This window comes from Nocardia sp. A7, from assembly GCF_046549215.1.
Classification (GTDB): Bacteria; Actinomycetota; Actinomycetes; order Mycobacteriales; family Mycobacteriaceae; genus Nocardia.
Genome location: NZ_JAJPWE010000001.1, coordinates 2,227,879 through 2,285,549, shown reverse-complemented (window position 1 = coordinate 2,285,549; position 57,671 = coordinate 2,227,879). Strand labels below are relative to the sequence as shown.

At 68.0% G+C, this 57,671-nt stretch carries 53 protein-coding genes, 1 tRNA gene and 2 pseudogenes (2 of these 56 only partly in view); 30 read left to right on the top strand and 26 right to left on the bottom strand.

Features of this window, described 5'->3' with window-relative positions:
* The 5 genes and pseudogenes from ACLJPD_RS10390 to ACLJPD_RS10370 form a co-directional block, all read left to right on the top strand.
* A protein-coding gene (locus tag ACLJPD_RS10390; protein WP_410871995.1) for a sterol desaturase family protein crosses the window boundary here: on the top strand, positions 1-18 show its 3' portion. Its footprint begins 678 nt before the window's first position; the window shows 18 of its 696 coding nt (coding positions 679-696); its start codon lies off the left edge, out of view; the stop codon is at positions 16-18.
* 252 nt (positions 19-270) lie between these two features.
* Positions 271-1,200, top strand: a pseudogene (locus ACLJPD_RS10385) (hypothetical protein).
* Positions 1,201-1,274: 74 nt separating this feature from the next.
* Complete coding sequence (locus ACLJPD_RS10380) at positions 1,275-3,530, top strand: heavy metal translocating P-type ATPase (RefSeq protein WP_410871678.1); 2,256 nt, start codon at positions 1,275-1,277, stop codon at positions 3,528-3,530.
* Positions 3,531-3,648: 118 nt separating this feature from the next.
* Positions 3,649-3,891, top strand: a complete 243-nt coding sequence (locus ACLJPD_RS10375) for a hypothetical protein (RefSeq protein ID WP_410871677.1) — start codon at positions 3,649-3,651, stop codon at positions 3,889-3,891.
* 163 nt (positions 3,892-4,054) lie between these two features.
* Positions 4,055-4,681 (top strand): annotated as a pseudogene (locus tag ACLJPD_RS10370) (lipase maturation factor family protein); the annotation flags it as partial.
* A 34-nt stretch (positions 4,682-4,715) separates the two neighbouring features.
* Here the strand turns inward: ACLJPD_RS10370 and ACLJPD_RS10365 are convergent.
* Positions 4,716-4,787: transfer RNA gene (locus ACLJPD_RS10365), tRNA-Gly, on the bottom strand.
* 226 nt (positions 4,788-5,013) lie between these two features.
* On the opposite strand from ACLJPD_RS10365, the gene ACLJPD_RS10360 reads away from it, so the two are divergent.
* The gene (locus tag ACLJPD_RS10360; protein WP_410871676.1) at positions 5,014-5,436 is read left to right on the top strand and encodes a hypothetical protein; all 423 of its coding nucleotides are present in this window, start codon (positions 5,014-5,016) and stop codon (positions 5,434-5,436) included.
* A 47-nt stretch (positions 5,437-5,483) separates the two neighbouring features.
* Here ACLJPD_RS10360 and ACLJPD_RS10355 read toward each other — a convergent pair whose 3' ends face one another.
* A complete protein-coding gene (locus tag ACLJPD_RS10355) occupies positions 5,484-6,416 on the bottom strand; it encodes an NAD(P)H-binding protein (protein WP_410871675.1) in 933 nt (310 codons plus the stop codon).
* Between the two features lie 19 nt (positions 6,417-6,435).
* Here ACLJPD_RS10355 and ACLJPD_RS10350 point away from each other — a divergent pair, with 19 nt between their 5' ends.
* Entirely contained in the window at positions 6,436-7,227 is a 792-nt protein-coding gene (locus tag ACLJPD_RS10350) for a helix-turn-helix domain-containing protein (protein ID WP_410871674.1), read from the top strand.
* A 12-nt stretch (positions 7,228-7,239) separates the two neighbouring features.
* Here ACLJPD_RS10350 and ACLJPD_RS10345 read toward each other — a convergent pair whose 3' ends face one another.
* Positions 7,240-8,001 (bottom strand): lysophospholipid acyltransferase family protein, encoded by a 762-nt coding sequence (locus tag ACLJPD_RS10345; protein ID WP_410871673.1) that lies wholly within the window; start codon positions 7,999-8,001, stop codon positions 7,240-7,242.
* A gap of 201 nt (positions 8,002-8,202) precedes the next feature.
* On the opposite strand from ACLJPD_RS10345, the gene ACLJPD_RS10340 reads away from it, so the two are divergent.
* The 3 genes from ACLJPD_RS10340 (at position 8,203) to ACLJPD_RS10330 (ending at position 11,090) form a co-directional block, all read left to right on the top strand.
* The gene (locus ACLJPD_RS10340; RefSeq protein WP_410871672.1) at positions 8,203-9,081 is read left to right on the top strand and encodes a hypothetical protein; all 879 of its coding nucleotides are present in this window, start codon (positions 8,203-8,205) and stop codon (positions 9,079-9,081) included.
* A gap of 101 nt (positions 9,082-9,182) precedes the next feature.
* Positions 9,183-10,718: a Rieske 2Fe-2S domain-containing protein gene (locus ACLJPD_RS10335; protein ID WP_410871671.1), complete on the top strand. Its 1,536-nt coding sequence runs from the start codon at positions 9,183-9,185 to the stop codon at positions 10,716-10,718.
* A 102-nt stretch (positions 10,719-10,820) separates the two neighbouring features.
* A complete protein-coding gene (locus ACLJPD_RS10330) occupies positions 10,821-11,090 on the top strand; it encodes a DUF4242 domain-containing protein (RefSeq protein ID WP_410871670.1) in 270 nt (89 codons plus the stop codon).
* Here ACLJPD_RS10330 and ACLJPD_RS10325 read toward each other — a convergent pair whose 3' ends face one another.
* A complete protein-coding gene (locus ACLJPD_RS10325) occupies positions 11,091-13,970 on the bottom strand; it encodes an ATP-binding protein (protein ID WP_410871669.1) in 2,880 nt (959 codons plus the stop codon).
* Between the two features lie 144 nt (positions 13,971-14,114).
* Between ACLJPD_RS10325 and ACLJPD_RS10320 the strand changes: the two genes are divergently transcribed.
* A complete protein-coding gene (locus ACLJPD_RS10320; protein ID WP_410871668.1) occupies positions 14,115-14,477 on the top strand; it encodes a cupin domain-containing protein in 363 nt (120 codons plus the stop codon).
* A 34-nt stretch (positions 14,478-14,511) separates the two neighbouring features.
* Positions 14,512-15,888, top strand: coding sequence for an FAD-binding oxidoreductase (locus ACLJPD_RS10315; protein WP_410871667.1), 1,377 nt, complete (start codon positions 14,512-14,514; stop codon positions 15,886-15,888).
* 16 nt (positions 15,889-15,904) lie between these two features.
* On the opposite strand, the gene ACLJPD_RS10310 is transcribed toward ACLJPD_RS10315, so the two are convergent.
* The 9 genes from ACLJPD_RS10310 to serS all read right to left on the bottom strand — a co-directional run bounded on the left by ACLJPD_RS10310 (position 15,905) and on the right by serS (position 29,671).
* Positions 15,905-16,954: a Gfo/Idh/MocA family oxidoreductase gene (locus tag ACLJPD_RS10310; protein WP_410871666.1), complete on the bottom strand. Its 1,050-nt coding sequence runs from the start codon at positions 16,952-16,954 to the stop codon at positions 15,905-15,907.
* Positions 16,955-17,018: 64 nt separating this feature from the next.
* Positions 17,019-18,920 carry a protein kinase domain-containing protein gene (locus tag ACLJPD_RS10305; RefSeq protein ID WP_410871665.1) on the bottom strand — a complete coding sequence of 634 codons (1,902 nt, stop codon included), beginning with the start codon at positions 18,918-18,920 and terminating at the stop codon, positions 17,019-17,021.
* On the bottom strand, positions 18,917-20,788 hold the full coding sequence (locus ACLJPD_RS10300; protein WP_410871664.1) for a serine/threonine-protein kinase: 1,872 nt from the start codon (positions 20,786-20,788) through the stop codon (positions 18,917-18,919). Before ACLJPD_RS10300 ends, ACLJPD_RS10305 begins: the two co-directional genes overlap by 4 nt.
* A 4-nt stretch (positions 20,789-20,792) precedes the next feature.
* On the bottom strand, positions 20,793-21,950 hold the full coding sequence (locus ACLJPD_RS10295) for a hypothetical protein (protein WP_410871663.1): 1,158 nt from the start codon (positions 21,948-21,950) through the stop codon (positions 20,793-20,795).
* 97 nt (positions 21,951-22,047) lie between these two features.
* Positions 22,048-23,934: a serine/threonine-protein kinase gene (locus tag ACLJPD_RS10290; protein WP_410871662.1), complete on the bottom strand. Its 1,887-nt coding sequence runs from the start codon at positions 23,932-23,934 to the stop codon at positions 22,048-22,050.
* 104 nt (positions 23,935-24,038) lie between these two features.
* Positions 24,039-25,016, bottom strand: a complete 978-nt coding sequence (locus ACLJPD_RS10285; RefSeq protein WP_410871661.1) for a DMT family transporter — start codon at positions 25,014-25,016, stop codon at positions 24,039-24,041.
* Positions 25,017-25,052: 36 nt separating this feature from the next.
* A complete protein-coding gene (locus ACLJPD_RS10280) occupies positions 25,053-26,414 on the bottom strand; it encodes an MFS transporter (protein WP_410871660.1) in 1,362 nt (453 codons plus the stop codon).
* Between the two features lie 88 nt (positions 26,415-26,502).
* Positions 26,503-28,338 carry a putative bifunctional diguanylate cyclase/phosphodiesterase gene (locus ACLJPD_RS10275; RefSeq protein ID WP_410871659.1) on the bottom strand — a complete coding sequence of 612 codons (1,836 nt, stop codon included), beginning with the start codon at positions 28,336-28,338 and terminating at the stop codon, positions 26,503-26,505.
* Positions 28,339-28,414: 76 nt separating this feature from the next.
* Entirely contained in the window at positions 28,415-29,671 is a 1,257-nt protein-coding gene (gene serS / locus ACLJPD_RS10270) for a serine--tRNA ligase (protein ID WP_410871658.1), read from the bottom strand.
* A gap of 55 nt (positions 29,672-29,726) precedes the next feature.
* Between serS and ACLJPD_RS10265 the strand changes: the two genes are divergently transcribed.
* The 6 genes from ACLJPD_RS10265 to ACLJPD_RS10240 all read left to right on the top strand — a co-directional run bounded on the left by ACLJPD_RS10265 (position 29,727) and on the right by ACLJPD_RS10240 (position 35,292).
* Positions 29,727-31,409: an aldehyde dehydrogenase family protein gene (locus tag ACLJPD_RS10265; protein ID WP_410871657.1), complete on the top strand. Its 1,683-nt coding sequence runs from the start codon at positions 29,727-29,729 to the stop codon at positions 31,407-31,409.
* 36 nt (positions 31,410-31,445) lie between these two features.
* Positions 31,446-32,513: a septum formation family protein gene (locus ACLJPD_RS10260; protein WP_410871656.1), complete on the top strand. Its 1,068-nt coding sequence runs from the start codon at positions 31,446-31,448 to the stop codon at positions 32,511-32,513.
* A gap of 14 nt (positions 32,514-32,527) precedes the next feature.
* Entirely contained in the window at positions 32,528-32,866 is a 339-nt protein-coding gene (locus ACLJPD_RS10255; protein WP_410871994.1) for a metallopeptidase family protein, read from the top strand.
* A gap of 110 nt (positions 32,867-32,976) precedes the next feature.
* Complete coding sequence (locus tag ACLJPD_RS10250; RefSeq protein WP_410871655.1) at positions 32,977-33,288, top strand: PE family protein; 312 nt, start codon at positions 32,977-32,979, stop codon at positions 33,286-33,288.
* A gap of 46 nt (positions 33,289-33,334) precedes the next feature.
* Complete coding sequence (locus tag ACLJPD_RS10245; RefSeq protein WP_410871654.1) at positions 33,335-34,459, top strand: PPE family protein; 1,125 nt, start codon at positions 33,335-33,337, stop codon at positions 34,457-34,459.
* Entirely contained in the window at positions 34,456-35,292 is an 837-nt protein-coding gene (locus tag ACLJPD_RS10240; RefSeq protein ID WP_410871653.1) for an ESX secretion-associated protein EspG, read from the top strand. Before ACLJPD_RS10245 ends, ACLJPD_RS10240 begins: the two co-directional genes overlap by 4 nt.
* 77 nt (positions 35,293-35,369) lie before the next feature.
* Here the strand turns inward: ACLJPD_RS10240 and ACLJPD_RS10235 are convergent, their stop codons facing one another.
* The 3 genes from ACLJPD_RS10235 to ACLJPD_RS10225 form a co-directional block, all read right to left on the bottom strand.
* Positions 35,370-36,038, bottom strand: a complete 669-nt coding sequence (locus ACLJPD_RS10235; RefSeq protein ID WP_410871652.1) for a histidine phosphatase family protein — start codon at positions 36,036-36,038, stop codon at positions 35,370-35,372.
* Positions 36,035-36,949, bottom strand: coding sequence for a prephenate dehydratase (gene pheA, locus ACLJPD_RS10230; protein WP_410871651.1), 915 nt, complete (start codon positions 36,947-36,949; stop codon positions 36,035-36,037). The genes ACLJPD_RS10235 and pheA overlap by 4 nt, the downstream gene beginning before the upstream one ends.
* Before the next feature lie 275 nt (positions 36,950-37,224).
* Positions 37,225-37,647 (bottom strand): hypothetical protein, encoded by a 423-nt coding sequence (locus ACLJPD_RS10225; protein ID WP_410871650.1) that lies wholly within the window; start codon positions 37,645-37,647, stop codon positions 37,225-37,227.
* A 101-nt stretch (positions 37,648-37,748) separates the two neighbouring features.
* On the opposite strand from ACLJPD_RS10225, the gene ACLJPD_RS10220 reads away from it, so the two are divergent.
* From ACLJPD_RS10220 to ACLJPD_RS10200, 5 genes are all read left to right on the top strand, one after another.
* Positions 37,749-38,510: a DUF2470 domain-containing protein gene (locus ACLJPD_RS10220; RefSeq protein WP_410871649.1), complete on the top strand. Its 762-nt coding sequence runs from the start codon at positions 37,749-37,751 to the stop codon at positions 38,508-38,510.
* A gap of 83 nt (positions 38,511-38,593) precedes the next feature.
* On the top strand, positions 38,594-39,370 hold the full coding sequence (locus ACLJPD_RS10215; protein WP_410871648.1) for a CPBP family intramembrane glutamic endopeptidase: 777 nt from the start codon (positions 38,594-38,596) through the stop codon (positions 39,368-39,370).
* A gap of 212 nt (positions 39,371-39,582) precedes the next feature.
* Complete coding sequence (locus ACLJPD_RS10210) at positions 39,583-41,010, top strand: LCP family protein (RefSeq protein ID WP_410871993.1); 1,428 nt, start codon at positions 39,583-39,585, stop codon at positions 41,008-41,010.
* 10 nt (positions 41,011-41,020) lie between these two features.
* Positions 41,021-41,551, top strand: a complete 531-nt coding sequence (locus tag ACLJPD_RS10205; RefSeq protein ID WP_410871647.1) for a ferritin — start codon at positions 41,021-41,023, stop codon at positions 41,549-41,551.
* 83 nt (positions 41,552-41,634) lie between these two features.
* Positions 41,635-42,183 carry a ferritin gene (locus tag ACLJPD_RS10200; RefSeq protein ID WP_410871646.1) on the top strand — a complete coding sequence of 183 codons (549 nt, stop codon included), beginning with the start codon at positions 41,635-41,637 and terminating at the stop codon, positions 42,181-42,183.
* A gap of 239 nt (positions 42,184-42,422) precedes the next feature.
* On the opposite strand, the gene ACLJPD_RS10195 is transcribed toward ACLJPD_RS10200, so the two are convergent.
* From ACLJPD_RS10195 to ACLJPD_RS10180, 4 genes are all read right to left on the bottom strand, one after another.
* Positions 42,423-43,343: a DUF5926 family protein gene (locus ACLJPD_RS10195; RefSeq protein WP_410871645.1), complete on the bottom strand. Its 921-nt coding sequence runs from the start codon at positions 43,341-43,343 to the stop codon at positions 42,423-42,425.
* Between the two features lie 76 nt (positions 43,344-43,419).
* Complete coding sequence (locus ACLJPD_RS10190) at positions 43,420-44,187, bottom strand: glycerophosphodiester phosphodiesterase (protein ID WP_410871644.1); 768 nt, start codon at positions 44,185-44,187, stop codon at positions 43,420-43,422.
* Positions 44,184-45,143 (bottom strand): DUF4328 domain-containing protein, encoded by a 960-nt coding sequence (locus ACLJPD_RS10185; RefSeq protein ID WP_410871643.1) that lies wholly within the window; start codon positions 45,141-45,143, stop codon positions 44,184-44,186. Before ACLJPD_RS10185 ends, ACLJPD_RS10190 begins: the two co-directional genes overlap by 4 nt.
* A gap of 110 nt (positions 45,144-45,253) precedes the next feature.
* A complete protein-coding gene (locus ACLJPD_RS10180) occupies positions 45,254-45,613 on the bottom strand; it encodes a rhodanese-like domain-containing protein (RefSeq protein WP_410871642.1) in 360 nt (119 codons plus the stop codon).
* A gap of 335 nt (positions 45,614-45,948) precedes the next feature.
* On the opposite strand from ACLJPD_RS10180, the gene ACLJPD_RS10175 reads away from it, so the two are divergent.
* From ACLJPD_RS10175 to ACLJPD_RS10160, 4 genes are all read left to right on the top strand, one after another.
* Positions 45,949-46,560: a hypothetical protein gene (locus tag ACLJPD_RS10175; RefSeq protein ID WP_410871641.1), complete on the top strand. Its 612-nt coding sequence runs from the start codon at positions 45,949-45,951 to the stop codon at positions 46,558-46,560.
* A gap of 141 nt (positions 46,561-46,701) precedes the next feature.
* Positions 46,702-47,325, top strand: a complete 624-nt coding sequence (locus ACLJPD_RS10170) for a superoxide dismutase (RefSeq protein WP_410871640.1) — start codon at positions 46,702-46,704, stop codon at positions 47,323-47,325.
* A gap of 154 nt (positions 47,326-47,479) precedes the next feature.
* Positions 47,480-48,007, top strand: coding sequence for a peptidase (locus tag ACLJPD_RS10165; protein WP_410871639.1), 528 nt, complete (start codon positions 47,480-47,482; stop codon positions 48,005-48,007).
* Positions 48,008-48,379: 372 nt separating this feature from the next.
* A complete protein-coding gene (locus ACLJPD_RS10160; RefSeq protein WP_410871638.1) occupies positions 48,380-49,087 on the top strand; it encodes a TMEM165/GDT1 family protein in 708 nt (235 codons plus the stop codon).
* Here ACLJPD_RS10160 and ACLJPD_RS10155 read toward each other — a convergent pair.
* Both ACLJPD_RS10155 and ACLJPD_RS10150 read right to left on the bottom strand, forming a co-directional pair.
* Complete coding sequence (locus ACLJPD_RS10155) at positions 49,084-49,722, bottom strand: TetR/AcrR family transcriptional regulator (RefSeq protein WP_410871637.1); 639 nt, start codon at positions 49,720-49,722, stop codon at positions 49,084-49,086. The two genes, ACLJPD_RS10160 and ACLJPD_RS10155, sit on opposite strands and share 4 nt — an antisense overlap.
* A complete protein-coding gene (locus ACLJPD_RS10150) occupies positions 49,719-50,597 on the bottom strand; it encodes an SDR family NAD(P)-dependent oxidoreductase (RefSeq protein ID WP_410871636.1) in 879 nt (292 codons plus the stop codon). Before ACLJPD_RS10150 ends, ACLJPD_RS10155 begins: the two co-directional genes overlap by 4 nt.
* Positions 50,598-50,746: 149 nt before the next feature.
* Here ACLJPD_RS10150 and ACLJPD_RS10145 point away from each other — a divergent pair, with 149 nt between their 5' ends.
* Entirely contained in the window at positions 50,747-51,514 is a 768-nt protein-coding gene (locus ACLJPD_RS10145) for an SDR family NAD(P)-dependent oxidoreductase (RefSeq protein ID WP_410871635.1), read from the top strand.
* 84 nt (positions 51,515-51,598) lie between these two features.
* Here the strand turns inward: ACLJPD_RS10145 and ACLJPD_RS10140 are convergent, their stop codons facing one another.
* From ACLJPD_RS10140 to ACLJPD_RS10125, 4 genes are all read right to left on the bottom strand, one after another.
* Positions 51,599-51,949: a helix-turn-helix domain-containing protein gene (locus tag ACLJPD_RS10140; protein WP_410871634.1), complete on the bottom strand. Its 351-nt coding sequence runs from the start codon at positions 51,947-51,949 to the stop codon at positions 51,599-51,601.
* Positions 51,950-52,388: 439 nt separating this feature from the next.
* Complete coding sequence (locus ACLJPD_RS10135) at positions 52,389-52,838, bottom strand: GNAT family N-acetyltransferase (protein WP_410871633.1); 450 nt, start codon at positions 52,836-52,838, stop codon at positions 52,389-52,391.
* 102 nt (positions 52,839-52,940) lie between these two features.
* A complete protein-coding gene (gene htpG / locus ACLJPD_RS10130) occupies positions 52,941-54,902 on the bottom strand; it encodes a molecular chaperone HtpG (RefSeq protein ID WP_410871632.1) in 1,962 nt (653 codons plus the stop codon).
* 13 nt (positions 54,903-54,915) lie between these two features.
* Positions 54,916-56,526: a TM0106 family RecB-like putative nuclease gene (locus tag ACLJPD_RS10125; protein WP_410871992.1), complete on the bottom strand. Its 1,611-nt coding sequence runs from the start codon at positions 56,524-56,526 to the stop codon at positions 54,916-54,918.
* Positions 56,527-56,744: 218 nt separating this feature from the next.
* On the opposite strand from ACLJPD_RS10125, the gene ACLJPD_RS10120 reads away from it, so the two are divergent.
* Both ACLJPD_RS10120 and ACLJPD_RS10115 read left to right on the top strand, forming a co-directional pair.
* Complete coding sequence (locus ACLJPD_RS10120; RefSeq protein WP_410871631.1) at positions 56,745-57,419, top strand: DUF6474 family protein; 675 nt, start codon at positions 56,745-56,747, stop codon at positions 57,417-57,419.
* A gap of 7 nt (positions 57,420-57,426) precedes the next feature.
* Positions 57,427-57,671, top strand: partial view of a hypothetical protein gene (locus tag ACLJPD_RS10115; RefSeq protein ID WP_410871630.1) — the 5' end (the start) only. Its footprint extends 298 nt past the window's final position; the window shows 245 of its 543 coding nt (coding positions 1-245); the start codon lies at positions 57,427-57,429; the stop codon falls past the right edge of the window.

Sequence of the window (57,671 nt, the reverse complement as noted above, 5' to 3'; positions counted from 1 at the left end):
AACCTCCACGCCGACTAGGTTCCAGCGCACAGGCCCGGCTCGCAGCTGCACGCGAGCCGGGCTTTCGCATGTTCACCGACGGAAATCCTTCCCGCCATCACCGTGGTGGCCATGCGCACTCCCGCCTCGGACGAGGTCGACGCGATTGTTTGACTTTGTACCCTAGGGGGGTATGGTAACTATTGAAGACCATCGCAGGCACCGCTCTGGCCGACGCCGTCACCGCAGCCGGCTTCCAACTCGCAGACTGAACAGAATCGGAGCATCCCGATGAACGCAACAGGTAAGTTCGCCGGATTCACCCTCGGCCTCGCGGCGGTCTTCGGGATCGCTCTGGTCGTCGGCGCCCTGGTCGGTCCGGAACCCTCCGAACCGACCGGGCACGACGAGCACTCGACGGCGGCGGCACCGTCCGATCTCCCCGGTGGACTGCTGGTCACCGACCAGGGCTACACCCTGGCCCTGGACAAGCCGAACACCACGACCGCGGCACAGACGCTTATCACCTTCCGCATCCTCGATGCCACCGGAGCCCCGGTCACCAAGTACCAGGCCAGCCACGACAAAGACCTGCACCTGATCGTGGTCCGGCGCGATATGGCCGGTTTTCAGCACGTACACCCCGTGCTCGACCCGACCGGAACCTGGACCGTGCCGCTGAACCTGAGCCGGGCCGGTGACTAACGGGTCTTCGCCGACTTCACCCCTGCGGGCGGGTCGAACCTGACCCTCGGCACCGATCTGCGCGTCGCGGGCAACTACGACGTGCAAGCCCTGCCCGCACCGGCCGCGACAGCGCGGGTCGGCGAGTACACGGTGGCGCTGAACGGCACCATCACCCCCGATACCGCATCGAAGGTGACCCTCTCGGTCAGCCGCGACGGCACTCCCGTCAACGACCTCCAGCCCTATCTCGGCGCCTACGGTCACCTGGTCGCCCTGCGCGCCGCCGACCTCGCCTACCTGCATGTTCACCCCGAGGGCACACCCGGCGACGGGACCACCCCCGCCGGCCCCGGCATCGATTTCGTGGTGAACGCGCCGAGCGCCGGTGACTACCGGCTGTTCCTGGACTTCCAGCACCAGGGCGTGGTGCGCACGGCCGAGTTCACCGTGAAGGTCGCGCGATCGAGCGACACCGTGACAACCGATCCGACACCCGCACCGGCCGAGGACGGCACCCCGGGACACGGTCACTGAGCTATCGACACCACCCGTCGAGTCCACCCGCGACCGCTCAGCAAGAATTGCTATCAGGAACGAAGGAGCACCCCATGACCGCCGTGACACACCCACCGGGCACCGGCCAGGTAGAACTGGTGATCGGTGGCATGACCTGCGCTTCCTGCGCGAACCGGATCGAGAAGAAGCTCAACAAGCTCGACGGGGTCACCGCCACGGTCAACTACGCCACCGAGAAGGCGCGCGTCGACTTCACCGGCGATGTCTCCCCCGAGGCACTGATCTCCACCGTCGAGCAGGCCGGCTACACCGCTGCACTCCCCGTGCCGAAGAAGCCCGACACCACCGACGAGCCCGCCGCCGAAGCGGACCCCACCGCTTCGTTGCGCACCCGCCTGCTGGTCTCGCTGGTGCTCACCGTCCCGGTGATCGCCATGGCGATGATCCCCGCCCTACAGTTCACCAACTGGCAGTGGCTCTCGCTGACCCTGGCCGCACCGGTCGTGATCTGGGGCGCGCTCCCCTTCCACCAGGCGGCGTGGACCAACCTGAAGCACGGCACCGCCACCATGGACACGCTGGTGTCGATGGGCACGCTCGCCGCGTTCGGCTGGTCGCTGTTCGCCCTGTTCTGGGGCACGGCGGGCACGCCGGGAATGAAGCACCCGTTCGAATTCACCATCGCGCGAATGGACGGCACCGGCAGCATCTACCTCGAAGCCGCGGCGGGCGTGACCACGTTCATCCTGGCCGGACGGTATTTCGAGGCACGGTCCAAGCGTCGGGCGGGCGCGGCGTTGAAGGCGTTGCTCGAGATGGGCGCGAAGGATGTCGCACTGTTGCGCGACGGGGTCGAAACGCGAATTCCGGTGGAGCAGTTGGTCGTCGGTGACGAGTTCATCGTGCGACCGGGCGAGAAGATCGCCACCGACGGTGTGATCACCGACGGCACCTCCGCGGTCGACGCGTCCATGCTGACCGGCGAAGCCGTGCCGGTCGAAGTCGGTGTCGACGACGCCGTCACCGGCGCCACCGTGAACGTGGGTGGCCGACTCGTGGTGCGCGCCACCAGAATCGGTGCCGACACCCAGCTCGCCCAGATGGCGCAACTGGTCGAGGACGCGCAGACCGGCAAGGCGCAGGCGCAGCGCCTGGCCGACAGGATCTCCGGGATCTTCGTCCCGATCGTCATCGCGCTCGCCGTCGCGACGCTCGGATTCTGGCTCGGCACAGGCGGTTCCATCGCCGCGGCCTTCACCGCAGGCGTCGCCGTGCTGATCATCGCCTGCCCCTGCGCCCTCGGCCTTGCCACCCCGACCGCGCTGATGGTCGGCACCGGACGCGGCGCGCAGCTCGGCATCCTGATCAAGGGACCCGAGGTGCTGGAATCGACCCGCAAGGTCGACACCATCGTCCTCGACAAGACCGGCACCGTCACCACCGGCAAGATGACCCTGCTCAAGGTGATCCCCGCCGAGGGTGAACAGCGCGGCAAGGTGCTGGAACTCGCCGGTGCGCTGGAGGATTCGTCGGAACACCCGATCGCCCAGGCGATCGCCAAGGGCGCACGAGACGAGTTCGGCACACTGCTGCCGGTGGAGGGCTTCGCCAATGTCGAGGGCCTCGGCGTGCAGGGCGTGGTCGACGGGCACGCGGTGATCGTCGGCCGGGCGCGACTGCTGGCCGACTGGTCACAGCCACTCGACGAGAAGCTGGAAACCGTGCTGGCGGAAGCGGAATCGGCCGGTAGGACCGCGGTGGCGATCGGCTGGGACGGTAAGGCGCGCGGTGTGCTCGTGGTCGCCGACGCGGTGAAGCCGACCTCCGCACAGGCCATCGCCCAGTTCCGCGAGCTCGGTCTGACACCGATCCTGCTCACCGGCGACAATGCCCGCGCGGCCCGCACCATCGGCGACGAAGTCGGCATCGACGAAGTCATCGCCGAGGTGCTCCCACAGGACAAGGTCGACACCGTGAAGCGGCTGCAAGCCGAAGGCAAGGTCGTCGCCATGGTCGGTGACGGCGTCAACGACGCGGCCGCCCTGGCGCAAGCCGATCTGGGATTGTCGATGGGCACCGGCACCGACGTCGCCATCGAAGCCAGCGACCTCACCCTCGTCCGCGGCGACCTCCGCGCCGCCGCCGACGCGATCCGCCTGTCCCGACGCACCCTGGCCACGATCAAGGGCAACCTGTTCTGGGCCTTCGCCTACAACGTGGCCGCCATCCCCCTGGCCATGGCAGGCTTGCTCAACCCGATGCTCGCCGGTGCCGCCATGGCATTCAGCTCGGTCTTCGTAGTGAGCAACAGCCTGCGGCTACGCCGATTCAAGTCCACCGCGAAGTAGGGCAAAGGCCCGTGATCACTGCTGGCTCAGGAGATGTATCGAACACCGTCGACCGACTTCGATCCGGCACCGGTCCTCGCCGACGGTTCGGTGCGGCTCGGGCCGGTATGAGACGGTGGTGCACGCGGGGACGCACGACGGGATTCCCGTCCTCACCTTCACCTCGCCATGGCAACCGGAAACCGTTGCCCTGCAACGTCCCTCGGCGCGGTATCTGGCGATGATCGGCGCCGGGCTGCGCGAGGCGCACGGGTGGGACGCCGATCGCGTGGTCGAGTATCTGCGCGGGCGACCCGGGATCGCCGAGCACTGGGACGAGGCCGACTTGCACTGCGCGCTGCTCGGCGGCGCCGGACTCTAGATTTCTCGGTCCGTTCGCGGGTATTCCCACCATGTCGACCACCGGGAGCGCACGCATGGAGTGGTTCACGGCACCGGAGTACTGGCAGGGCAGGCTGATTTTCCAGCGTGGTCTGGCGGTGGTCTACGGCCTGGCCTTCCTGGCGGCGGCGCTGCAGTTCCGCGCGCTGCTACCTGGCCCGGACACCGTTTCGCCGGGCGCCGAGCCCCGATGGTTCCTCGGCGCGGGGATCGCCTTCGTCGCGACGGTCGTGGTGCTGAGCTACTTGCCGGTGCGCAATCTGCTCTCGGCGCGGCAGGCGATGAATGCCTCGTTCGACCCGTTGCACCTGGTCAACACCTATGGCGCGTTCGGAAGCATCACCCGGGTCCGCCAGGAGATCGTGCTGGAGGGCACCGAGGCCACCCACCTCGACGCCGACACAGTCTGGCGCGAATACGAGTTCAAGGGCAAACCGGGTGACCTGCGGTTTCGCCCGCGCCAGTGGGCGCCGTATCATCTGCGACTGGACTGGCTGATGTGGTTCGCCGCGCTGTCCCCGTCGTACGCGCGGTCCTGGGCGTTGCCGCTGGTCATTCGGCTGCTCGACAACGACCCCGACACCCTGCGCCTGCTGCGGCACTGCCCGTTCCCCGACGCACCGCCGCGCTACCTGCGCGCCCGGCTGTACGAGTACCACTTCAGTTCGCGCGCCGAACTGTTCCGCGAGCGGATCTGGTGGCGCCGAACCCTGATCGGCGAGTTCCTGCCGCCGCTGGATCACGAACGCGTCGCACGGCGTCGACAATGAGAAAAGCCCGGCACGATGGCCGGGCTTTTCGTTGAGCGGATGACGAGATTCGAACTCGCGACCCTCACCTTGGCAAGGTGATGCGCTACCACTGCGCCACATCCGCGTGCCTTTCGAAGCCGTTCCGGGGCCGCCGGTGACTTCGTCGTGCGAGAAGGAACTCTAGCGCGAAACCCCCGAACTACGAAATCCGGGCTCACTTATCAGCGGCCGCGCCGGTGAGGTTCGAGGTGGACCGGCGCCGTTAAGTGGGTCACAAGGTCGTGGAAATGGCTGCGGGGGAATGTTTTTCGTAGCGCGGCTCTGGTCGCGGGAATTATGGGAGGGACGGTATGAAGACTCTGGGGATGATCGCGGCCGGTGTCGCGGTGACGGCGGTGACCGTGTTGGGGGCCGGGCCGGCGCAGGCCGATTTCACCGATCAGGTGGAGGCCACCGACAGCGGGGAGAACGTGGAGGACGACGGGTTCGGGGAGTACGCGATCAGCCGTGCCGATCCGGGGTCGTGCCTGGTGGTGCAGAACCACACGGGCGGCCGGGTGACGTTGCGGTTGAACTACCCGGCCAGCGGTGGGAAGTGGCAGTTCGACCACGACCAGATCGGGGTGCTCGTGCACAAGGGCAAGCTGGTGACCTCGCCGTCCGGGCATTGGAACGTGCGGACGAATCCGCCGATCAGGTTCCACTGGGTCTACGACGGCAACATGAACAGGCGTCAGGGCTGCAACGGGTCGTGGCTGCTGACAATGAACTGAGCGAGCGGGGCCCGGTGCGCCACCACGCGCCGGACCCGTCCGCCAGGTCAGCTGGGCACTGTCATACCGGCGAACGCGGCGCGATGGTCGGCGGCCCAGTTGGCGTAGCTGCGGGGTGGGCGGCCCAGGACGCGCGCGATGTCGTCGGTGACCAGTTCGTTGTGGCCGCCGCGAATGAAGGATTGGCCGGTCAGTGCGCCTGCAACGAAGGCGGGCGGCAGGCCAGCGGCGACCATGAAGGCGCGGGCGTCGGCTTCGGCGATGTCGGTGACGGCGATCGGGCGGCCGATGACCTCGGCGAGGACGGCGGCCTGGTCGCGGCCGGTTTGCAGGTCGGGGCCGGTCAGGGTGTAGGTGCGGCCGTGGTGCTCGCTCGAACGCAGCGCCGCGACGGCGACCGCCGAGACATCGCGCGGGTCGACCACGGCCTGCGAGCCGTCGCCGGTGAGGTTCGGGACGGGATGACCATCGCGCAGCGGTTCGATCCAGCTGAACGTATTCGACGCGAAAGTGTTGGAACGCAGGATCGTCCACTCCAGACCGGAGTCGCGCACGGCCTGTTCGCCCGGCACATGCCAGGAACCAGGCACGCCCAAACGCGGGTCGCCGGTGCCGACGGCGGACAGCTTCACCACGCGTCGCACGCCAGCGACCTGCGCGGCAGCGACCAACGCGGCGTCGGTGCCGGTGTCGTCAGGGCCGGGAACGCCGACGAGGAACGCGGCCTCGATCCCTACCATCGCGGGCCCGAAGGTGGCCGGGTCGCGGTAGTCCACCCGAACCACCTCCACCCCGGCGGGAAACTCGGCCCGCTCCGGGTCGCGGGTCGACGCCCGGACGACGACGCCCTCGGTTACCAGCTGTCGAACGATGTCGCTTCCGATGGTGCCTGTCGCACCGGTGATCAGGATCATGTGCTGAGCATGGCCGCCCTGCTGCCTGCGCGGATAGGAGAAATCGGCACGGACATCGGGGCGCACCGCGTCTACTGTTGAGTGGATGCGGTACCTGACCTCGGCGCACATCGAGACCCTTGTGACGACACCGGAATCGTTGCGCCCGTGGCTCACCGAACTCACCAGCACACCAGTGTTCGACGATCTCGTTCAGCCGTTCGCGCATCCGCCCCTGACAACGACCACCGTGGTGCTGCGCTCCGAAAAATCGGGCAGGAGTACAGCCTTCGTCGTCGGTGCGCAGACCAAGGCGTCGTATTCGCGGCCAGAGGAACCTGCCGGATGCGTGCGGCTGCGGTTGGAACCCGGTGTGACACGCCAACTCCTCGGGGTCACCGCGGGTGAACTCACCGACCGCGCGGTGCGTCTCGACGAATTGCCCGGCCCGCTGGGAACTTTCGCCCCCGAACTCACCCGGCTCCCTGCCCACGAGGCGATCGACTACCTGGACAGCGAACTGCCACAGCGCCTTTCCGAGACCGATACCGATCGCGCACACCGGATCATGCTGCGCGAGGCGATCTCCGTGCTCGCCGCCGACAATGCCCCCGCGCTGCCCGAACTCAGCGCCCGGCTTGCCGTCAGCGAGCGTCAGTTGCGCAAGCTGTTCACCGCCGGAATCGGGCTCTCCCCCAAGCACTTCGCGCGCATCGACCGCCTGCGCCGCGTCCTCGCCTACGCGGGCAACACACCGTGGTCACACCTCGCGGTGAACACCGGCTACTACGACCAGTCCCACCTCACCGCCGACTTTCGCACCCTCATGGGCGTGCCACCCGCCGCCTACCTCCGCGGCAAGCTCCCGGCACCGACCCGCTGCCAGGTGCCACGCTGAGCGAGGCGGACCTCAGCCCTCGGTCTCCTGGGTTTTCTCGGCCTTGCGGGCGAAACGTTCGGCCGCTTCGGCATCGTCGAGCGCGGTGGCCTCCTCCAGCGAAGGGGCACTGCCACCGAGACGTTTCGGGACCCAGTAGGCGCCGGGTTCGTTGTCGTAGTCCTTCTGCAGGTCGGCGAGCATTTCCTGCATGGTGGAGCGCAGTTGCGCGGTGAGGTCGGAGATGGGTTCGTAGGGCTGGATGGGGGCGCCGACGGCGATGGAGATGGGGGTGTTGGTGCGGCCGAGGCGCTTCGGGAAGCCCTTGGTCCAGACGCGCTGGGCGCCCCAGATGGTCATCGGGATGATCGGGACGTCGGCTTCGAGCGCCATGCGGGCCGCGCCGGACTTGAATTCCTTGATCTCGAAGCTGCGGCTGATCGTGGCTTCTGGATACACGCCGACGAGCTCGCCGTCGCGGAGGTATTTCACCGCTGATTCGTAGGAGTCGGCGCCCGCGGTGCGGTCGACGGGGATGTGCTTGAGGGCACGCATGATCGGGCCGGAGATGTTGTTGTCGAACACCTCCTGCTTGGCCATGAACCTGATGTAGCGACCAGGGGTGCGCGCGGGCAGACCTGCGTAGGTGAAGTCCATGTAGCCGGTGTGGTTGATCGCCACCACGGCACCGCCGGAGGCGGGGATGTTCTCCGCCCCCTTGACGGTGAACTTCAGACCTTCGAGGAAGAAGACGGTTCGGGCCAGGCCGATGATCGACCGGTAGACGGGTTCCACAATTCAGTGAGCGTAGTCGCAGATCCTCGTCTCCGGCAGGTCGCCGCCCAGGGGGCATATCACCGTACAATCGCGGCGTTCGCTCGCGCAGGCGAAACCGCTTCGCGCACACCGGTCTACACCCGGCGAGTTCGCTCGCCCCGACAGTCAACGCCCGCATCGCCCTCGGGTGCCGCGACCTAGGAATTGAGGAACGTCGAAGTGGAACGCGCTCAGCCGGCCCCGTTGGCTCCGAATCGTCGCATGTTCGCGCTGGTCGGGGGCCTGACCGTCACCGCGGCCCTGATCACCGGGTGCGATTCGGTCTCGGGCATTCCGGGCGATCCGGTCGAGGCGACCGCCGCCGCGCCGACCACGACAGCAGCGCCGACGACCCAAGCCATCGCACCGAGCGAACCGGCACCGAGCGAACCGCTGCCCGCCGACGCACCGCAGGTCGGTGCGGTCGCGGGCCACGCCGACGCCGTCACCGCCGTGCGCCGCTGGGCCGTCGACCTACGAACCGGCGCCGACCTCAGGGCGAAATGCTGGACCATCCCCCCGGCCACCGTCACCGAGATGTACGCCGCTCCGCAGCCGGTGCTGGCCGCCCTCACCGGGCCGGGCACCGCCACCGCCGACACCGTGACCTGGCGTAACCGAACCGTGACCGTCACCGTCGACCGCGAATCCGTCGCGTCCGGTTACGCCTGCGGTCGGGTGTCCGCGGCGGGTGTCGAGCCCGGTTACGACGACGCCGACGCACGCCATACGGTGCGCCGATACCTGGCCCGGGCCACCGGCAAACCCCTCAACGCGGCCGACATCGAAGCAGACCATCCACTGACCTGCAAGGCCTCCCCCGCCAACTGGGACCCCGAAGGCACCGGCAACCCCACAGCAGCCCCCTTGACAGGCGACTCGGGCAAAGTAGGCAATGTCACCTCCTTCGACGAAGAGGAGCTACGATCCGAGCAGGTTCGTGGCGACTACCTGGCAGTTCACGTCCCGGTGACCACCTCCGCGGGGGGCACGCGGACACGCACTTTCACGGTTGTCGCGACCGCTGAGGGCTATTGCATCGGTGACGTAACGATTTAGCCACTACCCTGGTTGGCTGGTGCGCCGAAGCAGTCAGGGGGCCTGAGGCGGTCACTCGCCATTGATCCGGCGAATCAGATCCTGGTAGGAGGAAACAGCTCGTGCAGATCACCAGCGTCGGACATGCCGGCTTCCATATCCGAACCGAGGCAGGCACGATCCTGTGCGATCCCTGGGTGAACCCCGCGTACTTCGCGTCGTGGTTCCCCTTCCCGGACAACTCCCAGCTCGACTGGGAGTCCCTCGGCGATGTCGACTACCTGTACGTCTCGCACCTGCACCGCGATCACTTCGACGCCGCGCACCTGGCGAAGTACGTGAACAAGGACGCCACGATCCTGCTGCCCGACTACCCGGTGCTCGACCTGCGCCGCGAGCTCGAGGCGCTGGGATTCACCAAGTTCTTCGAGTCCGAGGACTCGGTCAAGCACACGATCACCGGGCCCAAGGGGTCGTTCGACTTCATGATCGTGGCGTTGCGCGCGCCCGCCGACGGCCCCATCGGCGACTCCGGCATCCTCGTCTCCGACGGTGAGACCACCTGTTTCAACATGAACGACGCTCGTCCGGTGGATATGGACGTCATCCACGACGCGTTCGGCGACATCGACATCCACCTGCTGCAGTACTCGGGCGCGATCTGGTACCCGGCGGTGTACGACATCCCGGCGCGGACCAAGGCCAACTTCGGCAAGCAGAAGCGTCAGCGCGGGATGGATCGCGCGCGCTCCTACATCGAGCAGGTCGGCGCCACCTGGGTGGTGCCCTCGGCCGGTCCGCCGGTGTTCCTCGACTCCGAGCTGCGCTATCTCAACGACGATCGTGGTGACGAAGGCAATATCTTCCCTGATCAGATGGTGTTCCTCGACCAGATGAACATCCACGGCAACGCGGGCGGGATCCTGATGATCCCCGGCTCGGTGGCCGATGTGCGCGGTAAGGACCTCGACCTCGCGCACCCGTTCGACCCCGCGCGGATCTACGGCGACAAGGCCGCCTACATCGAGGAGATGGCGCAGCGTTTCGCGCCGGTCCTGGCCGCGGAGAAGGCGACGTGGGAGACCGGCGAGGGTTCGCTGCTCGAGCCGCTGCGTGAGCTGTTCGAACCGATCATGAAGCAGAGCGCGCTGATCAGCGACGGCATCGGCTACCCCGTCGGCCTGGTGATCGGCGAGGAGACCATCGTCCTGGACTTCCCGCACCGCACCGTGCGCGCGCCGCTCGAAGGCGAAGGCCGCTACCGCTACGGCTTCCGCATCGCCCCCGAGCTGGTGCGCACCGTGCTGCGCGACAACGAGCCCGACTGGGTGAACACGATCTTCCTGTCCACCCGCTTCCAGGCGTGGCGCATCGGCGGCTACAACGAATTCCTCTACACCTTCTTCAAGTGCCTCACCGACGAGCGGATCGCCTACGCCGACGGCTGGTTCTCCGAGGCACACGACGACTCCGCCGTCACCGAACTCGACGGCTGGGAAGTCCAGCGCCGCTGCCCCCACCTCAAGGCCGACCTCTCCAAATTCGGTGTGGTGGAAGGCAACAACCTCACCTGCAACCTGCACGGCTGGCAGTGGGATCTGGAATCGGGACGCTGCAAGACGTCCAAGGGCCACGAGCTGCGCTCACGCAAGCTCTGAACCCTTGAACCGGCGACGGCGGCCGAGGTAGCTTGAGTTCGGGGGCCGCCGTTCCGGCCGGTGATCTGTGGTGCCGCCGGAGCACGATGGAAGGCACAGTCGATGCCGGTATTCATGGTGGAGCGGCAATTCGCCGAACAGCTCGAGGTCGCGCCGGAGACGGCCGCGGAGATCAACCGGATCAACGACGAGGCCGGGGTGCGCTGGCTCAGCTCCTTCCTGTCCTCGGATAAACGCAAGACGTTCTGTCTCTACGAGGCGGACAACGTCGACGCCATCCGCGCCGCGGCGGTACGCGCGGGCATCCCCGCCGACGCGATCGTGGAACTGTCCGGCACGATCGCACCGGACGGCACCTTCGCGTCGATGTGACTAGAGCAGCCCGTGCTCGGTGGCGAAGATCGCGGCCCTGGTGCGATTGGGTGCGCCGGTCTTGATCAGGATGCTGCGCACGTGGTTGGCGGCGGTATTGGCGCTGATGAACAGCCGTTCGCCGATCTCCCGGTTGGACAGGCCGTCGGCGACCAGGCGCAGGACGTCGACCTCGCGATCGGTCAGCCCGTTCGGCAACGGCACGTTGTCGGTACGGGGCGCCGGGTCCGCGTCGAGATCTCGCAGGATGCGACGGTGACCGATCCGCCGGGCCAACGCGCGCGCCTCGGTGGCGAGGTCCGCGGCGGACGGGCCCGCCACAGCGTCGGGGCGACGCAACCGGTGCCTACTCCAGGCTGCCAGCGTTTCGGCCTGGTGGGTCACCGCGCCCATCCGCCGGTCCATGGCCAGGGCACGTTCGAAGTTCTGGTCGGCGGCCGGCGCGCCGAGTACGGAGTCGAGCTCGGCGAGATAGCGGTCGGCACTGCCGAACACCGCGACGCTCGCGCCCGCCATCAGGTTGGCCCCGGCGTATTCGGCCAGCAACGGTCGCAACGTCGCCGCCGCCACGGTGTCGTCGAGTCCGACCGCGGCCTCGGTCGCGAAAGCCAGCACCGCGGCCCATTGCGCGCCGGATCGGTGATCGTCGAGCCCGGCGCACAGGTGGGTCAGCAGGCGGGCGGCGGGCGGCCACATCTCCAGCTCGGTGTACATGGCGAGCAGGCCGGGCAACCAGTGATCGTCGAAGCTCTCCGCGCCGGTGATGAGCGGGCGGACCTGTTCCAGGCCACCGGTGACCCGCCGGAGCATGAATTGCTGTACGCCCCAAGAGCCTTCGGTGGCGCCGTCGAACTCGTGGGTGAACTGGTCGTCGAGCCACGCGATGATGCGCTCGGTGCCGGCGAAGTCGCCGACCGCGTACCGGTGCGCACAACGGGAGCAGCCGGCGACATATCGGAAGAACGGCTGCCCGCGAGCGAGCGCCAGCTCGGTCAGATCACGCTGGGCGCTGCTCCAGGCGGGCTCGTCACCGAGCAGGTAGGCGAACACCGCACGGTGGAAGGCGGCGGGACCGCGGTGATCGTCGTCGCCGAGGCGTGCGCCGATCTCGTTGAGCTCGACCGCTCTGGCCAGCAACTCGGGCGCGAGGTCGGGGCGCAAGCCCTGCCACAACGTCGTACGCAACGCGTGGGCGAGCAGTTCCTCGTCGCCGAGGGCCTTGGCGCGCGTCAGTGCGTCCTCACCGATCTGTCGAGCCTGCTGGGAATCGCCGGTGAACGAGGCGGCCCGGCCCATACTCGCGGCGGCGCGCACGGCCAGCGGATCGTCACGATCCAGGCCCGCCGCGGCGAGTGCTTCGCGCAGCAGTGCCAGCGAACGCTGACCATTCGCGGAGGGACGCCACGACGTGTCCTCGTGCCCGATGGCGGCCGTCAACCGGACGCGGGGGTCCTCGTCGGCGGACAGATCCTCGTAAAGCCTTCTAGCCGTGGCGAAGTCGCCGCCGTGCATGTGGCAGCGCGCCGCCGCCGAAAGGAGTTCGACCCGCGTCGGGCCCTGTGCGACACGCACCTGCGCGGCGCGCTCGTACAGCACCGCGGCCTCGCGGTAGGCGATACCCCGCTCGGCCTGGTGAGCGGCGAGCACCAGATAGTGCACCGCCTTGTCCGCGTACCCGCGAGCGCGAGCCCGGAAATAGTGATGGGCGAGCGCGACGACGAGCGCGGGATCCCGGGCTTCGATCGCCCCCGCGATCCCGGCGTGCGCCGTCGCGAGATCGTTCGACGACATCCGGTCGAGCACGGCCTGGCGAGCCAGGGCATGCGCGAAGCGGTACTCACCGTCCGCGGCGTTCGCGACGAGAAGTCCGGCGCGCACGCCGAAGTCGATGCCGGCGAGGACCTCGGTCGAGCCGAGCACGTCGGCCAGCAGCGCGGGATCTACGGCGTCGCCCGCCACCGCGGCCAGTTCGATCACTCGCGCGTGGTCCACATCGAACGCCGCGAGCCTGCGGGCGAGCGCGTCCTGGACCGAGCGCGGCGCGGCGGCGCCGGAACGCACCGCGCCGAGGCCGCCACGATTGGCCAGGTCGTGCCAATATTCCTGGAGGAAGAACGGATTCCCGCCGGTGTGATCGCGCAGTACCGGCGCGGCCGATCTCGCCGAGCCGGGCGACACCCCCGCCGCCCGGACGAGGTATTCGGCCACATCCTCGGTACTCAGCCCGACCAGGTCCATTCGGGCGACGCCGTCGAGGCGGTGCAGATCGGCGAGGGCGAAGCTGACGGCGTCGGTGAGATCAGGGGCGGTGGTCCGGCGGGTCGCCAGCACCAGTAGTCGCTCACCTGCGGTCGACTCGACCAGGTGGGTCAGCATCGCCAGGGTCGGTTCCTTGGCCCAGTGCAGATCCTCGAGGACCAGCACCAGCGGGCGTCGCTCGGCGGTCGCCAGCAATACCCGCGACATGGCGTCGAACAGGGCAGGTCGCGAGTCCGGCCCGCCGGGAATCGGCTCCGTGGTCGGCCAGTACCGCGACACGCTCGCGGTCAGGCGTCGCAGCGGGGCCGCCGCCGTGGGCGCGATGTCGCGCAAGACCTCCGGCGGCAACTGCTCGAGTGCTTGTTCGAGAATCGCTACGAACGGCCGGTAGGCGATGTCGAGGTCTTCGCGGCACGCACCCCACAGCACCGTGGCGTGCGGGCGCAGCGCGGCGGCGGCCTCGGCGACCAACCTGGTCTTACCGACGCCGGGTTCCCCACCAACGAAGACAACCTGCCGCCGGTCGCTCTCGACGGCCGCCCAGACGGCTTCGAGCCGCTCGACTTCGGCACGCCGACCGACGAAGTCGGTGCCGCTGCTCGGCGAAGCCGAATCCGTCACTCATCGACCATAGCCGGATTCTGTGACCAGCGAATAGTCCGATCTGACCCCCTCGAGATCGCGCCGATTCGGTCAGATCAGGTCAGGTGCGGGTGACCGATTCTTCGTAGCGTCGGAAGAACCACCACCGCGAAGGAGCACACCATGGCAACGCCGATCGAGGATCTGCCCATCGAGGTCGTCCAGGGCGAAATGGAAACCCGGTACATCGAGTTGGGTGACATGGCCGTCCGGCATGCCCGGGTACCGGCCGGGACCGACTTCGGTCCTGTTCTGCAAGGCCTGCCCGACGACCGTTGCCCCTCTCCGCACTGGGGCATCGTGCTGGAGGGGTCGCTGCGGCTGGAGCACGCCGACGGCACGGTGGAGACCGCGAACGCGGGCGAGGTCTACTACTGGCCCGCCGGGCACACCGCTACCTCGGCCGATGGCGCCGTTTTCCTCGAGGTCGGTCCCGTGGCGCCGATGCGCCAGTTCCACGATCACGCACTGCGCCTGTTCGGCTGACCAGCTCGATCCGACCCCGTCCAGGGAGCGAAAAATGAACGGCACACCCGTACTGACCATGCTCGAAGCCATCCGGGGCGAGGTGATCACGGCACAGTCACCCGGCTACGACGAGGCTCGCTCGGTGTACAACGCGATGATCGACCGCCGACCCCTCGCGATCGTCCGCGCGGTCGACGTCACCGACGTGCGCGTCACCGTCGATGCCGCCCGCGAGAGCGGACTCGACCTCGCCATCCGGGCGGGCGCCCACAGCGTGCCCGGGTTCGGCACCGTCGACGACGGCATCGTCTTGGACCTCAGCGCGATGAAGGGCATCCGGATCGATCCCGAGCACCGGACGGCCCGCATACAGGGCGGTTGCGACTGGGGCGACTTCGACCATGCCGCGCACTCCTTCGGGCTCGCCACCACCGGCGGCATCATCTCGACCACCGGAGTCACCGGCCTGACCCTCGGCGGCGGCATCGGCTACCTCGCCCGTGCCTACGGTCTGTCCATCGACAATCTCCGGGCCGCCGATGTGGTGCTGGCCGACGGCACCTTCGTGACCGCGAGCGCGACCGAGCACCCCGATCTCTACTGGGCGCTGCGTGGCGGCGGCGGCAATTTCGGTGTGATCACCGAGATGGAGTTCGACCTGCACCCGGTGGACACGATCTACGGCGGACCCATGTTCTTCGAGCTCGACGTCGCCGAGGATCTGTTGCGGACCTATCGCGACTGGATCGCCGCGGCACCGCGCGCGATGGGCGCCTTCCCTGGCTTCCAGATCGCCCCGCCGTTGCCCTTCATCCCCGAGGACCGCGTCGGTGAGCCGTTCGTTCTGCTGGTGTCGTGCTTCAACGGCGCCGACGAGCAGGCCGAAGCACTGCTGGCGGACTTGCGGGCGGTCGCGACACCGGTGGCCGAACATGTCGGCCGGATGCCCTACCCGGCCCTCAACAGCGCCTTCGACGGACTACTGCCCCCGGGCCTGCAGCACTACTGGAAAGCGGCGTTCCAACCCGAACTCACCGACGGCGCCCTCGCCGCCCACCTCGAGTTCGGGCCGCGGGTGCCCACTGTGCAATCCACCATGCACCTCTACCCGATCGACGGTGCTGTGCACGACGTCGCGGTGGGTGACACCGCGTTCGCCTACCGCACCGCGAATTTCGCCCCCGTGATCGCCGGTATGTGGCCGGATCCGGTCGACAACGAAGCCAACATCACGTGGGTGCGTGACTACCACTCCGCGCTCGAGCCCCACACCGCCGACGGTGGCTACATCAACTTCATGGCCTCCGACGACCAGGGCCGCATCCGCGCCAACTACGGCCCCAACTTCGACCGTTTGACCACCGTCAAGAAGACCTACGATCCGACCAACCTGTTCCACCTGAACCAGAACATCGCACCGGCGCGGTAGTCACCGTGGCCGGTTGTCAGGAAGTGAGATCGGCGGGTTCTGCTACGTGGCGGGCGTATTCGAGAATGCGCAGGGTTTCCACCGCGTCGCGGGGGTCGACGGGAACCGGAGCTCCGTCGAGGAGGGCGGCGGCCATTCCCGCGTAGAAGGCGGGGTAGTCGCCGGGGAGGGTGGGGATGGTGCGCATGTCCTCGACCGTGCCGAACGTGCCCCACCTGTCGGATGTGACTGTGCCCCAAGGTTTTCCGTCGTCGGGGCGGCGGCCTGCGCGCAATTCGTCTTCCTGGGGGTCGAGGCCGGAGACGGTGTAGCCGTTGGTGGCGCCGAGCACGCGCATCCGTGGACCAAGTTGCGGCGCGACAGCACTCATCCACAGTTGGGACCGGGTGCCGTTGGCGTGGGTGAGGGCGATGAAGGCGTCGTCGTCGGCTTTGACATCCGGGCGGCGGCGGTCGAGTTCGGCGTACACCTCGGTGACCGGGCCGAACAGCGTCAGCGCCTGATCGACGAGATGGCTGCCGAGATCGAACAGGATGCCCGCGCCGTCCTCGGCATCACCGACTTCGCGCCAGCCACCCTTGGGAACCGGCCGCCACCGCTCGAACCTGGACTCGAACCGGCGCACCTCGCCCAGCTCCCCGCGCTCCATCAGGTCCCGCACGGTCAGAAAGTCGTTGTCCCAGCGGCGATTCTGAAACACACTCAGCGGCAACTCGGCCCGCTCGGCGGCGTCGACCACTTCCTCGGCATCCGCGGCGGTCACCGCGAACGGCTTGTCCACCACCACCGGCAACCCGGCGGCCAGCGCCTGCAACGCAAGCGGCGCATGCGAGCGGTTGGGCGTGGCGATCACCGCGAGATCGACATCCTCGTCCTCGACGAACATCTCCTGCGCCGACCCCCACACCCGCACCCCGGGATGCTCGGCCCGCGCCTGCGCGGCCCGTTCCGCCGACGAGGTCACCACGGCAGCTACGCGCAGGCGCGGATCGGCGGCGATGAGCGGCGCGTGGAACACCGACCCGGCCAGGCCGTATCCGACTACCGCTACTCCGAGCTGGTCCATGGCTGCCCTTTCGTGGTGGTCTGTCGGGAATCGAGTATGCCCCGGCGACGCTCCCGACGGAATCTCAGCGCGCGGGCAGGCGCCCCACCACCTCGCGCAGCACCGCGACGGCCACGGCGCAGTATTCATCCCGTCGGTCGGCGCCGATGCCCGCGATCTCGACTTCGATCGTCTCCTCGTCGGAACCCGGCGCGCGGGCGGCACGGGTGCAGGTCGCAGGGGATCTACCTTGGTCGACGAATATCTGGACGCCGTCGACGGTGATCGCCTTGCCGCCGGTAACGAGAGTGCTCGTGCGGAGCAGGTCGACGGTGAGGTCGACCCGGCCGGTCCACTCGCAGGTATGCGCGTCGGCGACGGTCGGTTCCTTCGGCAGCGGGCCGATCTTGCGCGCCAATTCCTCGCGGACGAGCAGCTCGCAGGGGTCGAGCGTGACCAGCGACTTGGCACGGTCGCGAGCTCGCGGCGCGGTGGTCAGTGACCGTGCCAACTCGCCGATCAGGTAATCGGCTGCGCCACAATTCTTCTCATCGGTGGACTGGTTGACATCGATGACCAGTCCGGCGTCGTGCTCCTTGCCCGGGCTCGCGATCACGCGGGCACAGCTGTGCGGGGTGCCGTGGATGATCGGGACGTCGTCGACGAAAGTCCGGTGCTCCGTCAGGTACTCCATTTCCTTGCCGAGGGTGAGGTCGATGCTGTTCTTGCCCGAGACGGCCTGGCAACCCCAGCTCGGGGTTGGCGTCAGCTTCCAGGCGTCCTTGGGCAGCGGGGTCGGCGGGACCGGGACCGCATCACCGATCGCCGTGTCGAGCCAGACGCAGGCGTCGATCTGGCGCAGCTCGGCGAGTGTCAGGCCGGTCACGGGCGCAGCCTCGCCCGACTCCCGGACGAGCAGGACGACGCTCGTGGCCGCGATGACCAGCAGCACCGCCAGGCAGGCGGCCAGCGCGCGCCGAGCCGGTGGCTCGGTCGCCCGCCAGCGGCGCACCACCGCCGCGCGGGCCGTCGCCGCCGCCGCGGCGACAACTTCGGGTAGCGGACGCTCGGGTGCGGGTTCCGCCGGGATCGCCGGTGGCAGCGCGGCAAGCAGCGACGACACCTGCTGCTCGAGGCTGTCGATGTCGGCGACGACCGCCGGGGGCCACGGCGCCGGAGCGCTCGACGGCCCGCCGAGATAGTCCAGGATCTGCGCCGGAGTCGGGCGGGCGCCCGGCTCCTTACGCAGGCACGCGGCGATCATCTCGCGCAGCGGCTCGGGTACCCGGCTCAGATCGGGTTCCCGCTGGGCGATGTTGAACAGGAGGTAGGGCACCGACGGCGCGGTGAACGGGGCGAGGCCGCCCGCGGCGAACGCGAGCACCGAGCCGAGGGCGAACACGTCGGCGGCCGGGGTGAGTTCGAGGCCGAGTGTCTGTTCCGGGGAAAGGAACTCGGGTGTGCCGAGAACCGTCGCGGTCCCGGATCGTGGCGGACTCGCGGGCGCGGTGATTCCGATCGCACCGAGGCGGCCACTGTCCTTGGTCAACAAGACGGTGTCGGCGCGCACTCGCTGGTGCACCAGACCCGCGCCGTGCACTGTCCGCAGTGCCGTCGCCAACGCGGCGGCGAGTGCGCGCACGGCGGGCACCGGCAGTGGGCCGTGCGCCGCGACCGCCCGGTCGAGTCGCGTTCCGGGCACGAATGCCGATGCCAGCCAAGGCTTTTCCTCATCGGCATCGACATCGAGCACGGTGGTGTTCGACGCGCCGGAAACCCGCATACCCGCGATGGCGCTGTGCCGCAGCCGGATTCGGAGGTCCGGTTCGGCGAGCAGATCCGGCTGCACCTGGTGCACGACGACCAGGGCGTTGTCCGGGGCGACGGCGAGCACAGACCGGAAGCCCGCGGTCGGTTCCAGTGCGCCGAGCAGACGGTAGCGGCCGATGCGTTCGGGATCGTCGGGGCCGAGCGGTTGAATCGTCATGAGATGGGCAACTTCGTGAGGATGGGAGCGAACAGCGCGGCCGCGGTGTCGCAGGCGGCAGGTGACGGCGCGTTCGGGTAGAAGGCCAGCTTGACGATCTCCGCCCGGTCATCGCGGGTCGGCCGGTGCATGGTGATGAGCACGCAATGGTGGGGAGACTGCAGGTCGATATAAGCGGTCCGACCCGCGACGGTCATCACTTTGTCCTTGTTGTCGCTGCCGTTGTCGGGCCGCATCCGGTCGTCGAAGGCGAGTCCGACCGCACCGTCGGGACCAAGTGCCATACACCCGTGCGGGCCGTCCACCCGCGGCAACGCCGGGTCACCGATGATCGGCAGCACTGCCGCGCGATCCAGCACGGCACACGGATCGAGCAGCATGACCGAATCGGATTCGTAGTCGACCAGCGGTGGATTCACCGACAGCCGGTGCACCACCGCGGCGAGCGCCCGCTCGGCCGCCGGGCAGCCGTCGCGTTTCGACGGCTTCACCTGGGCCTGCATCGTGATAGCCAGTGGTAGGCCACTCTGGGTCAACACCGAACGGTCGCAGATGGCGGCCTCCTTGCGCTGCCCGACGACCGGCATCCAGGCGATCGTGGCGCCGAACGAGGTTTTATCCCTGATGATCTCCGCCTGTGGGACAGCGACATTGAAGGTGAAGAACGTCTGGTCCTCATCCCAGCCGTAGATCGTGGAGCACCCGTCGGCACCGTTGTTCGTGAGCTCGGCGGTGTGCTTACCGAAATCGCGCAGGACATCGGGCTTCAGCAACTCGCAGACGTCGAGGCGGCGGGCCTCGTCGACGGTCAGTGCCAGCGGCGGATCCGACATCGCCAGCGCGTGCCCGTCCATCCCGATTCCCAGGAACGCGATACCGGCGAGCACGAGCGCCGAGACCGCGGCGGCCCCGAAGACGAGGCTGGCCCGCCGCGGCGTGCCACCGAACACCGGCCGGTTCGGTGGCGGCTCGTCCACCGCGCCGAGGCCGGCCGCCCACCGGCCCGCCTCGGCCCGATGGTCGGCGATGCGCCGGAGGATGCGGACCGGCCAGACCGGCGTGGCGTCGAGGCCGCTCGCCACGTCGAGCAGTTGTTCCGGGGTCGGGCGCTGCGCTGGATCCTTGGCCAGGCACGCGTCGACCAGGGGGCGTAGTCCCTCGGGAAGCGCACTGGTATCGGGCGTCCGGTACAACACGTTGTAGAGCACCTGCGGTGTCGACGCCGCCTCGAACGGGCTGGCACCAAACGCGGCCATCGCCAGGATCGCGCCCACCGCGAACACATCGGAAGCCGGGGTGAGCGGGCGGCATTCGGCCTGCTCGGGCGACATGTACGCCGGTGAGCCGAGAACCGCGCCGGTCGCGGTGAGCGCGACGTCGTCCTCGAGCGCCCTGGCGATCCCGAAGTCGATCACCCGGGGACCGTCATTGGTGAGCAGCACATTGCTCGGCTTGAGATCGCGGTGGATCAGGCCGGTGCGGTGGATCTCGAGCAACGCCATCGCCAGCCCGGTGGCGAGCAACCTGAGCCCGCTCGAGTTCAGTTTCCCGAACTCGCCGACCGCCTCCTGCAGCGACGGGCCCGCGATGTATTCCGAAGCCAGCCATGGCATCTCGGCATCCGCGTCGTGATCGACAACACCCGCGGTGTACGCGCCGGTGACCTGCTGAGAGGCCAGCACCTCCCGGCGGAAACGCGCGCGGAACTCCGTGCTTGCGGTGAACTGCGGGTGAATCCGCTTCACCGCGACCAGTCGGCCGTCGGGGCCTCGGCCGAGCAGCACCTGGCCCATGCCGCCGCGGCCGATCATCGCGAGCATGCGGTAACGGCCCAATGTCTCAGGATCTTGCGGCCCAAGGGCTTTCATCGAACTACGCCCCCTCGGTACCGGCGAGCAACGCGTACTGCGCCGCCGCCATCTGCCGGACATCGTCGTCCCGGTTGCTCAACAGGCGAACCACGAACTCGCCGCGCACCACCAGGCAGGAGAACCGGATGGCCTCGAACTCGGACGGATTGGGCCGCAGCGCGCGGTAACACCGCGCCGCGGGGAGCCCGGGCACACCCGCCATGGCGGTGTGGTCCGCGCTCAGGGAGGCCGCGAGCTCATCCGCGTACGTCACCGCGGCGGCGGGTGAGCCGGTGCGGTACAGAAACTTGTTGTGGGACAAGGCGACCGCACTGATCTGATGCTTCTCGAACAGCGCCAACCGCACCGACGGCCGACCCACCAGCAAGGCGTACGCCCGCGGACCGTACACCGCGAATTCCTCGTGCTTCGGGATGGTTCGCCCGGTCGACACCACTCGGGTGAGCAAACTGTCGCTGTCCATCCTGGTCGTCGCGAAACGCTCGGGTGGCGTCGACGTGAAACCATTCAGTGCGGTCAGTTGCGCGCGATAGGTGCGGGTCAGCAGGTCGGTCAGCACGGCGGGACTCGGCTCGACGACCTTGGCGTAGATCCGGATCACCAGGTTCTTCCACACCAGCCAGCCACCGACCGTCGGCACACCGGGACGCCAATGGTTCAGTGCCGCGGGGAATTCCGGGTTCGGTAGCGGCGCGTTGTCGATATTGGCCCCGAAATCGGCCGCGGCCATCGCGGCGGCGGCCTGGCCCGCGATCTCCTCGCTGGGCAACGCCAGGATCGCGATCGACAGGAATTTGAGCGTGGCCTCGTTGTGCACCTGGTCGTTGCCCGCGATCGCGCCGAAGCCGGCCAGCACGTCGAAGGGCGCCAGCGCGTCTCGCTGTGCGCTGGACAGCATCTCGTCGACACCTTCGAAGTCGACGATCACTCCGCCGCCGCGGGTCTGCGACAGGTCCGGGTCGATCTGCTCGGCGATCACCAGCCGCTCACCGATCCGCAGCGACTCGGTCAGGACACCGCGGTGATAGCTGGCCGCGGTGTCGTAGTCGGCGGCGATCGGCTGGATCGAGTAGTCACCGTAATCGGGACCTGGCTGGTCACCACACGCGGTGGCGAGGCCGACGACCAGAACTGTGAGCGCCGCGAACCGACGCGACATGTACCGCACGAAACATTCCCCTCCGACCGAGCCGCCGCCATGAGCGGCCTGGTCCTCCCTACCTGCGGTGAAACTATCACCCGAAGATCCGTGACCGCTACTGCGGCAACCGGCCGACGATCGCCGCGAGCACCGCTTCGGTATCGGCGCACAGGGTCGCGTCGGGCCGTCCGGTCGAGCGGCTGACCTGGACCGTGACCGCTTCCACGTAGGACTCACCGATATCCCGGAAGCGGTAGAGGCGTGGACAATCGGCCATCGCATCGGCCGCGTTCAGCTCCTCGAGCACCACACCGTCGCCGACGTCGACGGTCTTGCGCAGGAAGGTCGGGAGGTCGGCGCGGCGGGGAACGGCAAGGGTGAGCCGCACGGTGGACGCGCCTCGCCACTCACAGGTGTGCGCGAAGCCGGTGCCGGGGACCGCAGCTCCGGCGGCGGTGATCTCGGTATCCGATGCCAGCGCGCACGGATCGAGCGTGGCCAGTGTCCGCGGGGCCTCGGGCCACTTCGGTGCCGTGGAGATCGTGGCGGCCAGCCGATCGAGGGCGTACTCGGCCAGCGCACAGGTCGTGCGTTCGGCGGTGCTGAGGGAGATACCCCAGCGCGCGGTGTCCGTACCGTTGTCGATGCCGAGCAGGCATTCGGGGCCGCTGCGCTGCACGGCGAAGCCGTTGGTCCGGGCGCCGGTCAGGGCGAATCCCTTGATGGCCGTGCCGATCTCGACCGTGATCCTGGCCGCGCCCGAGGTGACCTCGCAACCCCAACTGGAGGTCTGCTGCCGCCGCCACTGCGCGATATCGGCCTGGCCGCCGGCGACGAGGTCAGCGGGCAGGGTGGCGCCGAATGCCTGGGTCAGCCAGCCGCAAGCATCGATCTCGCGCAGTTGCGCCATGCTCGGCAGGACCGCGGCCGGACTGGCTTCTACCGCGGGTTCCTCATCACGCAACAGGACCGCGGTGAGCGTGCCTGCGACCACCACCGTCGTCACCACCGCGAGCGCGAGCGCCAGCCTGCTCCGATACCGCTTCCGGGCCGGGGCGGGCGGCGGCACCGGGGCCGTGGCGATCATGGATGACGAAATGATCTGCGTCGCTTCCGGATCCGAGGTGAGCGAGACCAGAAACCGTGACTGTTCAGCGATCTCGGCATGGATCGGCGCGGGCCACGGCTGCGTCCGCACCGGCAGCACGCCCAGATAGTCGAGGATCTGCGCCGCCGTGGGTCGGGCGGCCGGATCCTTGCGCAGACACGCGCCGATCAGCTCACGCAACTCGGGCGGCACCGCGTCGAGCTGTGGTTCGCTGTGCACGATGTTGAACAGGGTGTACGGCGCCGAGGTCGCGGCGAACGGACTCTGCCCGGTGGCCGCCATGACCAGCAGCGAACCGAGCGAGAAGACATCGCCGGCCGCCGTCACCGGCCCGCTCATCGCCTGCTCCGGCGACATGTACGCGGGCGAGCCGACCACGGCGCCGGTCTCGGTGAGCTGTGCGCTGCCCTCGCCCGCGTGGGCGATACCGAAGTCGATCACCCGCGGTCCGTCGGCTGCCAGGATCACGTTGGCGGGCTTGAGATCTCGATGTACCAGACCCGCGCCATGGATGGAATGCAGTGCCGAGGCAAGGCCGGAGGCGAGCATGCGCAAAGCGGCGACCGGCAACGGGCCGTGATCGCGAACCGCCCGGTCGAGCGGCACGCCGGCGATGAATACCGAAGCCAGCCAAGGGTTCTCGCCGGTGTCGAAATCGACGACAGCGGCGGTGAACGCACCGGACACCCGGGTGGAAATGCTCACCTCGCGGGCGAAACGGGCTCGGAAATCGCTGTCGTCGAGCAGATGTGGATGAATCTGCTTGATCGCGACGAATCGCCCATCGGGCCCGGCGCCGAGCAGGACCCGGCCCATGCCACCGGCACCGAGTACCCCGAGCGTGCGATAGCGGCCGATGACCGGCGGTTCGTTCGTCGCCAACGGTTCGATCACTTCGGTGCTCCCCCACATCGATACCCACGCCGCTGGTGAGTCGTGCTCACCGCCGACCAGCGTGGTTGGTTCGCCAGCAACCTAGCATCCGTGGCGGGCGGTGATCAGCGGGCGGCGCTGGGCACCTTGCTCGCGACGAGCACCGCGCACAACACGATCACACAGCTGCAGACCGCGGTGAGTGAGAGTTTTCCGGCGGTGGCGTCGAGCGCCACTGCCGCGACGAGTTGGCCCGCCACCGAGGTGAGGCCGAGTAGCAGGACGCCGATCAGACCGACCGTGACGGCGGCCAGTGCGATGAAAGCTACGCCGATCAGGCCGCCGGTGTAGAGCCATGGGTCGGTGGGGAAATGGGTGGGCAGGCCGGTGGTGGACAGGGTGAAGAGGTCGAGGACGAGCAGGGCGGTGAGGCCTACCGCGAAATTGATCAGGGTGGCGGTGAAGGGGCCGCCGGTGGTGCCAACTCGGCCGTTGACGGCTTGTTGCCAGGCCAGGCCGATGCCCGCGAGGGCGGGGAGGACGATGAGCAGAGCGGGGATGTCGGGGACGCCGGTGGCGATCGTGGTCGGGGCCGAACTGTCGCGGGCCGAGAGCACGACCCCGGTGATGCCGAGGGCGGCCGCGAAGATGCGCCACGGGGTGATCGGGGTTCGGCCGTTCGGGGCCAGGCCGAGGCGGTCGACCATGAGACTGCTGAGGAGTTGGCCCGCGACCACCGCGACGGTGAAGGCGGTGACACCGATCGCGGCGATGGTGAGGCCCTGGGCTGCGACGAAGAACGCGCCGCACAAGCCCCCGAGCAGTTGCCACCGCGGCAGGGTGCCTGCTGATACCGCGGTGCGCACCCTGGTGACGCCTGCCCGCAGCGCCGGGCTGCAGGCGAAAGCGATCAGCAGTGCGAGCAGCCCCGTGCCGAAACTGATGGTCGCCGCCGCGATCCCATCGGCCAACCGCGCCCCGAGCGCGCCGTTGATCCGCCCCTGCACCGCGACACCGGCCCCGATACAGAACCCGAACACCAACCCGAGGCTGCGCCTGCTCCCCGTGACCTTCGCGGGTCGTCCGGGGTGGTTAGCCCTCACGTTGTGTGCCTCGTTGGTCTGCGGGTGGGCGGGTAGCTACCGATGTTCTCCCCCTTGATCAGGGGTGACGTTCTCAGTCCTATCACGCGCCGGAACGTGACGCGGCGGCAACCAAGTGGGTGTCAACGCGGCGGCGACCAACAGCACCGTCCCGAGCAGCGCGATAGTCGTGGACATCGCGAGCCACTGCGTCGCGACCGCGACAAACCCGAACACGCCGAGCGCGACGATCTCCGAGAGCAGCCCGGACACCGAGGTGACGGTCGCCCTGGCCGGGCCTTCGATCGCATCCTGCAGCCGAGCACCAGCGATGACCTCGGCGTTGAAGTCGATGCCGTAGGCGATGCCGATACCGACGAAACCGACCCAGACCAGCGCGGGCCCGGTTGCCACCCCGACCGCCAACGCGCCTGCGATGAACAGGATTCCGGCGATGAACAGCGCTGCCGCCAATGCGCGAGACGACACGACCTCGGTGCGGCCCGCCAGCAGCGAGCCGATCAGCGAGCCCGCGACCGTGACGCCTACCAGCAGTGCCGAGGTACTTGTCGAAGCGCCGCCGGAGACCGCGAGTAGGCCGAAGTATTCGTCGAAGGCGGTGACGCCGTACAGAAGTGCGCCGAGCAGCACACCCCGACGGACCCGGCGGACGTGCAGTGCTTCGGAGAGGCCCGTTTTGAGCATGACGAGATAGCGCGACGATGTGGTGCCGTGCGAATTCGGCTGTGCCACAACCGTTGCCGCTCCGGTTTTGACGTGCGGGCCCACCGGTCCGGCCGGGGGCTCATCATCCAGATCGTCGACGGCAGCGGCGGAGATGGCGACCGGCGCGCTGGGCAGTGCCAGCGCGGTCAGCGTGTGCAGCAGACCGACGGCGACGCTGACCCAGCCCACCAGGGCATAACCACCGAGCGCGAACAGCGGTGCGGCGGCGAGAATCGCCACGAGGACGGTGCTCTCCTGCGCGCCGCGCGCCCACCCCATGATCCGCGCGTAGGCGGACGGTTCACCATGCGCGACCAGATCGTCGTAGACCAACGCTTCGAACGTCCCCGATTCCAGTGCTCCCGCGATACCCCAGACGAGGAAGCCGAGCGCGAAGCCGACAAACGAGGGCGCCAGCATCCAGAGGGCGAAACACGCGGCCTGCAACACACAGCTCAGGACGAGCAGGCCACGACGAGACACCGTGTCGGCCCACGCACCCGATGGCACCTCGAGCAGGAACGCGGTCACCGACCAGATCGCCAACAGCAGCGAGATCTGCGCGGTACTCAGCCCGTGGTCGGCGAAGAGGACACCGTAGAGCGCGTAGATCGGCAGCAGATCGCGCGTGCCCTTGAACAGGACCGCGCGCACCGTGAGGTCGCGAACAGGATCACGTCGCAACCAGGCCACCGCCTGTCGGAGCGGGGAGGATCAACAGCCGTAGATGAGCATTCGCATGGGCTCTATCGTTCGCGCCGCGCCCGGCCGGGTCAAGCGATTATCCGAGCGGGATCCAGCCGTTGGCGGCGAGGGATTCGTCATCGTCGTCAGCGGCGCTCGCGCGGGCGCGGCCGTCATTGAGATCGTTGATGAGTTCCGACACCGGGTGCGAGTCGCTGTAGTGGTACCCCTGGGCGAGGGCGAAGCCGAGTTCGGTGAGGACCGCGGCTTGGTATTCGGTTTCCACGCCCTCGGCGATGACCTGCAGGTCGAGGGATTTGCTGAGTGCGGCGATGACGCTGAGCAGCGGCGGGGCCGGGGAATCGGAGCGGATGGCGGCGACGAAGGACTGGTCGACCTTGAGGATGTCGCTGGGAATGGTGGCCAGGCGGCTCAGCGAGGAGTAGCCGGTGCCGAAATCGTCGATGGCGATGCGCACGCCACGGTCGCGCAGGGTGTGCAGGTTGGTGATCGCGGTCTGGGATTCGGCGGCGAGTTCGCTCTCGGTGACCTCGAGGACGAGCTGGTCGGCGGGCCAGCCGGTATCGGACAGGATGGTCGCGACCCGCTCGGCGTATTCGGTTTCGGCCAGTTCGAGGCCGGAGACGTTCACGTTGAGGGTGAGGTTCAGCGAGGCGAAGCTCTCCTGCAGGCGGGCGGCGTCGGCGCAGGCGCGGCGCAGGACCAACTCGTCCAAGTCGGAGATGAGGTCGTATTCCTCGGCGACGCGGATCAGGCCCTCGGTGGTGACCTCGGGTTGCGCGCTCGACGACCAGCGCAGCAGCGCCTCCACGCCGACCGCCTGGCCGCCGTCCTCGGTGAGGCTGACGATCGGCTGGTAGTGCACGTCGAGCGCACCACGGTCGATGGCCTCGCGCAGTTCCACCGCCAGCGGCAACTGCCGCGACGATTCGAGCACCGTGCGGTTGCGGCCCGCCTGCTTGGCCCGGTACAGGCCGACATCGGCACGGCTGACCAGCAGCGAACCGGATTCGCCCGGCTGCCAGGAGGTGACACCGGCCGAACAGCCCATGGTCACCGCGGCGCGCAGTTGTTCGGTGAGCAGGATCGCGGCCTGCTCGGTGGTGCCCGGCAGCAGCAGCGCGAACACGTCGCCGCCGAACCGAGCCAGCACCTGGCCGGGAGCGAGCAGGTCGAGCCAGGTATCGGCGACCCGCTGCAGGACGGCGTCGCCCGCGCGGTGGCCGAGGTGGTCGTTGATCTTCTGGAATCGGTCGAGGTCGACCAGCACCAGCGACATGCCCTGACCGCCGCGACCGGCCGCGTCGATCGCCGGGTTGAGCTGTTTCTCGAACCCGCGCCGGTTGAGCAGGCCGGTGAGCACGTCGATATCGGCTTCCGACGCCATCCTGGTCAGGATGCCGACCACCGCGCCCGCGCCGAAGGTGACACCGGCCGGGATCAGCCCGGACCACCACGGCAACCCGCGTGCGGGCAACACCAGCAGGCACAGCACCATCGCGAAACCGATGTGCGCGGCGGCCTTGGACCAGGCGAAGAACAGCGCCGCGTCACAGGCTACGAACACGAAGAACGAGGCCAGGGTGATGGCGCCGACGATATTCGGGAAGTCGTAGACCGCGATCGCGACGAGCACGGCCGCGGTGGCGAGGTAGGCGTGATGCAGGCCGTGCGGCATCCGCGGGCCCCACGCGAGCAGCGTGAGCCCCAGCAGAACCGAGATGGCGGCCGCGGTACCGACAATGGCGCGATTACCGTCCTCGCCCGGCGCGACGGCAGTGATCATCAGGCCGAGGACACCACCGAGAACGTAGAACGCCCCCGTTGTCCTGGCCATGACCTTTGCCGTCGCCAACGCCGATGCCGCCCGCACCCGGGTTCGGGTATCGCCGCGCGCCCCGATTCCTCGCACGAGCACCAGCCTAGATGTTGATGGGTCAGGGTGTTTGCCACATCCGACAAATGGACGTCAGCAAACAATCAGCATCTTACGGTGTCAGTACATCGGTGCCGACGAACGGGACCAGCGCCGCGGGCACGCGCACCGAACCGTCGGCCTGCTGGTGGTTCTCCAGGATCGCCACGATCCAGCGCGTGGTGGCCAGCGTGCCGTTCAGCGTGGCCGCGACCTGAGCTTTGCCGTTCTCGTCGCGGTAGCGGACCGAGAGCCTGCGCGCCTGGAAGGTGGTGCAGTTCGAGGTGGAGGTGAGCTCGCGGTAGGTCTGCTGGGTGGGCACCCAGGCCTCGCAGTCGAACTTGCGCGCCGCCGAGCTACCCAGATCGCCGCCGGCCACGTCGATCACCCGGTAGGGCACCTCGATCGCGGCGAGCATCTCGCGCTCCCACGCCAGCAGCCGCTGATGTTCGGCTTCGGCCTGGTCAGGGGTGGTGTAGACGAACATCTCCACCTTGTCGAACTGGTGCACGCGGATGATGCCGCGGGTGTCCTTGCCGTAGCTACCGGCCTCGCGGCGGAAGCACGACGACCAGCCCGCGTACCGCTTCGGGCCCTCGCTCAGATCGAGGATCTCGTCGGAGTGGTAGCCGGCCAGCGGCACCTCCGAGGTACCGACGAGGTAGAGGTCGTCTTCTTCGAGGTGGTAGACCTCGGCCGAGTGCTGACCGAGGAACCCGGTGCCCGCCATGATCTCCGGGCGCACGAGCACCGGCGGGATCATCATCGTGAACCCGTTGGCCACGGCCTTCTGCGCGGCCAGCTGCAGCAGACCCAGCTGCAGCAGCGCGCCGTAGCCGGTCATGAAGTAGAACCGCGAACCCGACACCTTCGCGCCGCGCTCCATGTCGATCAGGTGCAGCGCTTCGCCGAGCTCGAGGTGATCCTTGGGCTCGAAGTCGAAAACCGGTGGGGTGCCGACGGTTTCGAGTACGACATAGTCGTCCTCGCCGCCCGCGGGCGCGCCTTCCTGGACGATATTGGAGATCGCGCGCTGCGCGGCGTCCAGATCGGCGTCGGCGGCGTGCTGGGCGAGTTCGGCCTCTTTGACCTTGGCGGACATGTCGGTGGCGGCGGCCAGCAGCGCGGGGCGCTCCTCTTTGCTCGCCTTGCCGATCACCTTGCCCATGGCCTTGTGTTCGGCGCGCAGGTTGTCGGCGGTGGCCACGGCGGCCCGGCGCGCGGCATCGGCTTCCAGCAGGGCGTCGACGAGTGCGGGGTCCTCACCGCGGGTCCGCTGCGAGGCACGGACGGCTTCCGGGTTCTCGCGCAGGAATCGGAGGTCGATCATGAGAATCAAGCCTAGTTGAAGTGCCAATCGGGCAGGACAGGGGCATAGTTGCGGTGTGAGTACCTCTTTCGACACCGCCGTCATCGATACCGCGCTCGCCGATCTCACCCAGGGGGAAAAGGCCTGGGCCGCGACCGACCTGCGTCGCCGCCGCGAACTGCTCGACGAACTGCACGCGCTCACCGCCCGCGACGCCGAAGCCTGGGTCGCCGCCGCCCGCACCATCAAGAAGCTCGACGCCGACAGCCCGCTGCTCGGCGAGGAGTGGATGTCGGGCCCGATGACGATGCTCGCGGGCGCGGCGGCGCTGAGCGAGTCGATGGCGGCGCTGGAGAAGGGCGCGAGTCCGCTCGACGGCGTCGAACTCACCACCGCACCCGGCGGCCGGGTGGCCGTGCCCGCGCTGCCGCACGGCTTCTACGACAAGCTGCTGCTGAGCGGGTTCAGCGCCGACGTCTGGCTCAAGCCCGGCGTCGATGCCGCGACCGCGCGCCGCAAAGCGGGCCTGGCCCAGCGCGAACCCGCGAAGACCAACGGCGTCGGCGCGGTGCTCGGCGCGGGCAACATCATGTCGATCGCGCCGCTGGACACCCTCTACGAGCTCTACGCCAACAACCGCGTCGTCGCGCTCAAGCTCAACCCGATCACCGATCCGCTGCTGCCGGTGTTCCAAGCGATCTTCGCGCCGTTCATCGAGCTCGGCGTGGTGCGCATCCTCACCGGCGGCGCCCCAGAGGGCGGCTACCTGGTGAACCATCCGCTGGTCGCGCACGTGCACATGACCGGCGGCGCGCCCACCCACGACGCGATCGTGTGGGGTCAGGGCGCCGACAAGACCGGCGAGCCGATCCTGGACAAGCCGATCACCAGCGAACTCGGCGGTGTCGCGCCGTGCATCGTGGTCCCCGGTGACTGGTCGGCCGCCGATCTGAAGTTCCAGGCCGAGCACGTGGCCACCCAGCGCCTGCACAACGGTGGCTACAACTGTGTCGCCGCGCAGACCGTGGTGCTCGCCGCCGACTGGCCGCTCAAGGAGCAGTTCCTCACCGAACTGCGGGCCGCGATCGACAACGCGCCCGCGCGCACCGCCTACTACCCGGGCAGCGCCAACCGCGTCGCGGGCGCACTCGAGACCTACCCCGACGCGGCCCGCGCCAACGGCCGGTTGCTGGTCGAGAACCTGCCTGCCAGTGACACTCCCCTGCTGCGCACCGAATACTTCTCGCCCGTCCTCGGGGTGGTCGAGCTGCCGGGCACCGGGGCCGAATTCCTCAGCAACGCAGTCGATTTCGCCAACGAAGAACTGATGGGCACCCTGGGCGCCAACATCGTCGCCGATCCGGCCACCATCACCGCGCTCGGCGCGAAACTCGACACCGCGATCGAGAACCTGCGCTACGGCACCGTCGCCCTCAACGCCTGGACCGGTCTCGCGTTCCTGACCCCGCGCGCCAGCTGGGGCGCCTACCCCGGCCACACCATCGACGACATCCAGAGCGGCATCGGCGTCGTACACAACGCCTTCCTGCTCGACGAAGTCGAACGCACGGTGGTCCGCGGACCCTTCCGCCCCGCTCCGCGCTCGATTCTGCGCGGCGAACTCGCCCTCACCCCGAAGCCGCCGTGGTTCGTCTCGAACAAGACCGGCGCCGCCACCGGCCGCAAGCTGACCGATTTCTACGGCGACGGCAAACTGCGCCGCATACCCGGCATCTTCGTGTCAGCTCTGCGGGGTTGACCCCGGAGTCCGCCACGACAAATACACTCGTCGACGATGTCGAAGAAGCAGAGCACTCCAGCCGAGGGACCCGCCGCGCCCAGTCGCGGCGGCGCCCTGCACCTGTCCGCGACGAAACTGCGTTGGGGGCTGCTGATAGCCGCCCTCGGAGCGGTCATCGCGGCCATGGCCACCATGACCGTGACAGGCTTCGACACCGACAAGGTCGAAGCGCATCAGCCCGGCGCCGAGCCGGTGGTGCGCGACAAGGAGTTCAGCAGCGCCGCCCGAGGCGACTGCCTGACCTGGTCCAAAGCCGACCGTAGCGACCTGGTGAAGGTGGGCTGCGGCGACAAGCACCTATTCGAGGTGGCGGGTGTCATCGACCTCAGCGCCTATCCGGGGCGCGAGTTCGCCGAGGGCACCCGGCACCCCGATTCGCTGCGGATGACCGAGTTGCGAGACGAGCACTGCGTGATCGCCGTCCAGAAGTATCTGGGCGGGCGGTTCGATCCGCGCGGCAAGTTCGTGGTGAATGTGATGTCGCCGAGCCCGGCCGGTTGGCAGCACGGTGATCGGACGCTGCGGTGTGGTGTCCAGGTCGCCGCCACCACCGCCAGTCCGGCCACCGCAGGCAGCCTGGCCGACAGCGATCAGTCGAAGGTCCACCCCACCGGCACCTGCCTCGGCATCAATCAGAACCTGCCCACCGACCCGGTCGACTGCGCGCAGCCGCACTCGGTGGAGATCGTCGGCACCGTCGACCTGGCCACCAACTTCACCGGCGGCCCGCCGTCGGAAGCCGAGCAGGACAAGTTCGTCGAGGCCGAATGCAATCGCCTCTCCGGCGATTATCTCGGCAGCCCCGATGCCATCCGCAACAAGACGCTGACCCTGTTCTTCGACTATCTGGAGCCTGCCAGCTGGCTCGCGGGCAGCCACAAACTGGACTGCTGGCTCGGAAAAGGTGCCGACCGTGAGGGTTTCGCGCCCATCGTGGGCTCGGCTCGCGGTGAGATCCTGATCGACGGACAGGCTCCGGTGCCCCCGCCGAACTCAGGACGCTCCACCCCGGCCCCGCTGCCGGGCGCCGCGCCGCTGCCGCCGCAGCCCCAGCCGAGGTGACGTTGTCCGAGCGGATGCCGCAGCGGCGATTCGAAGAGCTGGTCAGCGATGCCCTCGACCAGATCCCGGCGGAGCTGTCCGGTGCCATAGACAATGTTGTGGTGCTGGTGGAGCCCCGAAACGACGAGGAACCGTCGCTGCTCGGGCTGTACCACGGGATCGCCCTCACCGAGCGGGACAGCTACTACGCTGGATCGTTGCCGGACACCATCACGATCTATCGCGAGGCTATTCTCGACATCTGCGACACCGACGACGAGGTGGTCGAGGAAGTCGCGATCACCGTGATCCATGAAATAGCACACCATTTCGGGATTGACGACGACCGGTTGCATGAGCTGGGATGGGGTTAGCGAAAATTGGGTGGGGAATCGATGGAACCGAACGACCCGCTCTCGCGTCCAAGTACTCGTAGGGGGAATTCTCGTGGTTCCCGATAGCCGCCACCAGAAGGAGTCGGGTCATGGTTGGACACGTTCTCGTTGCACCTGAAATCGTCCTCGCCGCATCCGCGGAGTTGGATCTGCTCGCCGAACGCCTCGCCCTCGCGGCCGGGCTCGCCGGGCCGACCACGCACGTGCTGCCGTCCGGCGCCGAAGAGGTGTCGCTGCTCGCGGCGTCGCACTTCAACACCGCCGCGGGCAAGCACGACGGTTCGGTCGCCCAGGCGATCCTCGAGCTGCATCACGCCGCCGCGACCCTGCGCTCGCAGCTGACCACTCACATCGGGGAAGACGTGGTCCGCGCGGCGACGATCAACGCCATCCAGATCTAGCCGCACCGATCCGGTCGACGATCATTTACTCAGGGGAGAAACAAGCATGACCGCAGGGATCACCGGGGTGTTCTGGCTGCCTCGTATGGCCGAAGTCAACTCCACCACCCTCAACGCGGGCGCACACGCGATCCCGATCAGCGCCGCCGCCACCTCGTGGGGCACGCTGGCCGCCGCGTGGGGCGACGCAGCATTCACGATCACGCGGGTGATCGCCGAAGTCGGTGTCGGCCTCCAGGGCGTCAACGGCATCGCCGTGCTCGCCCGCCTGGCGCCGTTCGCGGGCTGGGCCAGCCAGCAGGGCATCGCGGCCGCGGCGATCAGTGGCAAGTGCGCGGCCAACGCCACCGCCTACACCGTCGCCTCGATCGCGATGCCGAGCCTGCCCGAGATCGCCGCCACCAACACCGCGGTGGCCGTTTCGGCGAACCCGCCCGGTGTCGTCTCCGGCGCCTTCGAGGCCGCCGAGGTCGTGCGCCACGCGATGGACATCCGCGCCGCACTGGTGATGGAGACCTACGAGGCCGCCACCTCGGCCACCGTCGCCGTCCCGAGCGAGTTCACCATGCCGCCCGCCATCGCCAGCGGCGCGGGCTCCGCGCAGGGCGACTTCGGTGGTGGCGATCCGCTCCAGACAGCCGTCGCCGCCGCACAGGCCTTCGTGTCCAACCCCGGTGTGGTCAGCGCAGCCACCCAGGCGGCCAACACCGCCGGTGGCGTGCTCACCAGCGGTGTCAGCACGGCAGGCAACATCGGCGCCTCCGCGATCTCGGCGGTCACCGCGCCCGCCGGTACCGCTGCCGCCGTCGCGCCCGCCATGGCTGGTGTCGGTGCCGCCGGTGCCGCCGCCGTCGGTGGTGGCATGGCCACCACGTCGGCCGGTCTCGGTGCCGTCAGCGCGGGCTCGCTGAAGCTGCCCGAGGGCTGGGGCGCACCCGCCGCGAACGCCGCCGCGAACGCACCGGTGTCGGAAACGGTCGTCAACCGCGCCGATGCCGCGCCCGTGCGCAACACCGGCACCGGCGCCAACCCGCTGATGGGTAGCCGGCAGAAGGGCGAGGAAGACGAAGAGCACGACGGCATCGACTACGTGCGCTCCGACGAGTTCACCGATGGTCGCTACACGGCCGAAGGTGTGATCGGCGCCGACCTCACCGGATCGGCCAAGTGACGGTTCTCGGCTCGGGCAGCGGAGGTTCGCTGCTCGGCGCCGTCGTGCTCTCGCTCGACGACATGCAGTTCCTCCTGGAGGAATTGGAGTTCGACGAGATGCCCGTGGTGCTCGATGCCATGGGCCGCTATGACAACGTCACCGCGCACGACGCCGCCATGAAGGTGGCAGCGGCCGCCCTGACCGAACGCGACCTGTTGTTCGGACAGATGGTGGCACCCGAGCTCGCCGAACGGCTACGGGTGCTCTACCGACCGCAGTGGATCATCGCGCTGCGGTGGGTGGTGGCCGGCCAGGTCAACCGATTCTGCCTGGCGCAGGGCGACGACCGCGCGGTCGTCGCCCTGCGCGGGCCGCAGTCCTACGTCATCGATGACGCGGGCCTCGACCTGCCCGGTGCGGTGCTGCAGGCACTCGGTCCGGTCGAAGCACTCGAGCTGTACGGAATGAACGCTCCCACCGACCAATTGGCGCCGATCTTCGGCGACACCGGTGACGCAGCCGCCACCGTGCGGCGCCTGAGCAAGGTGGGCAATCCGACCACCGACGCCCAGACACTCGCCTCGGCGCTCGTGGAGATCCACTCCTACGCCGAGATCGTCGGCGTGGCCTACGGTGACGGCACCCGCGACATCCAGGACAACCACATCGCCGTATTCAACACGCGCGCAGGCAGATTCATCATCACCGCCAGCGTCGCCGACGACGGAGTGAAGTGGTCGTCCATCGCCAGCGGCACCAACGCCCGCCTACGCACCGCCATATCCGACCTCATCGACTCCCTACCGGTCCGCACCGAATTCCCTACCGCGGCAGCCACTAACCCGGCGTAAGCCCACCCCACCCACCGCAACCACCCACCCCTCCGCCCCCACAACTTAACCGTGAACCGTAGGCGCAGCCGGAGCGTTTAACCCATGGGGTCGTCCGCCATCGCTTCGGCTTGGATCGTGAACGGTGGGGTGAACTTGCCCCAGCGTAGGCATTCCCAGCCGCCGTCTTCGGTGGGGAGCAGTTCGATGGTTTCGGTGTTGTCGAGGTGGTTGTTCGTCGTGAACGGGGGCGCTACCCCGGCGAGGGCTTTGCCGATCAGGCGCATGGCGGCGCCGTGGTTCACGACCACCACGTCGCCGTCGGCGTCGTCGGTCAGGAACTCCTCGCGCAGGCCTTCGAGGACGGGCAGGATGCGGGCCAGTACTTCGTGGCCGGATTCGCCGCCGGGTGCCCTGACCTCGAGTTCGCCGAGGTGCCAGCCGCGGTAGATCTGCTGGAAGAGTTCGTGCGCTTCCTTGTCGGAGCGGCCGTGCAGGTCGCCGACCTGCACCTCGTAGAGACCGTCGAGGACGTAGGCCGGTGTGCCGGTGGCTTCTTCGATGTGGCTCGCGGTTTGGCGGGCGCGTAGCGCGTCCGAGGAGACCAGCACCTGGGGCGCACGCTCCAGGGCCGCGCCGAACGCTTTCGCTTGCGCCACACCGCGTTCGGTCAGCGGCAGGCCCGGCAGCGCGGTGTCGAGGATCTTCGCGACATTGCCCTCGGTCTCGCCGTGGCGTACCAGAATCAGTTTCGCGCGGGTTGTCATAGGTCCGCGACCCCCTTTCGCAATTGCGTCAACCATTCTGCCGCAGGCTCGTCCGACGGCGGCGGTGAGCCGAGAGCCGCTACAGCGGGCCATGATCCGAGGAATCGGATCTGGGCGGTGCGGTGCAAGGCTTTCAATGTTTCGGCGACCGCCGGGTCATCGATGTGACCCACACAGTCGAGGTAGAACCGGTAGGTGCCCATGCCCGTTCGGGTGGGGCGCGATTCGATGCGCGTGAGGTCGACTCCACGCGTGGCGAATTCGGCGAACGCGCGCATCAGCGAACCGGGCTCGTTGGGCAGTTCGAGCACCACCGAGGTGCGGTCGGCACCGGTGGCGTGCGGCGCGACGCCGGGCTCGGTGACCAGGACGAAGCGGGTGATGGCCTGGTCGTGGTCGGCCACACCGTCGGCCAGGGTAACCAGGCCGAGTCGTTCGCCCGCCAGTGCGGTCGAGACCGCCGCGTCGGCCGTGCCGGCGGCCACGTCTTCGGCAGCGGCCGCGTTGGAGGCCGAGGTGAACGGGCGCGCGTCGGGCATGGTCCGTGCCACCCACTCCCTGACCTGCGCCGCCGCCACGGGGTAGGCCGCGAGTGTGCGCACCTCGGCCAGCGAGGTACCGGGCCGCGCCACGATCGTGAAGGTCACCTCGAGTTCGGTTTCGGCCATGATCTGCAAGCGGGGGCCGATGGCGAGGGAATCCAGGGTGGCCGGGATCGAGCCCTCCACCGAACTCTCGATCGGCACGACCGCGCCGTCGACCTGGCCGGTACGGATCAGGTCCAGCGCCGCGCCTTGGCTCGGCGCGGCGATGCGCTCGACCGGGGCATCGAAGGCACCCGAACTCTCGAACTTCGCCAGCGCCATCTCGGTGAAGGTTCCGGATGGTCCGAAGTAGGCAATACGCAGCACACTGCAACTTTAGCGGCTGGGGCTATCGGCTTTTCGGACTCGAAGGTCAGGGCGGTGGTGCGGTAGGGAGTGTGTGGTGGGGGGACAACGGGGTTCAGTGGTTCGGGGGTGGTGTGCAGGGCTGTGTTTTTGGAGCGCTGGCGCGCTCGAGCGGGGCCCCATGGGCCCCTTTGGGGAGGGACATACGGGGGTTACCGGGCCCGCTGGGGGGGACACATCGGAATACCCGACTCAGGACGTGCACGCGGGTCGGCGGCGCATCGGGTGGTACGGGGTTAGTGGTCCAGTACTTGTAGTGCTTCGGTGATTGCCTGTTCGTTGGGGGTTTCGATGGCGAGCAGGACGGTGCGGGTGGCTTCGATGGCGGCGGGTTTCAGTGACTTCAGGAAGGACAGATCGGGGGTGGTGAGGGCGGTGGGGATGTCTTCGCCGCAGAGGGCGGCTACAGTGCCCGCGACTACGGCCAGGGCGCGGGGGCCGCTGGTGGTGTGGGCGGTGAAGCCGTGGTCGGCGTGGGCCATGGCGGCCAGGAAGGCGGCCAGGGCGGGGTCGGGGATGTCGACGTCGACGGGGGTGGGGGAACTTCCCGCGGGGCGGACGAGGTCGGCCACGAGGCTGCGGCGGGCGGGGGCCGACAGGTTGAGCAGGACGGGTTCGGCGGGGGCGGGATGGTCGTCGCCGTGGTCGTCGTGCGTCATCGGTCCACCGTATCGGCTCGATTCTTCGGGGTGTCCTCTTGCGTGGCGAGCGTTTGTAACTTAGCTTAGGTTTACCTAATCAAACGTTCGCGGAGGTTGTCATGTCGAGCCCCACCACGATCCTCGCGCCGACCACCGCCGAGCGGGTACGCAGTGCGTGTGCTCATGCGGAGACGGCGGTACTCGCGCTGCCCGGTATCGACCCGGTCCCCACCACGCTGCACCACCTGCGCCGCTGCGGCGACGCGGTGATCGCGGTGCCGGCGTCCTCGCTCGCGGCCGCGCTGGCCGCCACGGCGAACGAGACCTCGGCGGTACTCGAACTCACCGATCACGCGCCGCTGCCGCTGCGTGAGCCGGTCAGGGCGCTGGTGTGGTTGCGCGGATGGGTGCGGCAGGTGCCGGAGCATGCGCAGCGCGCGCTCGCCGTCGAAATCGCCAAGGATTTCCCGCATCCGGGTCTGCTCGATGTGGGGCACGGGGTGACGCTGCTGCGGATCGTGGTGAATTCGGCGGTGCTGGCCGACACGGCGGGGGCGGAATCGGTCGACCACGCCGACCTGCGCGCCGCTAGCGCCGATCCGTTCTGTGAGCTGGAAAGTGCTTGGCTGCAGCATATGTCGGAGGACCATGCCGACGTTGTCGCGCAACTGGCGCGGCACCTGCCGACCCGGCTGCGCGGCGGGCTGGTGCATCCCCTCGCCATCGACCGCTACGGGCTCACCTTGCGGGTCGAGAGCAACGACGGTGATCATGATGTCCGCCTGCCGTTTCCCACTCCGGCCGATGACATCCAATCGTTGAGTCGCGCGGTCCGTGTGCTGGCGGGCTGCCCGTTTCTGAACGGTTTGCGACGTATTTGATCGGCTGAATTCCGGAGCGCTGGGGCGCTGTGAAGATTCGCTGGTAACCGACTGCGGGGTGGTGCCTGCTTAGACTGCGCGGCATGCGTGTCGATCCTTCGGAGACTCCGCTGAGTGAGCGGGACAGGTTCGGGCTGCGGGTGGAGATCGCGGTCGTTCTGCTGGTGACCTTCGGGTTGAGTGGGATCAGTGCCGGTCTGTCGCTGCTCGATTCGGCGTTGTCGCCGGGTGGGGTCGGGGGGCGGACGGTGGCGCTGAACGCGTCGCGGTCGAACAACTCGTTTTTGGATCTGCTGTTCCAGCTCGTCGGGGTGACGCGGCTGATGGCATGGGCGGCGCTGGGGCTGTATCTGTTGTGGCGCAGCGGGATCGGGCCGCGGATGATCGGGCTGGCGCGGATCCGGCGCGGCGATATCGTGGCGGGGCTGGTGCTGGCCGCGGTGATCGGATTGCCGGGGCTCGCGCTGTATCTGGTCGCGCATGCGATGGGAGTGAGCGTCACCATCGTGCCGAGTTCGCTGTCGGAACACTGGTGGCGGCTGCCGGTGCTGCTCCTGTCGGCGTGCGCGAATTCCGTTGCCGAGGAAGTGCTGGTGGTGGGTTATCTGATCACCCGGCTGCGCAGGCTCGGCTGGTCGGAGAATTCGTCGCTGGCCGCGTCGGCGCTGTTGCGCGCCAGCTATCACCTGTACCAGGGGATCGGCGGCGGGCTCGGCAATCTCGTGATGGGGGTGATCTTCGGCCGCTACTGGCAACGCACCAACCGTCTGTGGCCGCTGATCCTGGCCCACGCGACGATCGACGCGGTCGCCTATCTGGGCTACAGCGTGCTGCGAGGGCGCGTCGGCTGGTTGCCGTGACCACAAGCCGGTCGCCGAAAATCGTGCCACGAGCGGCGCGTCCGGCAGCTGTGCGCCGGGGTGTCCGTTCAGCGATGCGAACGGCGTGTCGCGGCGAGTTTCACCACATCGTCGCGTTTCACGCTAACAATGCCCGCCACACGGGGTATCCCATAGTGACCGCACGCGCAGAACCGACCCGCGCGCCCGACGATCAGTAGAGTTTGACGGTGATGAACGGCGACGACCCCCGCGAGGACCCCCGTAGACGCCGGGTGCCCCCGGCATCCGGCCGCCCCGACAGTTCCGCGGTGCCCCCGAAAGGTCGTCCGGTACCGCCGCAGGGTCGCGCGATCCCACCGGATCCGCGCTACGGCCGTCCGCCCGGCAACGATCGGCGTCCGAATCCCGAGGACGGACCGACGGTTCGCTACAACCCGGCGCCTCGGCGCGGCGCCTCGCACATCGAACCCACCCAGGTGATGCACCGCGGCAACTCCGGTGATCAGCCGCTGGCGTATTCGCAGGCACCGCGCGATCGCGTCGAACCCCGGCGCCCATCACAGCCCCCGCCACGCCGTGAGCAGCCGAGTCCCCGTCGCGAGCAGGTCCGGCACGCCCCGACGCAGCGCCCGGTCCCCCATCACGACGGTGCCCCGCCGCGCCGCACACCCCCGCCGCCGATCAGTGGCAGACAGGCACAACCACCGAAACGCAGGCGCAGACGTCACCCGTTCCGGTGGTTCATGGTGATCATCGTGGCGCTGATCGTCGGCCTCATCGCCGCGATCGTGCACCTGGACAACTCGCTCACCCGCATCACCGCGCTGCCGTCCTACGCCGACCGCGTGCGCGATACCCCCGGCACCAACTGGCTGCTCGTCGGTTCGGACGGCCGCGGTGACCTCTCGACCGAGCAGGAACAGGAACTCGCGACCGGCGGCGACACCGGACCCGAGCGCACCGACACGATCATGATGGTGCACATCCCGTCCTCCGGCCCGACCACGATGGTCAGCCTCCCGCGCGATTCCTACGTGAGCATTCCCGGCCACGGCAAGGACAAGCTGAACGCCTCGTTCGCGCTCGGCGGCGCTCCGCTGCTGGTCCAGACGGTGGAGGTGGCCACGGGCGTGCGGATCGACCACTACGCGCAGATCGGTTTCGGTGGTTTCGCGAGCGTGGTCGACGCGATCGGCGGGATCGAGATGTGCCTGGACGAACCGATCGTCGACCCGCTGGCCGGGCTCGATCTGCCCGCGGGCTGCCAGGAACTGTCCGGCCCGCAGGCCCTCGGTTTCGTGCGCACCCGCGCCACCCCGACCGCCGATGTCGACCGGATGAACCGTCAGCGGATGTTCATGGCGGCGCTGCTGAAGAAGGCGACGAGCACGGGCACCCTCGCGAATCCGTTCGCCCTGTGGCCCATGGCAACCGGGGTCGCGGGCTCGCTGAAGGTCGACGACGGTGACCACATCTGGAATCTGGCCGCACTCGGCTGGGCGATGCGTGGCGACACCGTCACCACCAGCGTGCCGATCGGCGGATTCGACGACACCGATGTGGGCAACGTGTTGCTCTGGGACAAGGCCAGGGCCACCGGCTTCTTCGAGGCGCTCGCCGCCGATCAGCAGATCCCGGAGGAGCTGCTCACGCGGTAACGTCGATGGCATGTCCGAGAACGTGTCCTTCGCCGAAATGCTTCGTGACCAGGTCAGAGCGGGTCTGACCGCGGCGCATCAATATCTCGCCGCCGCCGTCTATTTCGACGCGCAGGACTTACCCGAATTGGCCGCGCAGACCTATGCGCGCTCGACGGCCAATCACGGGCACGCGATGCGAATGGTGCAGTACCTGCTCGACCGCGATGTGCCGATCGCGATCGGCGGGCTGGACGAGGTGCGCGCGGAATTCGATTCCCCGCGCGCCGCGATCGCGTTTCTGCTCGACCGCGAACGGGTCACCACAGGGCAGATCAGCGCGCTCGCCGCGGCGGCGCGCGAGACCAATGACTTCCTCGGCGAACAGTTCATGCAGTGGTTCCTCGGCGAGCAGGTCGACGATGTCGCGAAAATGACCACCCTGCTGACGGTGCTCGACCGACAGGACAACCTGTTCGATGTCGAAGAATTCGTCCGCCGGGAACTGCGCGGCACGGTGCGCCTCGACACCACCGCACCCCGAATGGCAGGCGCGAGTTAGGAAATACTTGGTTAGGGAATACTGTCCTCAATAAGGCTGCACTTGGATGACAACCCCTTATGACCAGCACTAATGTTGCCGCTATGTCGATTCATCCGGAAGCTCCGCGTAGCAAGTTCCACACTCTGCTTCAAGACCAGATCCGGCATGAGTTCAATGCCGAGCATCAGTACATCGCCATCGCGGTGTGGTTCGACAACCACGACCTGCCGCAGCTGGCGAAGCGTTTCTACGCCCAGTCGGTGGAAGAACGAAATCACGCGATGATGATCGTGCAGTATTTCGTCGACCGCGACATCTCCGTGGACATCTCGGGCATCGATGCGGCGAAGTCGAAGTTCGAGACCGCCCGCGAGCCGATCGAATTGGCGTTGACCCAGGAGAAGACGGTCACCGATCAGATCGTCCAGCTGGCAAGCACCGCCCGTGAAGAGGGCGATTACCTCGGCGAGCAGTTCATGCAGTGGTTCCTGAAGGAACAGGTCGAAGAAGTGGCGCACATGACGACGCTGCTCAATATCGCCGATCGCGCCGGGTCGAACCTGTTCGACCTGGAGGAGTTCATGTGGCGTGAGCTGAGCACCCCGAAGGACGCCTCCGGCGCGCCGTCGGTCGCGGGCGGCAGCGTTTAGCCAGAACGCACAGGGATTCGGCTCGCGGGCAGCGAGCCGAATCCCTGTTGTGCTTTACCAGCCCGAGCCCGAGCCACCCGAGCCGGTATTTGCCAGCACGGTGCCGATCAACATCTGGGCCAGGCCTGCGATAGATCCGAGAAATTCCACGATGCCTCTTACTTTCCTCATCACCGATTGGTCGGCTGATTCGTGAACCTAGCCGACCAGACCTGTGAAAGAGGAATGTTTCATTAAGTTCAGCGCAGGGTGACCTGACGCGAACGCAGGCCATCGCGCGAGCGACGCTCTTCGCCGGTCATCGGAGCGTCGGAAGCCAGCGCCTCGGCCAGGCGGGCACCGAACTCACGCGCCGGAGCTTCCCATTCAGCCGGGTGCCGCTCGGGATCGAGGTCGAACACCGGCACCAGCAGGCCGTGCGTGCGGAACGAGCCGGCGAAGCGCGAACCCTCACCCAGGTGCAGTCCACCGGTGGCGTGCACGCGAGCCAGCGCCAGCATCAGCGCGTCCTCGTCCTCGGGACGCACCCAACGCACATGCGCCTTCTCGCCCGCGTCGACCCACCAGGCCGCGCCGACGGAATCCGGGCCGAGATCCAGGCGTGCCGACGGCATGATGGCCTGCTTGGCCTGCTCGATCGTCGCCGCCACCTGCGGATCCGGGGTGACGCCCTCGGGCACCCACCAGTCGAAGTCCTGGTGCACGGTGAGCTCGAGATCGGCACCGGGATCGATCACGTCGGCCAGGCGCGGACCACCGTCGATGGCGTCGGCGGAGTTCAGCGACTCGCCTGCCTCGGCCGACTGGGTCCACAGGATCGCCGCCGCGATATCGGCCGACGGGTCCTCGCCGCGGAACTGCATCTGCGTGCCGACGAAACCGACCGGCTCGTCACCGGCGCGCACCAGCGCGGCCACCGCACCGGGCAGCACCGTCGCCAGGGTGACCTCGCGCTGCGCGGCCACGCCGGGCGCGAGCTTCAAGGTCGCGGTCGCCGACGGCACGAACTCCCGCAGCGCCACCAGATCACATTCAGCGGCAAGACCCTCGAACGGCCGTGTCACGGCCGCGGATGCCTGCTCCTGCGCCGCACGCCGCTGCGCGAGACGCTGAGCCCGATTACTGTCGGGCTTCGGACTGTTCCGCTTGCTTTTACCCACGCGTGGAGTTTATGGCCGAGCAGCGGGTTCGCTCACCGCGCCCCCTGCCATGGCCGCGATTCCTCGTGCGGGTGCCTCAGACGCCTGCCAGTAGCGCCTTGGTGCGGCCGGGGTGGTTGGTGGCCACCCAGCTCACGCCCAGATCGGCGCACAGGGTCACGTCTTCGGGGTCGTCGGCGGTCCAGCAGTAGGTGGCCCGGCCTGCCGCGGCGGCCTTGTCGACCAGTTCGGGATGCTCGCGCAGGGTTTTCACCGACGGCCCCACCGCGGTCGCGCCGACCGTGGTGGCCGCGCCGCCGCCGAGGAACCGCGACGATTCGCCGAGCAGCACCGTCGGCAGCAGCGGTGCGGCACGGCGGATCCGCCAGACCGCGGTCGCCGCGAACGACATCACCACCGCGCGGGAATGATCGGCCGAGGCGGGCGTGGCGATGCCGAAACGCTGCAGTTCGGCGAGCACCTTGTTCTCCACCAGGGCGCCGTAGCGCACCGGGTGTTTGGTCTCGATGAACAACTTGGTCGGGCGGGTTCGCCAGTCGAGGACGAGTCCGATCAGGTCGCTCAGCGCGAGTACGCCCTGCGGCTCTTCGTCGGTGCCGAAGTTCATCTCGCGCAACTCGTCCAGCGTCAGCTCGCTGACCAGGCCGGTGGCGTCGCTGGTGCGGTCGACGGTGCGGTCGTGCACGCAGACCAGGTGGCCGTCGCGGGTGAGCCGGACGTCGCACTCGACACCGTCAGCACCCTCCTGCAGCGCTAGCTCGTACGCGGCGATGGTGTGCTCGGGCTTCGCCGCCGACGCGCCACGATGCGCCACCACGAAGGGTGGGCGATTGCTCTGGCTCACTTGGCCACGACCTCCTCCTGCGTATTCTCGCCTGCCCGGACAGCATCCGCGCGTTCGACCTCATCGTGCCCGGAGTCGTCGACCGAGGCGACAGCGCCCGGCTCGACCGGCGCGATGACGACCTCGGCGGGATCGGCCGCCATCACCCAGCGATGCGCCGACCTGACGTCTCCACGCAGGTCACGGCCTTCCAGCGTGCGCACCATCCACAGCGTGAGCACCGCGAACCCGGCCGCGCACAGGTTGGTGAACCCGGTGAACGAGACGCCGTCGGCTTCCGCCTGCAGGGTCGACGCGTCACGCCACAGCGTCGCCGCGATCAACAGCAGTCCGCTGAATGCCCAAGCCGCCCACCAGATCCGCACGGCCCGCCAGGAGCGCGGATCGGGGTCGGTGCCGAGGAGTTCGGTGAGGAACACGCCCGGCCAGATCAGATTCACGCCCGGCACGAGGCATCCCGCGATCAGGGTCCACCGCTTGCGCGGATCACGCTTGCCGTAGGCCGTGAACACGATCGTGCGCGCTTCGATCAGCCAGGCGACCAGCGACACCGCGGTCACCAGCGCACAGAGCGGCGCGATGATGCCGAACACCAGCACCGTGGCGTCGGAGATCGACAGCAGCCAGCCGGGGATGAGCCGGGCACGGTTCTGCAACAGGATCAGGTAGCGGCCGTATTCGGCGAGCCCGGCGAGCAGGAACGCGAACATGGTCGCGACCAGCAGTCGGTCGCGGCGAACGGCGATACCGCGCAGCGGTCGCTCTGGTGTGCGAGCGGGCGACGGTGGTGGATCGAGCAGGCCCCAGCGCGGGGTCTGGGTGTAGCGCGGGGTCGGCCCGAGCGGGGCCGCGATGGTCGCGCCCGCCTTACGCGTGCGGTGGTCGGGCCGGCGCGCGACCCAACGGTAGTTGCGCTGGGTGGCGGGGGCGTCGACCTTGCCCGGCGAGAGCAGCACGCCTCGGCAGCGTGGGCACCAGTGCATCGGCGCGCCCTGCACGGCCCACCGCGCACCACAGCGTGCACATGGTTGCACCACCGAACTCACCCGCGCACCCCGCTTCCGGACTAGTAGATCTTGGCTTCGTGGTCGCCGTCGGCGACCACCGGGCGGCCGGTCTGCTGCCAGGACACCATGCCCCCCGCGACGTTGACCGCTTCGTACCCGATGTGGGCGAGATACCGGACGACCTCGATGGACCGGCCACCCTGTCTGCACACGATGTAGAGCTCGGCGTCGATATCGAGCTCGTCGAGGCGGGCGGGTACGTCGACCATCGGGATGTGGATCGCGCCCGGTGCGTGCCCGAGGTTCCATTCGTCGGGTTCGCGCACGTCCAGCAGCTGCGCGCCCGGCGCCGGGTCCGCGTGGTCGAACGCGGCGGGTACCGCACCCACCGGCACCGTGGGGACATCGGAGCTCGTCACGCCTCGATCCTGCCATGCCACGCGCGTTGCCGGGCGGCCTGTGCGAGGACGAGGCGGTCGGCGAGGCTCAGCTACCGGTCAGCACACTATGCCGCCGAACCGGCCGTCCGTGGTGTCGACGGCTGGGCAGAACCAGCCGGGAACGACCGATCCGGGACTCCCCTCCATGTCATCCCGGAGCGGTCGTTCGCCGCTGACGTCGGGATTCATGGAGTGCGTTCTGTCCCGACATCTACTTGGACGCGAGCGGGACCGATTCGGTTCCATAAAAACGAGAACACTAGAGAAAATCTTAAATCCTGGGATCTGGGCGGCCAGATCGGTAGCCTGGGCGCATGAACGTGAGCAGGGGGCTACTCGACAGTTTCGACATCAACGGCTTGAATACCGCTTTGTCCGAATCCACGTGTCTAGGGGTAGAAGTGGATGCCGCGGCGGGCCGACTGCAACTCGCTCTGGAGGTGCTGACGCTACCCACGGATGGACCCGCGCCGATCGACACGAAAGTTCTGCTCACCTTCACCGGGGTCACCCGCGTCGCGGCCTCCCTGCGCATCCAGCGCTGGGACGATGTCGACGCCCGCGTGCTCCCGTTGAGTCTGGACCAGCTCGACGAGGCCATCGAGAGCTTCGGCGGCGGCGGGCTGCACGGGTGGGAGTTCATCGACCTCGACGACAGCGGTTGGACGCTGTGGAGCGAACTGCTCAGTTTCGACGAGGTGCTCGATCAGCGCATCCCAGCGCACGTCATCGAGTTCTCGCAGGAAGAGGGGATCGACCCCCGCGAACTCGATGTGCGGGTGTGGTTCGACAAGATCTCCGTCACCGACCCCGCCGGGCGCGAGATTCCGATGGACGAGTTCATCGACGGTGGGCGCCGGTGGTGGGACGCGCATGCCACCGGGGATGCCAGGACCACGAAGGCCGACATCGCGCCGCCGCTGTAATTTTGGAGCGGCGCCCTACGCACAGACCTGCGGGGAATGCGGGGGCAAGGGTCGCGGGTTGCACGGGGCGGGTGTACGAATGATGGTTGGTGTTGTCGTCCGATCTGGGCGCGCACAGCCCGACACACGGAAAGGGACATCGTGGCCGTCTACACGCTGCCGGAACTGGATTACGACTTCGGCGCACTGGAGCCTCACATCTCCGGTCAGATCAACGAGATCCACTACACCAAGCACCACGCCGCCTACGTCGCAGGCGCCAACAAGGCACTCGAGCAGCTCGAGGAAGCCCGTGAGTCCGGCGACCTGGCTGCCATCCTGCTGCTGGAGAAGAACCTGGCCTTCCACCTCGGTGGCCACTACAACCACTCCGTCTGGTGGAAGAACCTCTCCCCCAACGGTGGCGACCAGCCGGACGGCGACCTGGCCGCGGCCATCGCCGACCAGTTCGGTTCGTTCGACAAGTTCCGCGCGCAGTTCACCGCTGCCGCCAACGGGCTGCAGGGCTCCGGCTGGGCCGTCCTTGGGTACGACACCCTCGGCCAGAAGCTGCTGACCTTCCAGCTGTACGACCAGCAGTCCAACGTGCCGACCGGCATCATTCCGCTGCTGCAGGTCGACATGTGGGAGCACGCCTTCTACCTGCAGTACAAGAACGTCAAGGCCGACTACGTGACCGCGTTCTGGAACGTCGTCAACTGGGCCGACGTGCAGGACCGCTTCGCTCGGGCCGTCGGCCAGGGCAAGGGCCTGATCTTCGGGTGATGTAAGCCTTTCAGCGGGCCCGCATGCGACTTTCGCATGCGGGCCCGCTGTCTTTTTTGCCCGATTGGCACTCTTTGGTACTTGTGTGCCAGATGGGTTAGGGGCTATTCCTGTCATACGGGCATAGTCGCCCCCGGTAGTTCGGGAGGCCATCATGAATACTCAGGGTCCGATCGGGATCACGCCATTTCAGGCGCGTGGACGGTTGTGCGGGTTCGTGGTTTCGGGGCGGTGGCCGGATACCACCAAGGAATGGGCGCAGGTGCTGGTGCTGGCCGTGCGGGTGGCGTCGATGCCGGGCCTGCTGGTGACCACCACGGTGTTCGGGGTGCGCGAGGAGCTGCCCGACGACCCGGAACCCGGCACGGTGGGCCTGGTGATGGCGGAGGGGCCGGTGCTCGGGGACGAGGCGATCGAACCCGGCCGATTCGCGGCGCGTACCCCTCCTGCGCTGCTGATGCTGCATCCGCCGTCGGAGACGCGACCCTCCCTGCCCGAATGCGCGGGCGCGGCCTCGGGCTGCGTGTTGCTGCCCGGCGTGCCGCACCTCGGTTTGGAGCATCGCGCGGCGTGGGCGGAGGCCGAACTCGACGGCACGATCACCTCATTGGTGAGCCGGGTCGGGATGGATCTGATCAGCGATCCCGATACCGCCGTGCTCGCAATGCTGCTGGCGGCCTGAACTTTTCGCGGTCGACGGTTCGGCGAACGACCGGCAACGGGTCTGCGTGTTACTGAAATCAGGGAAACCGAACTATCACCGCCGCACACCCAAACTTATTGTGCCCATTGAGATTTGGATTGCCGGGACTTGGCATACCGGGAGCAACCGGGCTAGAGTGGACAACAGCGAAGGGGAGTAGCCCGCAATCGCGCAGTCGACATACTGATCGCCGCCTCAGGCGCGGTCCGGCTGCGTGAACCGGTGACCACCGGTGGGCGAGACCTTCGGCCACGAACCGATCCGTCGACCGGTGTGGCTGAAGGCGGCTTGCAGCATTCGAAAGCGCGGTCTCAGCCACAGGCCGGAGTATTTTCCTGGGAGCTGACTTTCATGATCGCCACGATCGCCCTGAGCTTCGGCGTGCTCTTCCTCGCCGAACTCGGCGACAAATCGCAACTCATGGCGCTGACCTTCTCACTGCGCTACCGCTGGTGGGTGGTACTGGCAGGCATCAGCGTGGCCAGCGTCGCCGTGAACCTCATCGCCGCGGGCGTCGGCCATTTCCTCGGCACCGCCCTGCCCGCGAACGCCATCGCCATCGTCACCGCCCTCACCCTGCTGGTGGTCGGCCTTTGGACCCTGTTCGACGCGCTGACCAGCGATAACGACGCCGAAGAAGCACCGGAGCCGCCGAGCACCCGCAATGCCTTCCTCGTCGTCATCTCCGCCTTCACCCTCGCCGAACTCGGCGACCGCACCATGTTCGCCGCCGCCGCCCTCGCCTCCAACAACAACTGGCTGGCTGTCTGGATCGGCTCGGTCATCGGGATGGTCGCCGCTGGTGGTCTCGCGATTCTGGTCGGCAAGATCGCAGGTAAGCACCTGCCCGAGCGCGGCATCGCCATCGCATCGGGCCTGCTGTTCCTGTTCTTCGCGGGCAAAACCGTGCTCGACGCCTTCGTGCCGTCGCTCGGGGGTTGGGGTTCGGCGGCAGCCGCCGTCATCGCGCCCGCGCTGGTCGGCATCGGTGTCGCGGTGTGGCGCAAGTATGGGCGGCCCGCCGTGCACGACAGCGAACCGGCCGAGCTGAAGGGTTAGGCGAAGGCGTTTCCGTAGAGGGTGCCGGAGCGCTCGGCCAGTGCGATCAGCTGTTCCTTGATACCGCGCAGGCTTTCCGGGTCGTCGGCGGCGATCCGGCCGGTGACCATCGCGCCGATGGCGGCGGCCAGAGTCGAGCAGGCGAACCGCTGCTCCTCGGATTCGGCGCCGAGCATCGACGCCACCACCTCGACGAAACGGTGTTGCAAGTCCATCCTGGCCTCGATGGCCGACGGACCGACCGCGTAGACCTCCACCAGGAACAGGCGAGCCGAGGCCGGGTCGTCGATCATGTGGTCGAAGTAGACGGTGAGAATGCGGTCCATTCTGGTGAGTGCGTCGGTGTCGGCGCACTCGGCGATCACCGCGCGGAGTTTCTCGGCAAGGACGTTCGACACCCGGTCGAAGGCCGCGTTGAAGCAGTCCTCCTTCGAGCGGAACAGTTCGTAGAAGGTTTCCCGTGAAACCCCGGCCCGCTTGAGCACGGCCGCGACCGGCGTGCCGACGTAACCGCCGACGGTCATCGCCTCGCCCATCGCGACGAGAATGCGCTCACGCTGTGAAGCGACGACTTCCTCGCGCGACAGGTGATGGCGTCCACGCGGAAGTTGTTGCCGCAGGGTCGAATCGCTCATGCTTGCCGTTCCATTCTGCGGGGTCGGGCCGGCTGGTCGGTGGTGAAGGGGACGTCCTCGGTGCGGGCGATGTCGATGGCGCGGGCCAGACGATCGCCCTGCACTCGCTGTACGACCAGTTGGGCAAGCAGCCGGAACGGCCGGACCAACGCCACCCACCAGGGTGATACAACGGTTTTGGGTCTTCGCACGATAGCTCGTTCCAGCGCGAGGACAGCGGGTCCGATCGGTGAGATCCCGGTCAGGCTGGTCTCCCCCAACACGGTGTGCGCGGCGGCCGTACCGAATCCGCGCACCGTCATGTCGGTGTCGATCCCGGCGAAATAGCTGACTCCCACCTTCGCCCCGGTCGAGCGCAGCTCCGCACGCAGCGTGGCGCCGAGCGAGGCCACCGCCGCCGCCGACGCGCTGTAGGCCCCGCCGAGCGGCAACTGCACCTCCGTGGAGATCGACGACATCATCAGCACATACCCACCCGGATGCGAAAGATGCGCACCCGCCGCCGACACCGTGTAGGCGACCCCGAGCACATTCACCGCGAGGGTCTCCTCCAACACCGACGGATCGCCGCCGATCATCGCCATCTGCTTGGCGACCCCCGCATTGGCCACCAGCACATCGAGCCCGCCGAGTTCGGCGACCAGCGCCTCGACCACCCGCTCGACCTGCCCTCGATCGGCCACATCGCAATAGCGCCACGGGACGTCACCGCACTCGGCGGCCACCTCGGCCAGCAGTTCGGGTTCCAGCCCGAGCAGGGCGACGTGGGCCCCGCTGGCGGCCAACCGGCGGGCGAGGGCGGCACCGATCCCGCGAGCGGCCCCGGTGATCAGGACCTTACGTCCGGCCACCGACGGACCGGCGAACGATCTCATGACGGCACGCTACCACCGGTAGACACCCCTGTTCACAACTATTTCCTCAGCGCTGGAGTTCGGTGTTCCAGACCACACCGATGACGGGTTAGGGTGCCTTGTTGGCAAGCGGCGCAATAAGCCGCCTATCACCTACAGATTGGACCGTTGTGGAGATTTCGGGTTCCGCCGCCATTGTCACCGGAGGCGCCTCCGGCCTCGGTGCCGCCACCGCCAAGCGCCTGGCCGACGCGGGCGCCACTGTCTTCGGACTTGACGTCCCCGCGTCCATCGAGCGCGCGGGCGACAACGTCCCCGCCGGTGTCACCCTCATCGCCGCCGACGTGACCAGCGGAGACGAGGTCGCCGCCGCGATCGCCCAGATCACCGAGGGCCCGGCGCCGCTGCGCATCGTGGTCAACTGTGCCGGTGTCGGCTGGGCGGGTCGCATCCTGTCCAAGAACGGCCCGCACGATCTGGAGCTGTTCCGCACCGTCATCACCGTGAACCTGCTCGGCACGTTCAACGTGATGCGCCTGGCCGCCGACACCATCGCCAAGACCGAGCCGGTCGACGAGTTCGGTCAGCGCGGCGTGGTGATCAACACCGCCTCGGTCGCGGCCTTCGAAGGCCAGATCGGCCAGATCGCCTACTCCGCGTCCAAGGGCGGCGTCCACGGCATGACCGTTCCCGCCGCCCGCGACCTCGCCCAGTTCGGCATCCGGGTGAACACCATCGCCCCCGGCATCATCGACACCCCGATGCTGGCCGGCGTCACCCCCGAGTACCGCGCGGGCCTCGAAGCCGGCGTGCCGTTCCCGTCCCGCCTCGGCCGTCCGGACGAGTACGCCCAGCTGGTGGAGTACATCGCCGCCCACGACTACCTCAACGGCGAGACCATCCGCATGGACGGTGCCCTGCGCATGGCACCGCGCTAGTTCATTTCCTGATCGACGGCGTCTGACCTCAACAGGTCAGGCGCCGTTCGTCTTTTCGGTGCACCCGCGGCGAGAACCAGCCGGTCAGCCGTCGGTGCGGTTGTCGAGTTCTGCCTGTAGGCCGGTGTTGATGCGGTGCGCCTCGGCGAGCTGATCTTCGAGGATCACGATCCGGCAAGAGGCCTCGAGTGCGTTGCCCGCGTCGACGAGTTCACGCACGCGCGCGGCGATGCGTAGCTGGTAGCGGGAGTAGCGGCGGTGCCCGCCCTCTGAACGCTGCGGGGTGAGTAGCCGTGCGGCGTCGAGGCCGCGCAGGAACGATTGGGTGACGCCGAGTATCTCCGCGGCGCGTCCCATGCTGTAGGCGGGGTAGGTGTCGTCGTCGAGCTTGTCCGCGGCGCTGGGACCGGCGGGATCAATGTTCGGGTGCTGCACGAGGCCTCTCGAATTCAACGCCGGAAGGCCCCGGCGCTGAGCGCCGGGGCCGTGATTTACGACTGAGGGATTGATTTCACTTGCTTTCACCGGCCGCGGAGGCCGATCTGAGATACCGCATCCGACAACTTCTGGGATGCGGGACATCTAAATGGCTGATCAGTGGCCACCACCTCCTGAATCGTCGGTTTCACTGCGGTACTTCACTTGCCTTCTGCTTACTTCTTCTCTTGCCTTGCTTCTTCGCTCCTTCGGCGGGCCGGCCGACTGCACCGGATTCTCTTCTCCGCCGGAAGGGACGGTCTAACTTGTCTTCCCGGGCAGCTCACCTGCCCGGCCATCTGATTTCTTGATTGGAACGAGACCGACTATATACCTATGGTTCGGAGAATGTCTACCCCCGACACCACAGATTTTTTCCACTCGTCGAAACGGCTGATCAGACGGGGCGGGAGAAGGCGATCAGGGAGCGGCCCGGGCCGTTGTAGTCGGGGATGGGGCCGGTGACGGTGAAGCCGAGGCTGCGGTGGAAGTCGATCGAGGTGTAGTTCGCGGGGGAGGTTATCGCCGTGACCGTGGTGCGGTTATCGGAGCGGGCGATGGTGAAGAAGGCTTCGTAGAGGGTGCGGCCGAGGCCGCATTTGCGGGCGTCCGGGCGGACCGCGACGAAGTGGATGTAGGCCGTGCGTGGGTCGGAGGGTGAACCGAAACCCACCAGGAAGCCGGAGATTCCGTCGTCGTCGGAGGCGATCAGGCTGGTGCGGTGGAAGTGGTCGAGGAACATGCGAGGGAGGTGGTGGACGGCTGCTCTACCCCACCAGTTGTCGACGACGCCGATGATCTTGTCGTAGTCATCGGGTCTCGCCCGACAGATGCTGTGCCCCACCATCACTCCATGGTGGACCCGATGTGAGTAGTGAGCACCGGAAATGCTGGTGAACAAAACTGCCCGCTGCCGAAAGGGCAGCGGGCAGTTTCGAAAACGTCGAGCTCAGACCGTGCGAGTCAGCCGTTCGGTGAGGAGCTGGGCGAAGCGGGCCGGGTCCTTGAGTTCGCCGCCCTCGGCGAGAACCGCTGTGCCGTAGAGCAGTTCGGCGGTTTCGGCGAGTTCGGGGACCTTGCCCTCGTCGGCGTCGGACTTGCGGGCGTCGTAGGCGTCGCGCAGGCCTGTCACCAGGGGGTGGGTCGGGTTGAGTTCGAGGATGCGCTTGGATTCGGGCAGGGCCTGGCCCGAGGCGCGGTACATGCGCTCGAGCATGGGGGTGAAGTCGTAGACGTCGCCGACCAGGCAGGCGGGTGAGGTGGTGAGGCGGTTGGTGAGGCGGACTTCCTTGGCGACGTCGGTCAACGTCGTGCCGAGCCAACCGAGCAGGTCGCCGAAGTCCTTGTCCTGCTGTTCGCGCAGGGCTTCGGTTTCCTTCTTCTCGTCCTCGGTTTCCAGGTCGACCTCGCCCTTGGCGATGGACTGGAATGTCTTGCCCTGGAATTCCGGCACCGAACCGACCCACATCTCGTCGACGGGATCGGTGAGGATCAGCACCTCGCGCCCCTTGGCGGTGAAGGCCTCCAGGTGCGGCGAATTCTCCACCTGCGCACGGCTTTCGCCGGTCATGTAGTAGATCGAGTCCTGGCCGTCCTTCATCCGCTCCACGTACTGCGCGAGCGTGGTGAGCTCGGATTCGGAGGCGGTGGAGGCGAAAGACGACACGGTGAGCAGGGTTTCGCGGTTGTCGGTGTCGGACAGCAAGCCCTCCTTGAGGACTCGGCCGAACTGCGACCAGAACGTCTGGTACCTGGTCTGGTCCTCGGCGCCCTGCATGTCCTTGACTGTCGAGAGCACCTTCTTCACCAGGCGCTTACGGATCATCTGGATCTGGCGGTCCTGCTGCAGGATTTCTCGCGAGACGTTGAGCGAAAGATCCTGGGCGTCGACGATGCCCTTGACGAAGCGCAGGTACTCCGGCATCAGCTCTTCGCAGTTGTCCATGATGAACACCCGACGCACGTAGAGCTGCACACCGCGCTTGTGCTCACGGGTGAACAGGTCGAACGGCGCGATCGACGGAATGAACAGCAGCGCCTGGTACTCGAAGGTGCCTTCGGCCTTCATCGGGACGATCTCGAGCGGCTCGTCCCAGGCGTGGCTGACGTGGTGGTAGAACTCCTTGTACTCCTCGTCGCTCACCTCGCTGCGCGGCCGCGTCCACAGAGCCTTCTGCGAGTTGAGGATCTGGTCCTCGACGACGGTCTTCTCGACCTTGTCCTCGCCTTCGCCCTCGGTCACCGTGCGCTCGACCTGCATGCGGATCGGCCAGGCGATGAAGTCGGAGTACTTGCGGACGATTTCGCGCAGCTTCCATTCCTGCGTGTAATCGAAGAGGTGATCGTCCTCGTCGGCGGGCTTGAGCTCGAGGGTCACCGAGGTGCCCTGCGGTGCGTCGGCGACGGTGTCGATCTCATAGGTCGAGCTGCCCGCGGCGGCGCTCCAGCGGGTGCCCTCGGCCTCGCCCGCCTTGCGGGTGGTGAGGATGACGCGATCGGCCACCATGAAGGTGGAGTAGAAGCCGATGCCGAATTGGCCGATCAGCTCCTCGGCGGCGGCATCGGACTTGGCCTCGGTCAGCTTGCGGCGCAGGTCGGCGGTGCCGGATTTGGCGAGGGTGCCGATCAGGTCGATCACTTCGGCGCGGGACATGCCGATGCCGTTGTCACGCACCGTCAGGACGCGCTCGCCCTGCTCGACCGCCAGCTCGATGTGCAGGTCGGAGGTGTCGGCGCCCAGGTCTTTGTCCTGGTAGGCGGCAAGTTTGAGCTTGTCCAGTGCATCAGAAGCGTTCGAGATCAGCTCCCGCAGGAAGGTGTCTTTGTTGGAGTAGACCGAGTGGATCATCAGCTCGAGGAGCTGGTGGGTTTCGGCCTGGAACTCGAGGGTTTCGACGTGCTGCTCAGTCACGCCCCCGATGGTATTACCGCCCGAAATCGGCCAGTGAGGGAACCTCGGTAACGGCCTTCTCCGACATCCACACGCGCAGCACCTGCGTGGCGCGAACGTCGTCTTCGTTGTAGACGAACAGGCGGGTGCGCTGGGACAGGTCGACGTCGTCGTCGTAGCCGACGGCGCGGCGGTACCAGCCCATCGATGCCTCGCCGCCCGCTTCCGGATCACGCCAGGCGAAGCCGGCGACGGGTGCGATCTTCTTGAGCCCTTTACCGTTCGGGCAGATGAACTGCTCGGTGACGGCCTGGAACATGTCGACCCATTCCTTCGAGTCGACGAAGGCGCGCACTTCCTCCTGGGTCGGGACGCCGGGACGTCCGGCGAACCGGCGGGCCGATTCGTAGAGCCACTTGTCCTCGGCGGTGCGTGAATAGCAATAGGCGGCAAAGGTTTTGCCCGCGGCGTGGGCGTCGGCGCGACGTTCCATCAGCCAGGTCCAGAACTCGCCGAACGAGCGGCCCTCGTCCTCGGTGGGCAGCGGATCCCAGGTGACGAACGGGCGGTAGACGTCGTCGAGCAGGGTGCCCCACAGGTAGGCGCCGTCTTCCTGGTAACTCTCCAGGTCGACGTCGATCTCCACATCCGCGCGACGCACGCTCACCTGCTCGAAGCGGCGCACCAGCGGGGCACCGTCGATCCAGGCGCGGGCGGTGACGACAGTTTCGGCGAACGGTCCGTGCTGCCAGTCGTCGGGATCGTCGCCTTCCCACGCGGCCAGTTCGTCGACGGTTTCGATCCCGTGCAGACGCAATACGTCGGCCCGCGAACCGGGCGCGACCAGGCTCACATCACGCATCTGCGCCAGCGTCGCCTCACAACTGGGACCGGTGCCGGGACCACGCACCCACCACGGGCACTGCCTGCACTCGGGCACCTTCGACGGCTGGGTGGGCAGTTCGCCGCGCACCACCGCGATGCGGTCGGCGTAGCGCAGGTCGTAATCGGCCAGCACGCCCGTCAGGTCGTGCACCAGGATGCGGTCGCTGATCAGGCCGATCGCACCGCCGATCAGGGCCGGACTCGCCATGCCGTAGCGCTGCAACATCCGGTACAGATGGGCGAGGCGTTGCTGGTCGCGCGGCTGCGGGCGCAGTTTCACGCTCTTGTCGCGGCGCGGCTGCCAGCGGAACAGATCCGAGGTCAGTGGGTGGAAATCGGCCGGGTCGGGTCTGCGCGGGTCGGTGACCTTGTGGTTGACCACGATGATCGGGATATAGCCGCCGCGGTCCTCGTCGCGCAGCAGGATCTCGACACCGCCGCGTCGACCGGTGTCGGCTTCCTGCGGCAGCAGTCCGCCCCAGATGCGGGCGGCACCCGACTCGATGGCCGCCATCGTCGCCGCGGCCTTGGCGGCCCCGCGCAGTTCCGGGTCGATCACCACCCAGTCGGCGGGGGCGGCCGCGACCAGTTCGTCGCGGATCCTGGTGCGATGGGCGGTGGCGGCGTCGCGGCGCTGCTGCACGCCAGGATCCTCCCTGACCTCGGCGAGCACACCCGGATTCTCGGCGTCGAGGCGAAGCCGGTGCCTGCACCCGATCAGCGAGCGCGCGTCAAGGAAAGCGACGCGGGAGCCGCCGATCTCGGCACCGTGATCGGGCGCAGCGGAAGCGAGGACCGGGCTACGCACCGGCCCGCTGTCGAAGTCGTCCTCGGCTGCACGCACGCAAGCAGTATGGCCTCTCCCCCCGACACATTGCCCAATCGCTACCCTGAGCCCACTACGCTACGTAGAACGGCAGGCCGCTTGGAGGCGGTCCTGCCTCATGACTTGGCGAGCATGACGGAAGGCCTGATCCCATGGGGTTGTTCAGCAAGCGCAAGCGGCGGCCGAGCCGGCGCGCTGAGGCGAAAGCGCTCAAGCACAAAGCCGCGGTGGAGGCGAAGCTGGGCGCCAAGAACGAGCGCAAGGCCGCCAAAGCGGGCGAGCGCGTCAACCGGCGCGCGGCCAAGGCGCAGGCACGCACCGCAGACAAGGTGGCCAAGGCGCAGATCGCGACCCTGCAGGCCGAGGAGAAGGCCGCGCAGAAGGCCGCCGCCAAGGCTGATCGCGAGCTGTTCAGCGCGGGGCAGATCCGCAAGTACATCGGGGTGGCCCGGGTGCTGATCCCGGTGCTGGCCCCGCTGGCCTATCGCGGCGCGACGATGGTGCGCGGGCAGCTCGACGCGCGCAAGGCGCAGCAGCTCGGTATCGGCATGGATCAGCTCAGCGAGTTCAGCGGGCACGGTGCGCGGCTGCAGGCCCGCATCACCAATACCGAGGAAGCGCTCGACAAGATCGCCGCCGACAAGGCTGGCGATGCCGATACCAAGAAGTTCGTCGAAGCGGCGCGCTCGCGCATGGCCGATCTGAATGTGGCGGTGAAGACCGCCGAGCAGATGCCGGCCGCGCGTCGCAAGGCCGTGCACGCGTCGATCTCGAGCGAGCTCGCGGTGCTGGAGAACGACGTGCTCGCCCGCCTGGGCGTTCGCTGATTCTCCCGTGACCACGCCGCAGCTCACCTCCCGCTTGCGCGGTGGTGGCTGCGGCGTACTCGTGGGTGGGCTGGCTGTCGCCGCGCACGGGATCGGCGGCGGCGGGGTGCCGCGATCGGCGGAAATCGCGCTGCTGCTGCTGGTTTCGCTGGGCGCCGGGATGTTCGCCCATGGCACCGAACGGCACGAGCTTTCGTATCGGCTCGCGCATTCACGTCGACCCGCGGCGGTGCGCACGGCCGCCGCGCTGAT

Excerpts from the sequence above, each read along its gene's own strand:
- ACLJPD_RS10380 (WP_410871678.1), top strand. The coding sequence starts at position 1,275 with ATGACCGCCGTGACACACCCACCGGGCACCGGCCAGGTAGAACTGGTG.
- ACLJPD_RS10360 (WP_410871676.1), top strand. The coding sequence starts at position 5,014 with ATGAAGACTCTGGGGATGATCGCGGCCGGTGTCGCGGTGACGGCGGTG.
- ACLJPD_RS10350 (WP_410871674.1), top strand. The coding sequence starts at position 6,436 with ATGCGGTACCTGACCTCGGCGCACATCGAGACCCTTGTGACGACACCG.
- ACLJPD_RS10330 (WP_410871670.1), top strand. The coding sequence starts at position 10,821 with ATGCCGGTATTCATGGTGGAGCGGCAATTCGCCGAACAGCTCGAGGTC.
- ACLJPD_RS10320 (WP_410871668.1), top strand. The coding sequence starts at position 14,115 with ATGGCAACGCCGATCGAGGATCTGCCCATCGAGGTCGTCCAGGGCGAA.
- ACLJPD_RS10315 (WP_410871667.1), top strand. The coding sequence starts at position 14,512 with ATGAACGGCACACCCGTACTGACCATGCTCGAAGCCATCCGGGGCGAG.
- ACLJPD_RS10310 (WP_410871666.1), bottom strand. The coding sequence starts at position 16,954 with ATGGACCAGCTCGGAGTAGCGGTAGTCGGATACGGCCTGGCCGGGTCG.
- ACLJPD_RS10305 (WP_410871665.1), bottom strand. The coding sequence starts at position 18,920 with ATGACGATTCAACCGCTCGGCCCCGACGATCCCGAACGCATCGGCCGC.
- ACLJPD_RS10300 (WP_410871664.1), bottom strand. The coding sequence starts at position 20,788 with ATGAAAGCCCTTGGGCCGCAAGATCCTGAGACATTGGGCCGTTACCGC.
- ACLJPD_RS10295 (WP_410871663.1), bottom strand. The coding sequence starts at position 21,950 with ATGTCGCGTCGGTTCGCGGCGCTCACAGTTCTGGTCGTCGGCCTCGCC.
- serS (WP_410871658.1), bottom strand. The coding sequence starts at position 29,671 with ATGATCGACCTCCGATTCCTGCGCGAGAACCCGGAAGCCGTCCGTGCC.
- ACLJPD_RS10260 (WP_410871656.1), top strand. The coding sequence starts at position 31,446 with ATGTCGAAGAAGCAGAGCACTCCAGCCGAGGGACCCGCCGCGCCCAGT.
- ACLJPD_RS10255 (WP_410871994.1), top strand. The coding sequence starts at position 32,528 with ATGCCGCAGCGGCGATTCGAAGAGCTGGTCAGCGATGCCCTCGACCAG.
- ACLJPD_RS10250 (WP_410871655.1), top strand. The coding sequence starts at position 32,977 with ATGGTTGGACACGTTCTCGTTGCACCTGAAATCGTCCTCGCCGCATCC.
- ACLJPD_RS10245 (WP_410871654.1), top strand. The coding sequence starts at position 33,335 with ATGACCGCAGGGATCACCGGGGTGTTCTGGCTGCCTCGTATGGCCGAA.
- ACLJPD_RS10235 (WP_410871652.1), bottom strand. The coding sequence starts at position 36,038 with ATGACAACCCGCGCGAAACTGATTCTGGTACGCCACGGCGAGACCGAG.
- ACLJPD_RS10225 (WP_410871650.1), bottom strand. The coding sequence starts at position 37,647 with ATGACGCACGACGACCACGGCGACGACCATCCCGCCCCCGCCGAACCC.
- ACLJPD_RS10220 (WP_410871649.1), top strand. The coding sequence starts at position 37,749 with ATGTCGAGCCCCACCACGATCCTCGCGCCGACCACCGCCGAGCGGGTA.
- ACLJPD_RS10215 (WP_410871648.1), top strand. The coding sequence starts at position 38,594 with ATGCGTGTCGATCCTTCGGAGACTCCGCTGAGTGAGCGGGACAGGTTC.
- ACLJPD_RS10210 (WP_410871993.1), top strand. The coding sequence starts at position 39,583 with ATGAACGGCGACGACCCCCGCGAGGACCCCCGTAGACGCCGGGTGCCC.
- ACLJPD_RS10205 (WP_410871647.1), top strand. The coding sequence starts at position 41,021 with ATGTCCGAGAACGTGTCCTTCGCCGAAATGCTTCGTGACCAGGTCAGA.
- ACLJPD_RS10200 (WP_410871646.1), top strand. The coding sequence starts at position 41,635 with ATGTCGATTCATCCGGAAGCTCCGCGTAGCAAGTTCCACACTCTGCTT.
- ACLJPD_RS10175 (WP_410871641.1), top strand. The coding sequence starts at position 45,949 with ATGAACGTGAGCAGGGGGCTACTCGACAGTTTCGACATCAACGGCTTG.
- ACLJPD_RS10165 (WP_410871639.1), top strand. The coding sequence starts at position 47,480 with ATGAATACTCAGGGTCCGATCGGGATCACGCCATTTCAGGCGCGTGGA.
- ACLJPD_RS10160 (WP_410871638.1), top strand. The coding sequence starts at position 48,380 with ATGATCGCCACGATCGCCCTGAGCTTCGGCGTGCTCTTCCTCGCCGAA.
- ACLJPD_RS10155 (WP_410871637.1), bottom strand. The coding sequence starts at position 49,722 with ATGAGCGATTCGACCCTGCGGCAACAACTTCCGCGTGGACGCCATCAC.
- ACLJPD_RS10150 (WP_410871636.1), bottom strand. The coding sequence starts at position 50,597 with ATGAGATCGTTCGCCGGTCCGTCGGTGGCCGGACGTAAGGTCCTGATC.
- ACLJPD_RS10135 (WP_410871633.1), bottom strand. The coding sequence starts at position 52,838 with ATGGTGGGGCACAGCATCTGTCGGGCGAGACCCGATGACTACGACAAG.
- ACLJPD_RS10120 (WP_410871631.1), top strand. The coding sequence starts at position 56,745 with ATGGGGTTGTTCAGCAAGCGCAAGCGGCGGCCGAGCCGGCGCGCTGAG.